Origin of the sequence: Mycobacterium colombiense (assembly GCF_003284935.1) — a bacterium.
Lineage (GTDB): Bacteria > Actinomycetota > Actinomycetes > Mycobacteriales > Mycobacteriaceae > Mycobacterium > Mycobacterium arosiense_A.
On sequence record NZ_QMEV01000016.1, the window covers coordinates 1 to 57,671 of the forward strand.

Here is a 57,671-nt window from a genome sequence, read left to right on the forward strand (position 1 = left end):
GAACCAGGTCGATGCCACTGAGGGCATTCGGCGGCGTGACGGGACGCGCGCCCTCATCCGTGCCGGTCATGAGCGCATCTCCGAGACCCGGCCCGAGTCACTGTCGCGCAAGTCGACGTGCACCTGGCGGGCGTCCCAGCCCGCCGGAATGTCTTCGAGCACCGCCGCGGTGACCAGCACCTGTTCGGCTGATTCGGCGACGGTGGCCAGCGCGCGGCGCCGCGCGGCGTCGAGTTCGGCGAAGACGTCATCGAGCAACAACACGGGTTCGCTTTCTTCCGCGCGGAGTAATTCGTACGCCGCCAACCGCAGCGATAACGCGAAGGACCACGACTCGCCATGGCTGGCAAAGCCTTTCGCGGGCTGATCCCCGAGCCACAACTCCAGATCGTCGCGATGCGGACCGACCAGACACATGCCCCGTTCGAGCTCGGCGTCGCGGCGCGCCGACAGCGCCGCCAGCAAGGCGGCTTCCAGGAACTCCCGGTCGGCGCCCGCAATCTCGGCCGCGGCCTCGGCGCCCAGGCTGGAGCGATAGCCGATGGATGCGGCCCGCGAGCCCGGTGCCAGCAGCTGGTAGGCCTTTTCCACCTCCGGCGTCAACTGGTTCACCAAATCGATACGGGCGCCCATCAATTGGGCACCGTATTCGGCCAGCCTGCTGTCCCACACGTCGAGCGTGTCCAGTGCGCTCTGGTCGCCGCGATAGCGGGCACCGGACAAAGATTTCAACAGCGCGGTGCGCTGGCGCAGGACCTTTTCGTAGTCGGCGCGGACCGCGGCCACCGCGGGTCGGCGCACCGTCGCGAGATCGTCGAGGTAGCGGCGCCGGTCGGACGGGTCGCCCCGCACCAGCGACAGGTCTTCGGGAGCGAACAGCACCGCACGCAGCACGCCGATCACCTCGCGCGTGCTGCGCACCGGGGAGCGATTCAGCCGGGCCTTGTTCGCCCGGCCCGCCGCGATCTCCACGTCGACCGCGCACTCCCTGCCTTCGTTGACCACGATCGTGGACACCACCGCGCGGTCGGCGCCGGCGCGGATCAGCGGCGCATCCGTGCCCACCCGATGTGAGCCCATCGTGCTCGAATACCACAGCGCCTCAAGCAGATTCGTCTTCCCGAACCCGTTGGATCCAATGAAGACCGTCCGACCAGGCTGCAATTCGAGGTCGGCGTGTGCCCAGGACCGGAAATCGCGCAGTCCCAAATGCCGGACGTACACCTAGCCAGGCAACCGGACAGGCATCAACAGGTAGACGTAATCGGTCGGCAGGGCGCTGTAGGGTCCCGCGCCGGTCGGGTGGCTGTCGTCGTTCAATGCCGGTCGCAACAGCGCCGGCTTCCCCGGCGTCGTGAAACCGAAGGACACCCGCTCGGAATGGACCGAGCCCAACCCGTCGGTCAGATACGTCGGGTTGAACGCGATGGTCAACGGCTCGCCGACGAAATCCACGGCCAGGTCCTCTTCGGCCCGGCCGACATCGTCGGCGCCGGCGGACAACCGTAGCGATCCTTCGCTGAATTCCATCCGCACCTGAGCACCCCGGTCGGCCACCAACGCCACCAGCTTGATGGCTTCGGTCAACTCCGCGACGTTGATGGTGGCGACAGCCGTGTGCTCGGCCGGCAGCAGCTGGCGAAACTTCGGGAACTCCGCATCCAGCAGCCGGGTGGTGGAGCGCTTGCCGTTACCGCTGATGCCGAGCAATCCGTCTTTTCCGACACCGGAGCCCGCACCCAATGCCAACCGGACCTCGGAGCCGTCGGCGCCGGTCCGGGCGGCTTCGGCCAGGGTCTTGGCCGGCACCAGGACCGCGGCCTCGATGTCAGGCGAGGCCGCCGACCAGGTCAGCTCGCGAACCGCCAGGCGGAAGCGGTCGGTGGCCGCCAAAACGACCGTGTCACCCGAAATCTCAACCCGGATGCCCGTCAACATCGGCAACGTGTCGTCGCGGCCGGCCGCGATGGCGACCTGGCTGATCGCCTCGGCGAACAGGTCCGCGGGCAGCGTCCCGGTCTCTTCGGGCAGCGCCGGCAGTGTCGGGTAATCCTCGACCGCCATCGTCGGCAGCGAGAACCTGGCGTTTCCGCAGTGCAGTGCCACCCGATTACCGTCGACGTAGAAGTCGATGGGCTTGTTGGGCAGCGCCCGCACAATGTCGGACAACAACCGGCCGGATACCAAAACGCTTCCCGGAGAAGCTATTTCGGCGGCGACCTGCGCCTCGGCGGAAACCTCGTAATCGAATCCGGAGATCGTCAGGCCCTCATCGGTCCCGGAGAGCAGCACGCCGGACAGCACCGGCACCGCGGGTCTGGACGGCAGGTTCTTCGCCACCCACGACACCGCGTCGGCGAAAGACTCCCGCACCAAACGAAATTTCAAGTCGCTGAGGCCAGCCGTTGTCGTCGCCGCGTCCATAGCGTCCCTTCACCTACTCAGCGTTTCGAATCCATTGGCTAGCCTCCCCCCGCTAGCACGGGGCTCCGCCACGAACGCCGATGACATGTGATGAGCCAACGACGACCGCAACGGCAGTCGAAGAACAACCGTAGATCCTTCGACGCCATCTTGAAAGCTAATCGCAAACCCCGACAACCCGAGCTGACCAAGCTCCAGACGACGAGTGTGCACCGGGCGTCCCCAAGCCTGTATTTCAAAGAAGAACCGATGAAGAGATCTCAGTACCAGTATTAAGGCCTGTGCAATCTGGGGACAGCACCGTCTCGGCCCAGCTAGCGCCGCGATCGGGTTGTGCATCGGTCCGTGAACGCCTGTGGGCGACGTGTTGGGCGGGTGGGGACGAACGACGACTGTGCACCCAAGCCGTGTTACTACACCGGCGTTTAATTGCGTTGTTCACAGCCCTACCCACATGTCCGCGCTGTGGCGGATGTGACAGGCGGGTGTGAAGTTTCTCGAAAAAAATCTCAGGCAGGCGCGGAGAAAGCCCGAAATCAGGGCCGGGAGCGCAGGGAGAGAAGAGATTTCAGCGCTTGGAGCGCTGGCGGATGCGAGTGGTGAGCTCCTTGACGTGATCAAAAACCTCACGCCGCTCGGCCATCTCGGACAAGATCTTGCGCTGCGCGTACATGACCGTGGTGTGGTCGCGGCCGAACGCCTGCCCGATCTTGGGCAGTGACAGATCAGTGAGCTCGCGGCACAGATACATGGCGATCTGGCGCGATTGGGCCAGGGCCCGAGTCTTGCCGGGGCCGCGGAGCTCCTCGACGGTGGTGTCGAAGTATTCGGCGGTGGCCGCCATGATGGTGGCCGCGCTGATCTGCATGGTGCTGGCGTCGGCGATCAAATCGCGAAGCACGATCTCGGCCAGCGCCTTGTCGATCGGTGTTTTGTTCAGCGATGCGAATGCGGTGACCCGGATCAGGGCGCCCTCGAGCTCGCGGATGTTGCGCTCGATGCTGCTGGCGATGAGCTCGAGCACGTCGTCGGGCACCGCGAGGCGCTCCATCTGTGCTTTCTTGCGCAGGATGGCGATGCGGGTTTCCAGCTCGGGGGGCTGGACGTCGGTGATCAGGCCCCACTCGAATCGGGTGCGCAGCCGATCTTCCAGGGTGGCCAGCTGTTTGGGCGGGCGGTCCGAGGAGATGACGATCTGTTTGTTGGCGTTGTGCAGCGTGTTGAAGGTGTGGAAGAACTCTTCCTGGATACCTTCCTTGCCCTCGATGAACTGAATGTCATCGACCAGCAGCACGTCGACGTCGCGATAGCTGCGCTTGAACGCGACCTTGCGGTCGTCGCGCAGCGAGTTGATGAAGTCGTTGGTGAATTCCTCGGTGGACACGTACTTGACCCGCATCCCCGGGAACAGTCGCTGCGCGTAGTTGCCGGCGGCGTGCAACAAATGGGTCTTGCCGAGGCCGGACTCGCCCCAGATGAACAACGGGTTGTAGGCCCGGGCGGGCGCCTCGGCGATCGCCAGGGCGGCGGCGTGCGCGAACCGGTTCGAGGCGCCGATGACGAACGTGTCGAAGGTGTAGCGACGGTTGAGGCTCGTTCCGGCGGCGACGGCCGGATCGATCGCGTGTGGCCGCTCGGTGAAGTAGTTCGGCCAGCCCGCCTGGTTGTCGGTGACGGTCTCGCTGTTCTCGAAAGCTTCTTCGGTGTCGACGGCCGCGTCGCCGGCGGGGAAGCCAGGATCGCCTCCCGGGAACGGCTCGGCCGGGGGGATGAGTGCGTCCTCGACGTCGTCGGGCGGGGGAGCGATGCGCACGCCCAGTTGAATCTGCTGCCCGAGCCGGCGGCTGAGCGCATCGGTGATCGGTGCCCGCAGGTGTCGTTCGATCTCGTTCTGCACGAAGCTGCTCGGCACCGACAGCAGAGCAAATCCCTCGACGATGGTCAGCGGGCGCACGAGGTTCAGCCACGCCCGCTGTTGAGGAGTGAGGGGAGTGACCAGAGTCGTGCGGTTGGCCGTCATGCCGTCCGCGGGGGGCTCACCGTTGAGCTCGGAAACGACCGCATTCCACACTGTCGTGAAACTGGAACCGGGGTCATCGGTCAACGACGCATCTCCCTGGTTCTCGAACGTCCCGACCCGAGTCACACACGCTTGGCGACAAAGCAACTGTCCACATAGTTATACACAGGTGTGGACAGGATGATCGTAGGCGAGCCACAACCTACCGGCGACGGCTCGCGATCTCCGCGCTGGAAGAGAACCTCGGAAGGTTGTCTAGGCAGCTAGTCGATCCACCATCCTCGCTTCATTGTCGAGCGCTGCTTGTAAGTCTAAGTCGACTTCGCAGAAGCTAACAGTTTTCCGTTCGGCTGCCAACCGTTCTGCTGCATTCCAATCGGGTCATTTAGGGTACGTGGGGCTTGCTTCGGCTCGTTATGGTAGCCACGTCCGCGACGAGTGTGACCGAAACGGAAAATCTTTCCGGCACGCCACCGCGGCTTCGTTGCGGCAGGCCAGGTTTGACCAGGCGAAGCCTCGTCAGTACCCTCAAACAGTCGCCCGAAAGTCGGCGATACGGCTGCGACCCGAACCACTCGGGGACCGCGCCGGCCAGCAGCACCAAGACCACCTCCGGTCGAACGGCAGACGAGCCCGATGCGAAACGTCTGAGCGGCCGGATGGCAACACAACGAGGAGAACGTCGTGGCCAAGGGCAAGCGGACCTTCCAGCCGAATAACCGGCGCCGAGCCCGCGTGCACGGCTTCCGTCTGCGGATGCGCACTCGTGCCGGACGCGCGATTGTGTCCGGTCGGCGCCGCAAGGGTCGCCGCGCGCTCTCTGCCTGATCGCAACGGCAGGTCTTTCGGCGGTGCTTCCCGCACGCAACCGCATGACGCGGTCAATTGACTTTGACGCGACGGTGAAGCACGGGATCCGGATGGCACAGCCCGATCTCGTCGTGCACTTTCACCGCGGCGAAGACGGCGACGAAACCCGCGCCCCGCGCGTCGGATTGGTGGTCGGCAAGCCCGTCGGGTCCGCCGTCGAACGCCACCGAGTCGCTCGCCGGCTGCGGCACGTCGCCCGAACGCTGTTGGGCGAACTCGGGCAATCCGATCAGCTGGTGATCCGCGCGCTGCCCAGCAGCCGCACCGCCTCCTCGGCCCGACTCGAACAGGAACTGCGCCGCTGCTTGCGCCGCGTGCCGACGGCGGGACGCAAACCGTGACGACATGGATGCGGATGCGCGCACCGCTGCAAAGCGCCGGAAGAGCGACCGCCCGCGGCGTGATTTTCCTAATTCAGCTGTACCGGCACATGGTGTCGCCGCTACGTCCAGCGACGTGTCGCTTCGTCCCGACCTGCAGCCAGTACGCAGTCGATGCGCTCAACGAGTACGGCCTGATTCGGGGGATCTGGTTGGCTGCGGCCAGACTCGCTAAATGCGGACCATGGCATGAAGGCGGCTGGGACCCGATCCCGGACCGCCCCGGATGCCACGTGAATTGCCAAGATGCCAGCGCCGCCCGGGCCGTCCGCGCGCCGCGAGGGGAGAGTGAATCTTTTGTTTGATTTCTTCAGTCTCGACTTCGTCTACTACCCGGTGTCGTGGATCATGTGGGTCTGGTACAAGCTGTTCGCCGCCATGCTGGGGCCGTCGAACTTCTTCGCCTGGGCGCTGTCGGTGATGTTCTTGGTCTTCAGCCTGCGGGCGTTGCTCTACAAGCCCTTCGTCCGGCAGATCCGCACCACTCGCCAGATGCAGGAACTGCAGCCCCAGATCAAGGCGCTGCAGAAGAAGTACGGCAAGGACCGCCAGCGCATGGCGCTTGAGATGCAGAAGCTGCAGCGCGAGCACGGGTTCAACCCAATCTTGGGCTGCCTGCCGATGTTGGCGCAGATCCCGGTGTTCATCGGTCTGTATCACGTGTTGCGCTCGTTCAACCGGACCACCGGCGGGTTCGGCCAGCCCCACCTGTCGGTGGCGCAGAACCGGCTGACGGGAAACTACGTCTTCACCCCGACCGACGTCGGACACTTCCTGGATGCGAACTTGTTCGGCGCCCCGATCGGCGCCTCCATGACGCAGCGCACCGGGTTGGACGCGTTCACCTTCTTCAGCCGTCCGGCCGTGGTGGCGGTGGGCCTGCCGGTGATGATCCTGGCCGGGGTCGCGACGTACTTCAACAGCCGGGCGTCGGTGGCACGGCAGAGCCCGGAAGCGGCGGCCAACCCGCAGACCGCGATGATGAACAAACTCGCGCTCTACGTGTTCCCGCTCGGCGTCGTCGTCGGTGGTCCGTTCCTGCCGCTCGCCATCATCCTGTACTGGTTTGCCAACAACATCTGGACCTTCGGCCAGCAGCACTACGTCTTCGGGATGATCGAGAAAGAGGAAGAAGCCAAGAAGCAGGAAGCCATCCAGCGCCGGGCCGCCAACGCGCCGGCGCCGGGGGCCAAGCCGAAGCGGAATCCCAAGGCGGCATCGCCGGGTGGCAACGGAGCGCCGACGGCCGATGACGAGGTCCCCGCGGCCGGCTCGGCGAATGCGGATTCCGACGCGGCAGATCCTGCAGCGGCCGAGGCTAGCGACGGGCCGATCAACCGCACGCCGCGGCCCGGGGCGCGACCGAAAAAACGCAAACGCTGATTCGGGCGGAATGACTTGCGGGGCCGCCGGGAGAGGGCGACCCGAATTGGGCTGGGGCCCATTGATTGAGGGAGAGAAGACATGACAGACGCCGAGACCACCGAGCGGGACGTCGATACGGAACTCGACGCGCAATCGGCCGCCGAGGATGCCATCGAGTCCGGCTCCGAGGACATCGATGATCTGGAGGAGCGCTTGGTCGCCGAGGGCGAGATAGCCGGCGACTACCTCGAAGAGTTGTTGGACCTGTTGGACTTCGACGGCGACATCGACTTGGACGTCGAGGGCAGCCGCGCCGTCGTCAGCATCGACGGCAGTGACGACCTGAACAAGTTGGTGGGTCGCGGCGGCGAAGTGCTCGACGCCCTACAGGAACTCACCCGGCTCGCGGTGCACCAGAAGACGGGCGTGCGAAGCCGGCTGATGCTCGACATCGCGAGCTGGCGTCGTCGGCGCCGGGAGGAACTCGCCGCGCTGGGGGACAAGGTCGCGCGCCGGGTCCTCGAATCGGGCGAACGCGAAGAGCTTTCGCCGATGACGCCGTTCGAACGCAAGATCGTGCACGACGCCGTCGCGGCCGTCGACGGGGTGCACAGCGAGAGCGAGGGCGTCGAGCCTGCGCGTCGCGTGGTTGTCCTGCACGACTGAGCGCACCGAGTTACAGCCGTGTAGTTCCCGCCCGCCGCGCGTCCGAGGTTGACGGTGCGCGTTCCAACTAGAGGATGTTTCACGTGAAACATGTCGGTTCCCCGGACGCGGCGGGCGCGGCTGGGGAGGGCGCCGACAGCGGCCGGGTGCCGGACGCGGCGGGCGCGGTCTTCGGTGAGCGGCTCGACATCGCCCGACGGTATGCGGAGGCGTTGGCCACCGCAGGTGTCGAGCGCGGGCTGCTGGGGCCACGCGAGGTGGACCGGATCTGGGACCGCCACATACTCAATAGCGCGGCACTGGCGGAGCTCCTCGAACCCGGCGAGCGCATCATCGACATCGGCAGCGGCGCGGGCCTACCCGGGATCCCGCTGGCGATCGCGCGGGCCGATCTTCACGTCGTGCTGCTCGAGCCACTGTTGCGCCGCAGCGAATTTCTCACCGAGGTCGTCGACGAACTAGGGTTAGCCGTCGAGGTGGTCCGTGGCCGTGCGGAGGAGCCCGGAGTGCGCAACCGGTTCGGGGAGAGGGATGCTGCGGTGTCGCGAGCGGTTGCATCGTTGGACAAGCTGACGAAGTGGAGCTTGCCCCTGCTACGGCATGGCGGGCGAATGCTTGCCATCAAGGGGGAGCGAGCCGCCGACGAAGTTGAACAGTACCGGCGTGTGATGGCAGCATCGGGCGCCGCTGATGTCAGGGTGGTGACATGTGGCGCGAACTATTTGCGTCCCCCCGCAACCGTAGTTTCAGCGCGCCGCGGAAAGCCGCCGCACCACAAGCCGGCACGGACCGGGAAGGCCGGAACCCGATGACTTCTCCAGGAGATTGGCCGGTGGCTCAAGCGCGGGAAGACGTTCGCGAGGCGGCCCCGCCGGCAGCCAATGTTTCACGTGAAACAGCCGACGAATTCGACACCCCCATCGGGGCGGCCGCCGAGCGCGCGATGCGGGTGCTGCACACGACGTACCCGCCGCTGCGCCGGCCGTCGCGCCGGCGCGTCTTCACCGTCGCCAACCAAAAGGGCGGGGTCGGTAAGACCACCACCGCGGTCAACCTGGCGGCGGCGCTTGCGCTGCAAGGCCTCAAGACCCTCGTCATCGACCTGGACCCCCAGGGCAACGCGAGCACGGCCCTCGGCATCACCGACCGGCAGTCGGGGACGCCCTCGTCCTATGAGGTCTTGCTCGGCGAGGTCTCGGTGCATGATGCGCTGCGGCAGAGCCCGCACAACGAGCGCCTGTTCTGCATCCCGGCCACGATCGATCTGGCCGGCGCCGAGATCGAATTGGTGAGCATGGTGGCGCGCGAGAACCGGTTGCGCACCGCACTGGCCGATCTCGACAACCTCGACTTCGACTGCGTCTTCATCGACTGCCCGCCGTCGCTCGGGCTGCTGACGATCAACGCGCTCGTCGCCGCGCCCGAAGTCATGATCCCGATCCAATGCGAGTACTACGCGCTCGAGGGTGTGTCGCAGCTGATGCGCAACATCGAGATGGTGAAGGCCCACCTCAATCCCAAGCTCGAGGTGACCACCGTGGTGCTGACGATGTACGACGGACGTACCAAACTCGCGGACCAGGTCGCGGAAGAGGTGCGCCGCTACTTCGGCAGCAAGGTGCTGCGCACGGTGATTCCGCGCAGCGTCAAGGTGTCCGAGGCGCCGGGCTACAGCATGACCATCATCGATTACGACCCCGGTTCCCGCGGGGCGATGAGCTATCTCGATGCGAGCCGCGAACTCGCCGAGCGCGATTGACCACCATCCGCGAAGGGACGACCATGACGCAGCCGTTACGCAAGAAGGGTGGCCTCGGCCGGGGCCTGGCTTCGCTTATTCCGACCGGCCCCGCGGAGGGTGACTCGGGACCGGCGACGCTCGGCCCGCGGATGGGCGACGCCGCCGCCGACGTCCTGATCGGGGGACCGCCGCAGCAGGACGCGTCTCCGATGGGTGCCGTCTATCGCGAGATCGCGCCGGCCGACATCGAGCGCAACCCGCGTCAGCCCCGGCAGGTCTTCGACGAGGAAGCGCTGTCGGAACTGGTGCACTCCATCCGCGAGTTCGGGCTCTTGCAGCCGATCGTGGTGCGGGCGGTCAAGGATTCGGACAGCGGCGCGCGTTATCAGATCGTGATGGGGGAGCGGCGCTGGCGCGCGGCTCAAGAGGCCGGTCTGGCGACCATCCCGGCGATCGTGCGCGAGACCGGCGATGACGATCTGCTGCGCGACGCCCTGTTGGAAAACATCCATCGCGTGCAGCTGAACCCGTTGGAAGAGGCGGCCGCCTACCAACAACTGCTCGACGAATTCGGCGTCACCCACGATGAACTCGCAGCGCGGATCGGCCGGTCGCGGCCGCTGATCACCAACATGATCCGGTTGCTCAAGCTGCCGATCGCGGTGCAGCGGCGGGTCGCCGCCGGAGTGCTGTCCGCCGGGCACGCGCGTGCGCTGTTGTCGCTCGAGGCGGGGGCGGAGGCACAGGAGGAGCTCGCCGCGCGGATCGTCGCCGAAGGACTGTCGGTGCGGGCCACCGAGGAGGCGGTCACGTTGGCCAACCGGAACGGTCCGACGACGCCGACGGCGCCCCGTCGCAAGCCGATCCAGATGCCGGGCCTGCAGGACGTCGCGGATCGGCTCTCGACCGCCTTCGATACCCGGGTGACGGTCAGTTTGGGCAAACGCAAGGGCAAGATCGTCGTCGAGTTCGGCTCGGTGGACGATCTGCAGCGGATTATCGACGTCATGTCCCCGCCCAAGTCATGAACCAGGACACCGTGTAATTACGTCACTGTGACACTGGGGCCGTAGTGCGGGACGTTTGCGTCCCCTCGGCGCCACCCGTCCGACGAAACAGCATGCGCATCAACAACTTTCGATAATCGACGCGTCACGGCCGCCCGAGGCCGGCCTCTGGGCGCGCCAACCCCGATGGCCAGGCCAAAGCTGGCCCGATCACGACCCCCTCTCCTATCCTGGAGGGGTTGCCGGTGCAGATGGCTGCAGTACCGCACAGGAGCCAGGAGGCTAGTGTCCGCTCGAATCACGCCGCTACGGCTCGAGGCATTCGAGCAGCTTCCCAAGCACGCACGCCGGTGCGTCTTCTGGGAGGTCGATCCGGCGACCCTCGGGAATCAGGACCACCTGGCCGACCCCGAGTTCGAAAAAGAAGCGTGGCTGTCGATGGTGATGCTGGAGTGGGGCTCGTGCGGGCAGGTTGCGACCGCGGTCCCGGACGAGCGCAGCCAGTCCGAGCCGCCGTGCCTGGGCTACGTGTTCTACGCCCCGCCGCGGGCGGTGCCGCGGGCGCAGCGCTTCCCGACGGGTCCGGTGTCCGCCGACGCGGTGCTGTTGACGTCGATGGGCATCGAACCAGGACCCGCGGCCGACGATCTACCGAATGCCTTGATCGCGCGGGTGATTGACGAGCTGGTGCGCCGCGGCGTGCGAGCGCTCGAGGCGTTCGGTCGCACCCCGGCGGCGTCGGAACTGCAGGATCCGCGGTTGGTCGGTCCCGACGTGCGGCCGGTGCTGGAAGCCGTCGGCGACTGTTCGGTGGACCACTGCGTCATGGATGCGGAGTTCTTGAAGGACGCGGGTTTCGTTGTGGTCGCGCCACATACGTACTTTCCCCGACTGCGGCTCGAACTCGACAAGGGTCTGGGCTGGAAGGCCGAAGTGGAGGCGGCCCTGGAACGCCTGCTGGAGAGCGCACACCTCGAGCAGCCGGTCGGCGCCGGGTCTACGGCGGGAAATACGTTGAAAACGCTGAAAACCACCGAGGGCGGTTAGGGCGAACGGTTAAGACCCGCCCAGCTGGCTGGTGCGTTCCACCGACAATTCGTGGGCCAGCAACTCGGCGAAAGTGAAAGTGCCAGTGGGCCGGTCGTTCTTGCCCAACAAATACAGTCGCTTGACCGCGGCCAGGATTCCTTCGGCGATGGCATCACGGGTCTGCGTTGAGACCAGCATCGAGCGATCACGCGGGTTGGTGATGTAGCCGACGTCGACCTGCACCGTCGGCATCCGGGTCAGGCGCAGCAGATCCCACGTCCGGCCGTGCGTGCGGCAGTCTCGTAAACCGGTGCGGGCCACCACTTCCCGCTGGATGAAGTCGGCCAGATTACGCCCGATGGTGGACACCGAGCCGTGCGAGTTTCCGAAGTGAAACGACGCCACCCCGTTGGCGGCGGGGCTGATCTGACTCTCGCAGCGCAGGCTGATCATCAGATCGGCGCCGACATTGTTGGCGGTGGCGGCGCGTTCGGCATCCAGCGGACTGCGATTGACCGGTCGCGACAGGAAGGTCTCCATGCCGATCGCGGCCATCCGTCCCTCGAGCCGGCTGGCCAAGTCCCACAACACATCTGCTTCGCTGACCGGTCCGGACGGGCCCTGCATGATGGCGCCGTGGTCCGCTCCGCCGCGGCCCGGATCGATGATGATCCGCTTGCCCGACAGCTTGGGACCCGAGGAGCGAACGAGCTCCTCTTCGCGGAGCGCGTGCGGCGATCCGCCGCTGACCCGTGAACTCAGGAAGTGAAAGGAGCGCAACGTTTCCGGGCCGCAGATCCCGTCGGCGGAAAGCCCGTATTCGCGCTGATACGACATCAACGCGTTGTGGGTCTGCAGCCCGAAGTATCCGTCGACCAGGCCGGTGTAGAAACCCAGATCCTGTAGGCGGGCCTGCAGGGTGGCCACGTCGTCACCGAACAGCGGGGCACCGAACTGGTGGTAGAGCGTGCGGGCGCCCAGCCGGTACGACGCCTCCTTGAGTGCCCGGTAGGTCGCCTCACCGACGATGCCGTCCACCAGCAGGCCGCGGTGTTGCTGGAAAGCGCGCACCGCCTGGTCGAGTTCGGCGTCGAAGACTTCGAGGGCCACCTGCCGGCCGGTGTTGAGATCGTCCTCGGAGCTATCGAGCAGGCCCAGGGAGGCCAGTGTCGCCCGGATCTCGGTCACAGCGGCGCCGTGGTCGCCACAGCGCAGCGCGTCGCCGTATTCGCGGCGCGGACTCGACATACAGGGGGCCCTCCGGGACTAACTGACGAGCTCAAAAATGGGCAACAGCTAACCGTATTGTCGCAGACGCTTCGTCAATTCGGGAAAACCCCAGGCCATGCGCGGGGCGTGGTGCGACGAATCAAATGAAGATCAGCCGAGGTTGGGAACCGCGTCCGAGAGCTCGCGCAGCAATGCCGCCTTGCCCTTGGCGCCGACGATCCGCTTCACCGGCTGCCCGTCTTTGAACAGGATCAGGGTGGGGATGGAGACGACCTGAAAGTTCTGCGCGGTTTCGGGGTTGGCGTCCACGTCGAGCTTGGCGACGGTGAGCTGTTCACCCCGCTCGCTGGCGATCTCTTCGAGGACCGGCGCCACCATCTTGCAGGGGCCGCACCACGTTGCCCAAAAGTCAACCAGCACAGGCTTATTGCTGGATAAGACGTCGGTGGAAAAAGACGCGTCAGAGACTTCTATTGTGGCCCCGGCTTTTTCGGCGTCGGTCATCGCGGTGCTCCAATCAATGTGTCGGTACTGCCAGGAAATTCGGTGGCGTCGCCTTGGGCGGCGGCGCTGTTTTCTTCGTGGTCGGCGAGCCAGCGTTCGGCGTCGATGGCCGCCGAGCAGCCGCTGCCCGCGGCGGTGATGGCTTGACGGTAGGTGCGATCCACCAGGTCCCCGGCGGCGAACACCCCCTCCATCGAGGTACTCGTGGTCCGACCCTGCACCAGCACATAACCGTCGGGATCGGTCTGGACAACATCGCGCACCAACTCCGACCGCGGATCATGCCCGATGGCCACGAACACCCCGCTCACCGGCAACGTCGACACCACACCGCTGCGCGTGTCACGCACCCGCAAACCCGTCACCGTGGACTCACCCTCGACCGCCTCGACCGCCGCATTGGTCACGAAGGCGATCTTGTCGTTGGCCCTGGCCCGCTCCAGCATGATCCGCGAGGCGCGAAACTCCTGGCGCCGATGCACCACCGTCACACTGCGGGCAAACCGGGTCAAAAACGTCGCCTCCTCCATCGCCGAATCCCCACCCCCGATCACCGCAATGTCTTGATCCTTGAAAAAGAACCCATCACACGTCGCACACGAGGACACACCCCGACCCAACAACTCCTGCTCCCCGGGCACCCCCAAATACCGGGCCGCAGCACCCATGGCCAAAATCACCGCCCGCGCCCGCACCGTCTCACCCTCAGCCGTGGTCACCGACTTCACCGGCCCCGCCAACGACACCGACTCGACGTCTTCCATCCGCAGATCCGCCCCAAAACGCAACGCCTGCTCACGCATCTGATCCATCAACTCCGGACCCGTGATCCCATCCCGAAACCCCGGGAAATTCTCCACCTCAGTCGTCGTCATCAACGCCCCACCAAACGACGTCCCCTCAAACACCACCGGCGCCAACTGCGCCCGCGCCGCATACAACGCCGCGGTATACCCAGCAGGACCCGAACCAATAACGACCACGTCATGCACAGTGTCGGCGGTCATGAAAACCTTTCACGCGATGATCTCTAAATCTGAGTAAACGCCAGCGTAGGCACGGCTGTTCCCGGGAGTGTCGCCCCGCCCATGGCACCACATTAGGGGCGGGGGACCTGGGTGTTGGCCAGTAGCCCGGTATCGGCCGCGCTGCAGTTCGGGGAGACCGCGAACACCGCCAGAAGGTGGGGGCTGTCGCCCGGGATCACCAGCACGATGCCGGGGCGCGCGTTGATCTCGACCGGTCGCGCACCCAGGATCTGCGTGGACGCCGGATAGCCGAGGCCGGTGAGGCAAGAGGCGCGCCGCGGCGGATCGCCAAGGGCGCCGTAATCAGGGCTGCGGTCGAGCAGGCCGAGGATCTCGTTCTGTGACAGCGGGATCTGCATCGGCGGCGTCGACAGCGTGATGTGCTGGATGTCGCCGGGGGTGTCCGGGGCGGGTTCGGGTGCGTGGAGGAGCGCGACGGTGCCGAAGCCGATCGCGGCGAGCGCCGCGCACAGCCCGGCGGCCGCGGCGATGGTGCGGGCCGAGCGGGTGTGTGGGCGGGCGGTGTGAGTGGCCGGTCCGGCGGGTCCGGGATCCGCCGAGCGCAGCGCCGCGGAAATCCGGCCGACCACCTCGGGGGGCGCGTCGGGTGCCGAGCCGGGATCGGCGCCGGCGGCGGCGACGTCGCGCCGGACCTGATTCAGGGCGTCCAGCACGCCGGCGGCGCGCGGATCGGCGCGGATTTGCCTGCGGACGCGGGCCGCGTCCGCGTCGTCGAGGATTCCGGCTTGCAGGTCGGCGAGCAGCTCGACGGTCAGCGGTGGGTCTGATCCCGCACTGTGGTGATCCGCCGCGTCGTTGTCCGCCACATCCATCGGACCCAGTGTCCGTCATGCACGCGCCTATGGCCACGCGTGGCCCGGCGGGGCGGCCGCCTACCCGGTGGTCAGCCCTGGCCGGCCGCGGTGTCGGGCAGGGCGTGTGCGCCGGCGTTGAGGTAGCCCAGCAGTTCGGCGAGCCGGACCCGTCCGCGCGCGCAGCGGCTCTTGACCGTGCCTTCGGCGACGCCGAGCAGCCGGGCGGTGTCGGCCACCGAGTAGCCCTGCATGTCGACGGCCACCACCGCTGCCCGCTGCTCGACGGGAAGCCGCATCAACGCGCGCTGCACGGCCATGGTGGTTTCGACCTGGGCCGTGCGATCGGCCACCGGATAGATGTCTTCCAGCGGGACGGTCGGGTGCGCTTTGGTGCGGCGCAGCCGGTCCAGACACGCGTTGACGACGATGCGGTGCAGCCAGCTGCCGACGGCGGCGTCGTGCCGGAACGCGCCCGCGCCGCGGTGCGCCGAGAGCATGGCGTCTTGCAGCGCGTCCTCCGCGTCCTCCGGGGTGCGCGTGGTCAGCCGGGCGAGCCGGTGCAGGTGTCGCTGATGACGTCCGAACAGCTCGCCGAAGGCGTAACGGTCGCCGGCCACATGGGCTGCCAGCAGCTCGGCGTCGCTGCGCTCACGCTTGGCGTTTCTCCCGAAGCCCACGGCCGGACAGTAACCAATTGCGTATGGCGCGGCACTTCACTCGCAAGCCCCGATGTGAGTCGCCGAAAGCTCGGGACTAGGACGCGGCCTGGACCGTGATCTCCGAGAAGCCGGCCTGGCTCTTGCCGTTGGTGGATCCGAGCGTCGAGATCCAGACCAGCAGATTCGACGTCGGCGAGCCGGCGCGGACCGGGATCACGTTGTGGCCCGGCTTGAGCGTGAAGGCCGGGGCCAACACGGTCGTGTCGTTGAGGCTGGACGGCGACGACGAGGACGCCGCGCGGATCTCCACCTTGGTTCCGCTGCTGGGAGTATCGATGCTCACCTGGCCGACCACGGTGGGGCTGGGCAGCTGCAGGATCAGCCCTTCGCCCTGCTTGAAGCTGGGGAACGGGACGGCGTCGGTATAGACCTCGGTTGCCCAGGCCGTCGAGGGATCGCCGTCGATGGCCTGCCCGGCCGTGCCGGCGTTGTCGGCGTCGCCGTCGGGGGAGAAGACGGTCGCCTTGGTCGGTTTGACGACGCTGCCCGCGGCGGCGGGCGGGGCGCTCGAGGACGCCGACGCGGACGACGACGAGGGGCCGTTCAGGCCGAGCTCATCCTTGTTGAGGCCGCCACCGACATTGCCGAAGATCTTGCTCACGATCGACGCCAACACGAGCAGGGCCACCACGATGACGGCGAGGCCGGCCCCGACCCCGATGAGCACGTTGCGCCGGCGGCGCGCGAACGCCGCCTGCTCCTGACCGGGGGAGATCAGCGCCGCCGACGGTGAGGGCGAATCGTCGATCGGGCCGAGCACTTCGGTGCGGTCGGCCACCGCGGTGGCCTGCTGCAGGAGGTTCAAAAGCGTTGAGGCGCTGCGTATTCCGCCGTCCTCCTGGACCGCTCGGACGGCGACGGCGGAGATCTGGAAGGGGATGTCGCGGTCCAGGGACATGGGTTCGACGGGGTTGCCGGCCGAGTCGCGTTCGGCCGCCGCGAGTCCGCTGCGCACGCCGCTCTCCAGCAGCGGCCACCGATTGACCAGCAGCGCATAGAGCGCCGCGCCGATGCCGCGGATGTCGTCTTGCGGGTTGGCGTCGGGCATGGTCGCCGGGTACGCCAGCACCACGTCGCCTTCGATGCTGACCCGCACCCGGCTGGGGTGGTCGATCGACAGCGCAACGCCTGCGCGGTGGGCGGCGTCGGCGGCGGCGGCCAGCGACTGCATGGCCCGCACGGCGCCCACCGGCGAGGGTGCGGTGTCGGCCACCTCCTGCAACGAACCGCCCCGAATCCACTCGGAGACCACCAGGCCGCCCGCGCCGGTGTGCACCACGTCGAGCACGCGGGCGATGCCGGGTTTGTCGATGCGGCTGAGCCGCAGCGTGCGCGACAAGATCTCCTGGAGGACCTCGTCGGGCAGCGCGCCGTCCGGGTCGACGAACGTCAGCGCCACCTGCCGATCCAGGGCGGTGTCCAGCGCCTGCCAGAACTGCAGCGGCGGGGCGCCGCCGTGGAATACCAGCAGCCGATACCGCCCACCGGCGATCCGGGCGCCGGGGACCAGGTGCACGTCGTCTCCCGCGGAGTCCGCCGAACGGTCGCGTGGCGGTTCGAACGGGGTCGGCGCGCGCCGGACGTCGCCGCGGATGTTGCCGTTGGCCTGTTCGGACGGGCGCGCGGTGGACCGCGACGGCTCCTCGGCGGGGATGTCCGGCTGGAAGTCGTCGGCGAGCGGCCGCGGCGTGCCTGAACCCGCGCCGGATCCAGCGCTGGGGGCTGCGCTTTCCATCGGGCGGTCGGTCACCTCCGGTCCTTTCGCTTGCCGGGCTCGGTTTGCCCGCTCCGGAGGCCTGCGCCGGATCGGCTCCTGGACCGCATTTACCCCAGGCGGGGACGAATTCCTCTGCTCAGGGTACGTGACCGGGCGCCGGTGAGACGATCGATCCTTCGCACTCGGATTGCGCGGGCGTGGTCCGCGGCCCGTGATGCGGTACCGCAGGGCGTCCAGCGCCGCCCGCGCCTCGGGCACCTGCGCGCGCAGCATGACCGCGGCGGTGATCGGCAGCATGATGAGGCCCAGTAGAAACAGGCGGAGCAGGGAACCGGCGCCGCCGCCGCGGGCGGTGAGCTGATCCAGCCCGAGCAGCCGGTCGACCACGTGGGCGATCAGCCCGGCGAGCATGGAGGCGGTGAGCGTCACCAGGATGGTCCGCAATTCGGCGACGCCGATCAGGTGGCCGCCGGCGGGCAGCAGGGCGCGGCGCAGCAACACGTACCCGATGATCGCGCCGGCCAGAAAGCCGACGCCGTTCGCCAATCCCAGAAAGCCGGCCACCAGCTTGGGGTCGTCGGTGAGGTGCGGCGCCAGCACCGAGCCCAGGATCTTGACGGCCGTGATGACGAGGATGATGACGATCGGCGTCCACGGCTGTTCGCGCGCGTAGAACACCCGCAGCTGCAGGAGCACCAGGCCGTAGGGGAGCAGGGTGAAGGCCGACAGGGTGATCGCGGCACCCAGGTACCCGGCGTCGACGCCGCCGAAGTGACCGTAGGCGAACAGGGCGCTGCCCATCGCCGGACCGCCGACGGTCATGAACGCCACGATCGGGATCAGCGTGATCAGCGTCAGCCGGGTGGCCAGCGACAGGTCGCCGAGCACGGCCTTGGTGTCGTCGGCGGCGGCGTTGCGGCTCAGCCGCGGCATCACCACGGTCAGCACCGTCACGCCGATCATGCCGAACGGCAGCATCAACACCAGCCAGGTGTAGTTGTAAATCGCCGGGCCCGACGCCGCCGCGGTGCTGGCGATCTGATTGCCGACGACGAGGCCGAGCTGGCTGATCAGCACGTAGAGCACCATCGCGGCGGCCATGGTGCCGAAACGCTTGAGGCGCTGGTCGATTCCCCACAACGGGCGCAGGTCGACGCGCTGGCGGCGCAGCGCCACCAGCAGCAGCCCGGTTTGGGCGAACACACCGAGCGTGGTGCCCACGGCCAGCACCAGCAGCTTGGCGTTGCCCATGCGGACGGGATCGACCGACAGCTCCCCGGGAACCAGCACGTAGATCGCCAGGGTGATCAGGGCGACGACGTTGTTGACGACCGGCGCCCACGCCGTGGGCCCGAACACGTTGCGGGTGTTCAGGATCGCCATGAATACCGAGGTCAGGCCGTAGGCGAGGACCTGGGGCAGCAGCAGGTAGGCGAACGCGATGGTCAGCGGCTCGTTGACCTGCGGCGCGCGGCCGAGCATCAGCCGCACCAACAGCGGGGCGGCCGCCACGGAGAGTGCAGTGGCCACGATCAGCAGCGCCGTCGTCAGCGTGACCAGGCGCCGCACGAAGGCCGCGCCGCCGTCGGGGTCGCTCTGCTCGGCGCGCGCCAGCACCGGCACGAAGATCGCGGTGAAGGTCGCCTCCAGCACGAGGGCGGCCACCAGGTTGGGCAGCTGATTGGCCACCGAGAACGCGCTGGACAACGCGGCGCCCAGGATCGCCGCCAGGAGCACCACGCGGGCGAAGCCGGTGAGCCGGCTGATCAGGGTGGCGAACGCCATCGCCCACGACCGCGAGACCAGCGCGGAGTCCGACAGCTCGGGGCGGCGCCGGTCGATCTCGGCGGCGACCGGCGGCAGCGGGCCGGTGGGAGGTGAGCCCGGCCGGGAATGCCGGGCCGGCTCGGGCAGGCGATGGTGGGGATGGGCCTGCCGGTAGGCGGGGCTCATACTCGGTGCTCTTCTTCGACCGGGGCTTGATCCACGCCTTCGTCCGGGTCGTCGCGGGCCTCGCCGGCTTCGGCGGTGTGCCGTGCGTCGGGCGGGTCGGGGCGGTCCAGGTCGGCGGGGTCGGGCTGGCCGCGGAAGCGGTGCCACAGCCGTCGGCCGGCCAGCAGAACGAGGACCGCGGCCGCGGACAGCGTGATGGCGAACAGGACCTTGCCGTAGGCGTTGGAGTGGACCGATAGCCGTACCGGCTCGCCCAGCCGCAGGCCGTCGGGGGTGCGCAGCGTCGCGTCGACGGCGACGCGCTGGGTGAAGTTCACTTCGACGGGAATGCGCAGCGGCAGGTATCCGGGCGGCAGTTCGATCTGACCGATGTCGGTGACGTTCATGCCCGGCGGCGCGTCGACGTGCAGGCGCACCCGGATCGGAACGGCCAGGCCGTTGTGCAGCGCCAGCGGCAGCGGGCTGTGCTCGGTGGCCAGGGTGTACGAGCCGCCCGGGTTGACGATCGTCACCGCGCCGAACAGGTCGTTGATCGTTTTGCTGACGACCGCCAGGCGTTGCTGAGCCAGGCCGTTGCGGGTGTCTGGCGGTTCGGACTGGCTCAGCGCGCGCAGCATGTCCTCGCGCAGCGGCGCGGTGTACTGGACGCCGGTCAGCCCGGTGCGCTCATCGGTCATCAACGACGACGTCAGCCCCCACAGCCGGCCGACCTGGCTGGCGATGCCGGCGGTGAGGTCGTCGCTGAACTGGCCGCGCGGGGAGCCGCCGCCGCCGACCTGACCCGCGGATCCGTTGCGGCCCTGGACGGCCTGGTTCGCCTCGGCGATCGCCGCCGGCAGCGGGCGCGGCACCGCCAGGCCCGACCGGATGGTGGTGGTCAGGGCGGTCAAGATGACCTGGGCGTCATCGGCCTGCAGACTCCACGTCGTCGGCGGCACCAGGATCTGCGTGCGCGGCTCGTCACGCCGTAGCGCGTGCCAGAAGATCGACCCCAAAGCGTCCTGGCGGCGCGCGGTCACCGAATCGTGGCCCAGCCGGACGGTCAGTGACGAGTCCAGATACGTCGGCGCCTCGGGGGCGATGCCCGCGCCGGCGAGGGCGGCGCCGACGGCGGGGTCGAACGGTGCCAGTGCGACTTGCGGGGACAACCGCCGGGGAGCGGTGTCGACGCCTGTGGTGGAGCCCTGTGCGTCGGTGGCCGACAAGTCGGCGGCGGCGATCGCGACGGTGTTGTCGTTGGCGCCGAGCAGCTTCACCGCGCGGTCGGTCAGGGGGCCGTCGGGCACCAGCGTGGCGCCGCGGGCGGAGGAGACGTCCAGGATTTTGTCGATGATGCCGTTGGCGCTCGTGGTGGCGATGGCGCTGAGGCCGGGATCGTTGACGCGCTGCACGGCATCCAGATCGGCCTGCGCGTAGGGGAGCGGAGCCACGCAGGTCCGGTGCGCCAGCGCGCGCAAGCGGTTCAGCCATTCGGTCGCGGTCGCCTGCCCCGCGCCGGGGTGGGTGGGGCTGCCCGGGAGCTGACCGGCGCCGTCGGGGGAGTTGGATACGACGTAGCCGGCGGTCATCGCGTTGACGGTGACCAGCAGATCCGGGTCGATCGCCAAACACAGCGCGCGGCCGACCGCGCCGTCGGGGTCGACGTCGTGGCTGGTGGCGACTTCGGCCGAGGCCAGCAGGATGTCCAGCCGGCCGCCGCTGGCCAACGAGGTGGCCAGGTCGTCGTCGACCAACCGCACCGGGATGGTTCCGCCCGGCACCCCGGGCGCCAGCCGCGGTCGGTCGGCCAGCGGCCACAGCATGGTCATCGAGACGGGTTTGGAGGTGTCGGGCGCGACGGCGGAACTGATGTCGTCGGCGCGATCGGGCGGCACCCCCACCACGGGAAGCAGGAAGCGCGCGTTGTCCAACCGCGCGGGGGCGCCGTAGTCGGGCGTGCCGTTGACGTTGACCAGGACCGGGTAGATGCCGGGCTTTTCCACCCCGAGCGACGGCTTGGCCAGTGCCCGCAGCGGGGCGGACAGGGTGAACCCGACCTCTTGCCCGCGTTGCAGTTCGGGCGCCACGGTGAGGAAATCGGCGGCGGCCTGGTAGCCGTCGGTGTCGCCGTCCAGGGTGGTGCGCAGGCCCGCGGAGGCGGTGACGGCGCCCGCGTGCTCGAGCCGGACCATGACGTCGCGGACCGGGCGGTCGCCGATGTTGGTCACCATGCCGCTGACGGTCACGACGGGCGGACTGGTCGTGGTGACCACGTCCGGGGTGACTTGATCGATGCGGACGCGGACAAACGGCGTCACCCCGGGCTCGCCGGCCGCCGCGCGCTGAATCACCGGGCCGGTGAGTGCCGCGAGTCCGGCCATGATGGCGAGCACGGCGGCGACGCGCGCCAGGCCGGCCCAACGCAGACGCGGAGCTGTCACGGCCCCGGTCCGTGGCCGTTCTTGCGGCCCGCGGCCGGGTGGTCTGTGTGCCGGGCCCGCGAATGCGTCTGCGGGCGGCGCCGCGGCGAGCTGGGCGGCAGCGGCGGAAGCGCAGCCGGGCCGTCGCTTTGCAGCTTGTCGATCAGCTCGTCGGCCACTCGGGCCAGGCGGCGTTCGTCGGCGTAGGCCAGCCGCGACGGCAGTTCGCGGATGGGCACCCACGCGACCTCGGCGACTTCGAGATCATCGTCGGACAGCTCGCCGCCGGAAAACCGCATTAAGTAGTGGTGCACGGTCTTGTGCACGCGTCGGCCGTCGGTGACGAACCAGTAGTCGATGCGGCCCAGGGCGGCCAGCACGCTGCCCCGGATTCCGGTCTCTTCGGCGACCTCTCTGATCGCGGTCTGCTCGGCGGTCTCACCGAGTTCGATGTGTCCTTTGGGCAGCGACCAGAGCATCCGTCCGCGCCGGTCGATGCGCCCGATGAGGGCGGCGACCTGTGACTCCCGTGGGCCGTCGAGACCGTCGATCACCAGCCCCCCGGCGGAGGTTTCGTGGACGGTGCGCAGCTGGTCTGGTCCGCGGCGAGACGAGCGGGACCGGCGCGACTTGGTGGCCGTCGTGTCGCCGGTCTGTTGACCGTTGGTTTGGTTCTCGGACGAACGCGCGGCACCACGGCCACGGCGCCGCCCCCGGCGCCGACGAGGTTTGCCTTGTTCGCCGTCCGACACCCAAGCGATAGTAGCTGGCACGGCATATTCTCCCGGAGATACTCGCCGCGGGGTGAGTGGGCGATGGCGCAGCGCGTGCGTCTAGTCAGATGGGGCCGATCGCGTGGGCAATTGCCCAGACCGCGCCGAAGATAAGCAGTGACAGCGGTCCGGACAGACTGCCGATGAGCATTCCGCGCCCGATCTGGCCCAGAGTTCCAGAAGCTCGCAGAACAAACGCCGCGACCGCCATGTAGATGAGGACTACCGGAAGCACGAACACGATCGAGTACGGCATGAGGAGCCATGTGGCGACCTCAACGATGAGTAGATGCATTACGGCGACTAGAAAAGTGACTGGACCGTAGAGAGATTTGGATGCGTTGACCGTTGGTTCGCCAGTCATGACAAGACCTTTCAGCGCAGAATCAGATAGGCGTAGACGGTCCCACCGACTAGGACGACAACGGATGATGCCGCAACGCTCAGGCCCAGACCGCGATTGCGCGGCGACGACGATCGCACGAATGCAGCGCCGAGCGCAAGAGACACCAGCGTGGTGATCGCGGTGGCGGTGAGCATCCAGGTGCGTTCGGAGTGTCCGCCTTCGGTCGTGAAGGGCGCCTTGCCCAGCACCCACATTGTGGTGAGCAGCAACCCAAGAACAATCTGCACGACGAACGGCGCGGACAGCGTGGCCGTGCGCCACGCGCGTTCGTCGAAGTCGCGAACCCGAAGAAATGCCGGCATCTGTCGCTGCTTTCGATAGTTCGTCGTCATGCTGGAACTGCAGTGCCTTTGGGCAAGGGGGGCACCGAAGGTATATCGGTAACAGGGCCAAAGTCGGTGGCAGGCAGAGGAACCGGTACGTCGTACTTAGGATTCCACCCGCCCGTGTCAAATGGTGCGAACGCTTTGCCGCCCAGCGGACCTACATCGTGGTGGCCGGGCAAGTTGAAAGCCGGCCCCCAAGACCGGCCCGACTTGGCGGGGTCGATCAGTACTGTGCGAGTGCCGCCGTTCGGCAAATCCTGATATATCTCCAAGGACGGGTAATCAGTGCGCGTTCCGTTAACCTGCACACCTCCTTGCCCCGGCGTGAAAACAAGGTCGCCATTGACCGTCACTGTATGGCCTGAAAACGGGCCATGGGGATCCCCGGTAATGACTGGGGCGAAAGGATTACCCGCGTCGTATCTGATCCGGACCGATCCGTCTGGAAGTTGAGTCACGCTGCCTTTGGGAATCCCAACCTTCACCTGGCCTGGGCCGCCGGTCGAGTTTTCCTCGACAGAAGGATTCTGCCTCAAGACGACGAGCCCATTTTCGTAGTCGATGTACGTGGTGACCTTGGTGTCTTCCGGATCGAAATTGGGATTGGCGCCGCGGTTGTTCCCGAGATCGCGCTTCCAAGGCGGAAAGCTTGTCACGTCGCGCTGCTCGATCCACTGCGAGACGCGCACCACCCCCTGACCGGGCACGGGTCGAATCTTTACAACTCGGATCTCCGATTTGGTGCCGTTGAATTTGGGGTCGTAGGTGTTCGGGTCCAAAGCGGCCGCGGTCTCCCAATCAGCTGCCGACGTCGGTTCTCGGCCGAAGGCCTGTTTGAATGCCTCGATCTGGTTATGACGCCGTTCCTCATCACTGACGGTCTGCGAGGGCGATTCCGGAATGTCGCCGTCTAAAGCCTGGATCGGCGGGTCGTATCCGTCCTGCTTTCGGAGGTTGGCCATCGAAGCTTGCAGCTGCCGAGCGTACTGATCACGGACTCGGTTCAGTGTATTGACCGACGCCTTCGTGTCATCGATCGCAAGCTTCTCGAGTGCGTCGATGTAGTGATCGAGCAGCTGCCTTTCCGTCGCCGTGAGCTGAGGGTCTTTTTCCAGCTCGACGGCCTCACCGATTTGATCGTCGAGACCTTGAAGCGCGCCTTCGAGCGCCGAAATCTCGCCCTTTCCGGTGCGCTGCGCCTCGGCCAGTGCGGCCGCGATGTTCTCAAGATCAGCTCCGATTTTCGGCAACTGCGCTGCCTGCACACCGAGCGACTTAGTGGCCCGCTGCAACTCGGCCGAGTCGTTGATCGGGTTCTCGCCGTTCTCGTGCGTCCACGCCGCGTCGAAGCGGTTTCGAGCCTGCTGGAATGCGGCTTCTGCTTCTCCGGTGGATCGCCCTGCGTCATGGAACGCCGCCGCAAGGTTCGAGATCTGAGCTGGCCGGCCGCTCTGCAAGGTGTCGTTGATCTTCCACGGGTCCCCGCCCGCGAACATGATCAGTGCGCCTTTGCTTATGTATCGGAGATGCACCGCACCGTCCCGCCGTTCACCCTTCTCGTCGCACGTAACGCTACTGACGCTTCGGGTCGGGTCAATTCACGTCGATGCCGTGCGAGCCTCCTCACACGGGCTTTTCGTCTGCACCCGACTAGGCTGATCGAACGTGCCTGACGCCGCCCAGGATGCCGACCTGCTGACCGCCGCCGCGGTCGCCCTCAATCGGCATGCGCCCATGCTGGCCGAACTCGGCACCGCCTTCGACGCCGCCGGCCACGAGCTCTACCTCGTCGGCGGTTCGGTGCGCGATGCCCTGTTGGGCAGGCTGAGCCCTGACCTGGATTTCACCACCGACGCCCGCCCCGAGCAGGTGCAACACATCCTGCGGCGGTGGGCCGACAACCTGTGGGACACCGGGATCGACTTCGGCACCGTCGGCGTCGGCAAGGGCGACCACCGGCTGGAGATCACCACGTTCCGCGCCGACACCTATGACCAGGTGTCCCGGAACCCCGAAGTGCGTTTCGGCGACCGCCTCGAGGACGACCTGGTGCGCCGCGACTTCACGGCCAACGCGATGGCCGTGCGCATCACGCCGGACGGACCGGGCGAATTCCTCGACCCGCTGGGCGGTTTGGCGGCGCTGCGCGATCGGATCCTGGACACCCCCGCCGCGCCGGAAGTGTCCTTCGGCGACGACCCGTTGCGAATGCTGCGCGCCGCGCGATTCGTCTCGCAGCTCGGCTTCGGGGTCGCGCCGCGGGTCCGCGAGGCGATCGAACGTATGGCCCCGCAGCTGTCGCGGATCAGCGCCGAACGGGTGGCCGCCGAGCTGGACAAGCTGGTGCTTGGCGACGACCCGACGGCCGGCGTCGACCTGTTGGTGCAAACCGGCATGGGTGAGGTGGTGCTGCCCGAGGTCGGCGGCATGCAGATGGCCATCGACGAACACCACCAGCACAAGGACGTCTACCAACACTCGCTGACCGTGCTGCGCCAGGCGATCGCCCTGGAAGACGAGGGCCCGGATCTGGTGCTGCGCTGGGCCGCGTTGCTGCACGACATCGGCAAGCCCGCCACGCGGCGCCACGAACCCAATGGCGGCGTGAGCTTTCACCACCACGAGGTCGTCGGCGCCAAGATGGTCCGAAAACGGTTGCGGGCGTTGAAGTATTCCAAGCAGATGGTCGAGGACATCTCGCAGCTGGTGTATCTGCATCTACGGTTCCACGGGTACGGCGACGGCAAGTGGACCGATTCCGCGGTGCGTCGCTACGTGTCCGATGCGGGCCCGCTGCTGCCGCGGTTGCACAAGCTCGTGCGAGCCGATTGCACGACCCGCAACAAGCGCCGGGCCGCGCGGTTGCAGGCCAGCTATGACCGGCTCGAGGCGCGGATCGCCGAGCTGGCCGCCCAGGAGGATTTGGCGCGGGTGCGTCCCGATCTGGACGGCAACCAGATCATGGAGCTGCTCGGCATCCCGGCCGGTCCCCAAGTCGGTGAGGCCTGGCGGTTCTTGAAGGAGCTCCGGCTCGAGCGCGGACCGTTGGACAACGACGAGGCGACCGCAGAGTTGTTGGCGTGGTGGAAGTCTCGGGGGAACGAGTAGCGGCAGCCACGCGTCCGAATACGCATGGATTATTGTCTCGCTGGCGATGACGGCGCCGCCTTCTGGCACGGGCAACCCGACCTCGACCTGGACCACGACGGCCGGTTCGAATCGATCGGACTGGATTTCGACCACGACGGATTGCGCGATGACGCCCTCGCCGATCTCGACGGCGACGGAATCGTTGATCACGCGATGTTGGATCTCGACAACGACGGCACCCCCGAGGCCTACTTCACCGACGACGGATCCGGGACGTGGGCGGTGGCGATGGACCGCGGTGGACAGCTGCGTTGGTTCGGCCTCGACGGCGTCGAGCACACCGGCGGCCCGCTGGTCGATTTCGACGGGCATGGCCGCACCGATGCCCGCCTCATCGATACCGACGGCGACGGGCTGGCCGACCGCGTGCTGCGCACCGATGACGGCGGCGTGACCGGTTACGTCGACACCGACGGCGACGGCAAATGGAATGTGCGGCTGACCGATTCGGACGGCGATGGCCTGGCCGACGGCGCGAGTTCGCTCTGAGGGTGGTGCCGACCTAGCGACGGCGCGATGCTACTGCGCCATTTGAGCGTTGCCTTCCTCGTCGCCGAAGCTGGCGGCGATCCGTGGTCGACCAACGCCAGCCTGCAAGCCGGTCGCCCCGCGCAGATCGCGTCGCTGGCGCAGGCGTTCCGGGCCGCCGCAGCGAGCACGGCCGAGGCCGCCGCCGCCTTCGAGACCGCCCGCCGCCGGTTCGAGGCGGCGTGGGATCACCGGAACGCGGAGCATTCGCTCAACGATGCCGCCGAGGTGCGGCGGGTGACCCGGTCGCTAGGCCTGCAGGCCGACCAATTACCGCGCATCGCAGGCGATTTGGAGGCCATCGCCGCCGCGCTGGCCGAAGCCCAGCGAGCCTCCACGCGGTACCTGGGCGCGCTGGAGTACGACCTCGAGGACATCGACGACGAGATGTGTGATGCCTTGGCTGACGGTGATGCTTGCGGAGCCGACACTCTGCGCACGGACGCCGTCACGGAGGTTGCGGCAATCGTGGTGCAGCTGCGCCAGATCCGCGACGCGTATTCGAGCATGCTGGCGGCCGGCCTGGCGGCGCTACGAACGGAGGGGGCCGAGCCGGCGGAAATCCAAGGCGCCGACGAGCTAGCGATTCCGCCGCCGGACGCCAGCCCAGACGGCGTCAAGCGCTGGTGGGATTCGCTGAGCGCGAATCAGCAGCGGCGGCTGATCGATGAACACCCGCAGCAGTTGGGCAACCTCAACGGGATCCCGGGCGAGGCGCGTGATGCGGTGAACCAGGCTGCGATGAACGACGATCTGCGCCGGGTCGAAGACGTCGCCCGTCAGCGCGGGCTCGATCCGCAGGCGCTCCGAGACAGTGCGCTGCACAACCGGGACGCCCATGTGTTCACCCACCCCGGCGCCTATGGGCTGTGCGCCACCGACATCACCCGATACCAGAACGCGGTCAAGACCAATGAATTCCTCGAGCGCGACGAAAGATCCGACGCGCCACGCGGGCTCCCGGTCATGCTGTGGGCCTATGACCCGCTCGCGTTCAGCGGGAAGGGCAGGGCGGCGATCGCGATCGGCAACCCGGACAAGTCCCGCAACACGGCCGTCATAGTCCCGGGGACCAACAGCAGTGTGCGGGGAGGATGGATGTCCGACGGGACCGACGACGCCATCAACCTCTACGAACAGTCGTCGAAAGCCGACCCCCAGCACCCCACCGCGGTGTTGGCCTGGATGGGTTATGACGCACCCGAATTCGGCCAGCCGCATTGGCAACAGGCCATCACCGATCCCGCTGAGTTGGAACAGGTCGGCACCCCGTGGCGGGCGAGGCAAGCGGGTGCGCTGCTGGCCGCCGATGTCAACGGTCTCGCGGCGACGCATGACGGGCCGACCCGAGCGCATGTCACCGTCCTCGGACATTCCTACGGCTCGACGACCGTGGCCGACGCTTTCGCCCACAGCGGCATGCGCGCCAACGACGCCGTGCTAACGGGTTGCCCCGGAACAGATTTGGCGCACGGCGCGGCGGACTTTCATCTCGTCGGCGGCCGGTTGTATGTCGGGGCCGCGTCGACCGATGCGGTCAGCTGGATCGGTGAGACGGGCAGCGGCCTCCCGAACGGACTGAACGAGACGCTCGGCGGACCGGTGGGACCGGTGGCCGGGCTGGGCAGCGATCCGGCGCATGCGGGTTTCGGGGCGGTGCGGTTTCGTGCCGAGGTTGCCGGCTCACACAGCGTCATGCCGTGGTTCACCGATCACTCGCACTACTACGACGTGGGCAGCGAAGCGCTGCACAACATGACCGCGATCGTCACCGGGCACGGCGATCGCCTGGCAGGGGAAGGCATGCTCGCGCCCGAGCGTGTTCAGGCGCGGATAGCTCTTCCGCTTCAGGTGCACACCCCGTTGGGGACGGTGTCGTTGCCGCATATTGGCATGCAGCTGCCGGTCACTGTCGACCCGGAATGGGATCGGCCGGCGCGCTCGGTCACCAACGGGCATGGCTTTTAGGCCGGGTCAACCGCGGTGAATTGACCACTCGCGGATCGGCATTTAGCCTGGTCACAGGTGTTATGTCCCGGAAGGAGTGCCGATGTTCGTCGATACGGATCTGTTGCACTCGGGAGGCAATCAGTCACACCGCGCCGGTGGGCACGCTCAAGACGGGGCGGATCAGTTGGCCGGCGGAACCGTCGAATCGGGAATGTTCGGTGATTTCGCCGCGGCCGACGCGTTTCACAGTGCGGTCGCCGCCGCACACGGCCAGCACGTGAAAACGTTGCAGGGCCACAGCGCGACGCTCACGGGTGTCGGCACGAAGGCGCACCACGCGGCCAACGGGTTCACCAACATGGACAAGGCCAACGCCGCCGATATGAAGGCTCTCCGGCCGAGTGCCGGTCCCTCGACGTTGAACGTCTGAGACACACCCGTGACGGAGGAACCGCCCCCGCATCCGGGTGTAGCGCCGCATGTGAGTCCGCCAGGGCAGTGGGCGCCGGTGTATCCCGCGCCGCAGGCGCCGCGCTCGCGTCTGTGGCCGGCGATCGCGTTGGGCGCGATTGTTTTGGCGTTGGTCTCGACGGTGGTGGCCGTCGTTGCGCTGGTGGTAGCTACTACGCTGTCGTCGAGTTCGAGTTCGGCCCTTACTACAGCGGCGCCTACCTATAGCGCGGCTGATGTCACGGCGGCCCACCAGAAGCTGTGTGACGCATACAAGCTCGCCGCGCGCTCGGTCGACATCGACACCAACACTGACAACCGAGCATTGGCGGGCGCCGTCAGTGTTAATGCGGCAGTACTGCTGGAGCAGGCGGTAAACGCCGCTCCCGCGCTGGCTCCCGGCGACCGGGCCGCCGCACTTACCTTGGCGGCGGCATACACGAAGGCCACGGCTATGGGAAGTGCACTGCAGCGGGACGACCCCGCCTTCAGCGCAGAGGTCGACGACGTCAATGCCAAGGATTCTGTAATGAAGAGGGTATGCGGCGTGGGCTGAGTTCCACGCGCAGAGCGGCGGTGATTGATCACTGCTTGCGTAGCTGTTCCACTATGAAGCGCGCGGCGCAAGAATCTTCGGGTATCCACATCGAAAGCCGGTACCGGATTTAGGAGGACTAATGGCGAGGGATTTGCCTCCAGCTCCTGGCGAGGGACCGGGCATCAGTCCGGCCGACCCAAGGCAGTGGGTCCCTGGATTTCCGACGCAGCCACAACCTCGTGCGCGGACCTGGCCGGCAGTGGTCTTGGCCGGAGCGGCCATGGTCGTGGCGAGCGCTGCACTGATTGTGGCGCTGACACGACCGACAGCTATCAAGCCAGCAACGACGAGCACTCCGCCGACGTACAGTGCTGCCGAGGTGTCTACAGCTCAACGGCAATTGTGCGATACGTACAAACTAGTTGCACGAGCTGTGCAAGTTGATACCAACGGCCACGATGTGGCGTTGGGCCGCATCGCGCTGACCAACGCTGCGGCCATGCTCGATAACGCGGCCGCCAACCCAGCCCTGAGCCCAACTTTTCGGGACCCCGCACACGCTTTAGCAGCGTCATACCGCCAGGGAACGGCAATGGGAAATAGGGACGTCGCGACCGACGCACAGTTTCAAGCTGCGCTTGACGACATCAACGCGAAGGATGCATCGATGAAGAAGGTGTGTGGTTCGTAGGGCGCCCAAGCGGCTCGGTGAACGGAGCAGGTGCGCGGCTTGATCGCAGGCCGTGGGCAGGAGCTTGAGGCGAGGGCTTCGGGACGTTCGCCGCGCGGTTCGCATTCATGGAAAGGTGCCACAGGTTGCGTCGGAACTCGCGCTCGGCGTAGGTAAAGAGTCGCGGTGAATTGCTGGCGTGCCATTGCCTGGCGCACCATTGGGATTGAGGGTCAGTGGGCCACCGGGAAGGGCCGGTGCTCGTTACGAGTAGGGAGTGGGCGTGGCGGGGGAGGTGCATTCCGGGCTTGCGGAGGAGCCCGCTGCGGACCCGCACATGGGAAATTCGACGTCAGCCCGTGCAAGGCGGCTCGCACCTCGTCCAAGCAGATGGCAGGCGATCGCGATCAGCGTGATTGCGGCCGTGGCTGTCGGCGCGCTGATTATTGCGTTGACACGCTCGACGTCGTCGCAACACCCGGCGAACTCTGCGACGGCAACGCACACCACCGCGGAGTCGTTAGCGGCCCAACAGCGGCTGTGCGAGACCTATAACGTGGCTGCGCGGTCTGTACAAGTTGATACAAATGGCAGTGACAAAGCGTTCGCACGGATCGCGCTTACGAATTCCGCCGTCTTGCTTTTCACCGCATCCAACGACCCTGCTCTCGACGAGCAGCACCGCAACGCGGCTCAGGCTCTAGCGACCGCCTACCTGATGGATACGGCGAAAAGCAGCGAAGGCGCCGCTACCGAGGCCGAATTTCAAGTGGCGGTGGCCGAGGTGAACACCAAGGATGCTGCAATGAAAAGGGCATGCGGTGGCAGTTGATCTCCCACCAGGTGCCTGGACAGCCGCTCTAATCGGGCCGTGGTGGCCGGAGCCGTCGACGGGTTTGCGGGCCGGCGCCCAACACTGGAGCCAAGAGTGTGGCGAGCAACAGCTATATGCGCAGAACCTGCGCACTCAGTGGACAGCTTTTGCCGCAAACAATACGGGGCACACGGCCGACGACCTCATAACCAGGTTTCAGCAAGGGGAAAAGCTGCACCTGGATCTTGCCGAGAAGTACCAGACAAAAGCATCGGCGTTTAATTCCGGTGCCGATGCCATCGATTATCTGCGAAGTCGCCTGTCGGACATAGCTAACACAGGCAACAAAGAGATAAATGACATCCTCGCATCAAAGAAGCCGCCGCCGGAAAAGTTAGCGGAAGTGCAGGCTGTCCAGGCGCGCTGCAACGCCGATGCCGCAAATGCCAGCCGCGACGCCCTCGACAAAATGATGGCGGCCACGCAGAAGATCCTCGATGCTGAAGGAATTGGTGGTAACGCTCGGAGTTGGGCGCAATCAAACGGCTTCGATGTTGGAGATGCCAAGCCGCCGAACCCGATCAGTTCGGAGGACCTTAATTCGACAGGCGGCGTGGGCGGTACTGGAGTGCGCGGCGATGGAGGAACGCCGCCGCCTGCTGCTCCGCCGGGGCCGGCTTCGCCGTCAGCGGCAGGTGGGGGCGGCATACGTAATGGCGGGGGTATTCCCCCCGGCGGGCCGTCGGGGGGGTCCGTGCCGACCCCAGTCAGCGGGGATGGCGTGAGAGGCAGCGTCCCAGCCGCCAGTGCTCCGCTATCGCCCGCTGGTATACAAATGCCTACCGGCGGCGGAACAGTATCGCCCGGCATGCCGGGCGTACACGGTGGCGGAGCGCCAGTGTCTCCGGTCGGTCTAGGCCAAGGCGGCCAACCCGGACTGGCTCAGGCCTTTACGTCCGGCTTGGCGACCGGTCAAGCGACGGGCCCTGGCGGGCAAGCGTTTACGGCAGGCCCGTTACAAGCGATGGATGCGGGTGGGCCTCAAACCCCTCAGGCAACACCGGCAGTGACGCCGACCGTACCGAGCGCGGGAGCATTCATACCTACAGGCACTCCGGTCGACGCACCCCCAGCGGCATCCCCCGCGCCGGTGGCCACCGGGGGAGGCGGTTCAGTTACGCCTGTGATGACCGGCGCATCGTGGTCGTCGCCCGCACCGACCCTCGGTGGCGGATCTTCTATCCCGTCGGGATCGCTGCCCGCCTACGGCTCCGACCTGCGTCCGCCGGTTGTGGCACCCCCATCCGTACCTTCTACCCCGGCGGGTCCCGTGTCGGGTGCAGCGGTAGCTTCTTCGCCCGCATCGTCCCCGTCCGCCGGCGGGCCGCTGGTCTCCCCGGTGGAGCGAACGGCGTCCGGGGCGGCCGCAGGTCAGGCGGGTGCGGGTTCATCCACCATGGCTGGCGCGACGGCCGCCTCTGCGGCTACGGGCGCTACCGCCGGCGCCGTGTCCTCCAGGACGGCGGAACAACAGCGGCTACAGCGGATCGTCGACGCGGTCGCCCGCCAGGAGCCGCGGCTGTCGTGGGCTGCGGGGCTCCGCGATGACGGCGCCACGACGCTTCTGGTCACCGACCTCGCCGCTGGATGGATCCCGCCGCACGTCCGGTTGCCCGCCCACGTCACCCTGCTTGAGCCGTCGGCGCGACGGCATGACGCCAATGTGGTGGATCTACTGGGCGCTATCACGGTGGCGGCCGCCCATCACGCCAACACCTATGTCGCCGAACCAGGCCCCGACGAGCCTGCGCTCAGCGGTGATCGGCCCGCCCGTTCGGCCGCACCCGAAGTCGAGGAGCTCGGGCCCACCCTGGTCGATGCGGTGCGACGCCGGGACGGGCTGCCGCGTATCGCTCAGGCTGTCGCGGCACCTGCCGTGCGAAAGACCGGCGTCTTGGAAAGCGAAACCGAGATGTTGCGCGAATGCACCGCTGAAATTCAGCACACGGTACTCAACGCCTATCCAAATCACGACCGAGCGGCAGTCGGGGATTGGATGCTTCTAGCGGCTGTCGAGGCGCTGATCGACGGGCATGGTTACCTCGCGAATTATCATCTGGCCTGGTTTGACGCGATCAGTCACCGGAGCGGTTCGTAGCAGCCCCCCATTGTCGGGTGAATAGCGTTGCCGGCGTTTTGTGCCAAAATTGTCGTACTAGCGCTAGCCCGCGCCGAACGATGCGTATCAAGCGCTCAGGTTTTGCTACTGGGATGGAGGTGACCTCGTGGGACGCGATGGAAACCCAGTCAGCAGCGATCTGCCGACTACAACGATCTTGATCAACGGCGTGCCGGTGCAGGTCCCAATCCCAGGCCCAGGCCACCCACCCGATCAGTCGCCCGGCGGCGGCCTCGGCGGCGGTGCTCTGACCGGCGCAGGCAACGCGAACGTCCCCAAAGACGCAGCAGACGTCGAGGCGGCCGATGCCGACCGCCGCGCCCACGCCGCCGATGCCGCGGCCAAATTCCCCGCCAACGAGGCCAACAGCCAGCAGGACATGCAGATGATCCAGCAGATGCTGCAGAGCGTCACGGGCGCGGTCGGCGGCGCGATCGGCGGTGTCATGGGGCCGCTGACTCAGCTACCGCAGCAGGCGATGCAGGCCGGCCAGAGCGCCCTGCAGCCGCTGATGAGCGCAGTGCAGGGCGCCCACGGCGCCGGGCTGGCCAACGACGCGCACCTGGTCGACAGCGTCGGCAGCGGTGGTGGCGGCGCCGGGCTGGGTGGCGGTTCCGGTGGCGGTGGTGCCGGCCTCGGCGGTGGGGGAACCACCCCGGCCAGCTCGCTGGGCCCGCCGCCGGTGCCGACGTCGTCCCCGCCCACCACGCCCGCGGGCGCCAAAGCGCCGATGATGCCGCCAACCGGTGGCATGCCCGCCATGCCCGGCCAGTCCGGCATGACCGGTATGCCGATGATGCCGCCGGGCGCGATGGGCGCCGGCGGTGAAGGCGGCAAGAAAGACAATCCGGTCGAAAAGCGGATCACGGCCCCGGGTGTGCCCAATGGCCAGCCGATCAAGGGCCGCTTGACGGTGCCGCCGAGCGCGCCTGGCAGCAAGTCCGGTGAGGCCAAGCCGACCGTCGTCACCAATAGGCCCAATCGCCGGATCGTCATCATGCCGTCCGACGACGAGCCCAAGGAATAGCCGACCAATCCACCCAGCCCTCCGAAAGGGTGAGTGGCCGGGTAGTTCACGCGGCAGTAGGGTCCCTTCGTAATCGCGGCCGGCCGAGCCCAATGCGCGGGTGATCTTTCCCGTTATTGACAGCAGAACTGTCGATGCGTGCATGCTATTGGTACGTCTGCAGCGACCGCGGAATTCGCGGCCAGGAGGGTGTGGGAGTACTAGCGCGAAGTGTCCGGCACGGATGCGGCGCCGACAGGGCGCACAGGTGGGTTAGGGCGGGGACGTCGATGACCGATCCCCTGAAAATGCAAGCGGTCGCCGCGTTGTCCCGCGCGCACAATCTCTACGCGGGAACCGCCGCGGGAGGCGGCATCGGTGGCGCGCCGGCCCAGGCATACGCCGAGGCGATCAAGCGTCACGTTGGGCTACCCGCTGCGGCGGCCGCACGGTCTGGCGCGGCGATAACGCACCTGGCTCGGCTGGCCCACGCCGATCGTGCGCTGGAGCAGACCATCACCGCGGCGCGGACCGACCACGCGTACGGCCGCGCGGCGACACGGGCCAACCTGGACGCCGCCTTGACCGACAAAACACCTGCGGCCGATACCCCGATGGGTCGCCGCGAGGTCGCCGCCCGGATGGCGGCCCGGCTGCGGGCCCAGCACCGGCGCGTCGCCGGATCCCGGCGGCGGGCAAAGCTGCTCGCGCTGCGACTGCGACGCCTGCACTACCTACAGAGGCGGTCGATGCACAGCAACCAGGGCAGCGGCCGCGCGGCGGTGACGGCGGCAATCCGTAAAGCATTGGACATCAAGGGTATTCATGACCCGGCGGCTCGGGCTCGCTGGGAACGCGGCATGGACCTGGTGGCCCGCCGCGAATCCAACTATGACGCGAACGCGGTCAACGGCTGGGATTCCAATGCGGCGCGGGGGACGCCGAGCAAGGGCGCCTGGCAGTTCATCGCGCCGACGTTCGCGGCCTACCACCAGCCGGGCACCTCGCGCGACATTCACAACCTGGTGGCGCAGGCGTGCGCGTTCATCAACTATGCGATGGACCGCTACGGTGTCGCCGTCGACGCGTCGAATCTGGCTGATCGGATTCAGCAGGCCGATCCTCACCGAGCGCCCAAGGGGTACTGAGCATGCCGCTGAGTTTGTCTAACCGCGACCAGAACTCTGGGCACCTGTTCTACAACCGTCGGCTGCGCGCCGCCACCACCCGCTTCTCGGTGCGCATGAAACACGACGACCGCAAGCAGACCGCCGCGCTGGTGTTGTCGATACTTCTGGTGGCCATCGCCTCGGGCTGGATGCTGCTGCTGAACGTCCTGAAACCCACTGGCATCGTGGGAGATTCGGCGATCATCGGCGACCGCGATTCCGGGGCGCTGTACGCCAGGATCGACGGCCGGCTCTACCCGGTGCTCAATTTGACCTCCGCGCGCCTGGCTACGGGCACTGCAAACCAGCCGACGTGGGTGAAACCCGCTGAGATAGCGAAGTATCCGACCGGCCCGCTGGTCGGCATTCCGGGCGCACCCGCGGCGATGCCGGTCCATCGCGGCGCGACGTCGGCCTGGGCGGTGTGCGACACGGCTGGGCGCCCGCGCAGCCCGGAACGCCCGGTGGTGACCGCGATTGCCGGGCCGCTCGAGGGTTTCGACCGCGCCACGCCGCTGAGCGAGGACGCCGGGGTGCTGGTCACCTTCGAGGGCAACACCTTTGTGATCTGGGGCGGCAAGCGCTCCCAGATCGATCCGTCCAACAGGGCGATCACGCTGAGCCTGGGCCTGGACCCGGGAGTGACTCTGCCCGTGGAGATTTCGCGGGCCCTGTACGACACGCTGCCCGCGACGGAACCGCTCGGCGTCCCCGCCGTGCCCCTGGCGGGCACCCCGTCGACGTGGGTGTCGGGCTCACAGGTCGGCGCGGTGCTGCAGGCCCAAACCGCCAGCGGCGGCAAGCAGTTCTACGTCCTGTTGCCCGACGGCGTCCAGAAGGTCACCAGCTTCGTGGCCGACCTATTGCGCAGCGCCAACTCCTACGGCTCGACCGCGCCGCGCGTGGTCGCTCCCGACGTATTGGTCAACATCCCCGAGGTGACCTCGCTGGCGGTCGACTACTACCCGACCAAGCGCCTGAATTTCATTGACACCGCGGCGGATCCGACCACCTGCGTCGGCTGGGAGAAGGGCTCGACGGACCCGCAGGCGCGCGTCGTGGTCTACAACGGGCGCGGGTTGCCCACGCCGTCGTACCTCGACAACCGCATCGTGCACCTGGTGCGTGACGACCGCGACCCGGCCTCGGTGGTCGCCAACCAGGTGCTGGTGTTGCCGGGCGCGGCGAACTTCGTGACGTCGACCAGCGGCGTGGTTACCTCCGACTCCCGGGAGTCGCTGTTCTGGGTGTCCGACAACGGGGTGCGGTTCGGCATCACCAACGACGACACGACGTTGCGGTCGCTGGGTCTGGATCCGGGGTCGGCGGTGCAGGCGCCCTGGCCGCTGCTGCGGACCTTCGCGGCGGGTCCGGCATTGTCAAGGGAGGCAGCGCTTGTGGCGCGGGACACCGTGCCGGCGCTCGGCAAGGTGGCTGTGGTGACGACATCGGCAAAGCCGGGAGGCTAAAGAATGTCCAAGAAAGCGTTCCCCATCAACCGCGTCAGGATCGAGCCGCCGAAACCGGTCCGGGTAGCACCCAGCGCGCCGATCGCGCTGCCGGAGCGCGAGCCGCGCAACATCTGGGTGATGATCGGTGTTCCGGCGCTGATCGTGGCGCTCATCGGCACCATCGTCATGCTCTACGTCTCCGGCGTGCGCAGCCTGACCACCGGCTTCTTCCCGTTGATGGGCATCGGCGCGTTCAGCATGCTGGCCTTCTCCGGCCGCTTCGGCCGCGCCCGCAAAATCACCTGGGGCGAAATGGAAAAGGGCCGTCGCCGCTATCTCCGCGACCTCGACGGCAACCGCGACGAGATCCAGACCGCGGTGTGCGCGCAGCGCGAATGGCAGAACAACGTGCACTCCGACCCCCGCGGGTTGGGCGCCATCATCGGGGGCCCGCGAATGTGGGAACGCGGCCGCGGCGACGCCGACTTTCTGGAGGTGCGCCTCGGCACCGGCGTGCAGCACGCGCCGGACTCGGTGCTCTCGGTGACGTGGCCCGACATCGCCTCCGATGAGGAACTCGAACCCGTCACCGGGCAGGCGCTGCGCGATTTCATCTTGGAGCAGCGCAAGATTCGCGACATCGCCAAGGTGGTCAACCTGCGATCGGCGCCTGGCTTCAGTTTCGTCGGCGAGGACCTGGACCGGCTGCGCTCGCTGATGCGCTCGGTGCTGTGCTCCCTGGCGGTGTTCCACAACCCGCGCGACGTCAAGTTGATGGTGGTGACCCGCAATCCCGAGGTGTGGTCGTGGATCGTGTGGCTGCCGCACAACCTGCACGACGAGCTGTTCGATGCGTGCGGTTTCCGGCGCCTGGTCTTCGCCACGCCCGAGGAGCTCGAGGAAACCCTCGGCGCCGAACTGCACATGAAGGGCAAGCGCGGCGCGTGGACACCGCTGGCCGCGGCCAGCCCCACCGCGATGGGCTCGGCGCTGGAAACCGGCTCCGACACGGTGGATCTGGGGCCGCACCTGGTGATCGTCGACGACAACACCGGTAGCCCCGACGCGTGGGAGAGCGTGGTCGGTCAGGTCGGCAAGGCGGGAATCACCTTGCTGCGCATCGCCTCCCGGGTCGGCACCGGCGTGGGCTTCGGCGACGACCAGGTGTTCGACCTCAGCGAACGCCACAGCTCACCCAACGGCTCGGTGAACGGCCAAATCACACTGCACCGCAACGGTTCTGACGCCGACGGCGAGGACGACCGGCCGGCTCCGCTGCTACGGGTGCGCAACAAGTTCTTCGCCCACGCCGACCAGCTCTCGGTGCACCGCGCCTATCGGTATGCGCGCGCGATGGCGCGATGGTCGCCCACCAGCCGCAGCGAGATCGCCGACTCGGTCAGCGGCGCAACGGAACTGCTGCGGGCCCTGGGCATCAGCGATCCCCGCGACCTGGACGTCGACCGGTTGTGGGCCGAACGCCGGGGCCGCGGCGACGAACGCTGGTGTGAGGTCCCGGTGGGCGCCAAGCCCAACGGCGAGCTGCAGAACATCATCATCCGCGCCAAGGACTTTGGTGGCTTCGGCTTCCACTCCGTGGTCATCGGCACCAGCGGCTCGGGCAAGTCGGAGTTCTTCTTGTCGCTGGTCTACGGCATCGCGCTGACCCACTCCCCGGAGACGTTCAACGTCATCTTCGTCGACATGAAGTTCGAGTCGGCGGCCCAGGACATCCTGGGCATCCCTCACGTGGTGGCCGCGCTGTCGAACCTCGGCAAGGACGAACGCCATTTGGCCGAGCGGATGCGCCGGGTCATCGACGGCGAGATCAAACAGCGCTACGAGCTGTTCACCTCGGTGGGCGCGCGTGACGCCAACGACTACGAAGAGATCCGGCTCGCCGGACGCGACCTGCCGCCGGTCCCGGTGCTGCTGGTCATCGTCGACGAATACCTGGAGCTGTTCGCCAACCACGAGAAGTGGATCAACCTCATCATCCACATCGGCCAGGAGGGCCGCGGCGCCAACGTCTTCTTCATGCTGGGTGGTCAGCGCCTGGACCTGTCGTCGCTGCAAAAGGTCAAGTCCAACATCGCCTTTCGCATCGCGCTACGCGCCGAGTCCGGTGACGACAGCCGCGAGGTGATCGGCAGCGACGCGGCCTACCACCTGCCGTCGAAGGAAAACGGCTTCGGTCTGCTGAAGGTGGGGCCGCGCGATCTCGAACCGTTCCGCTGCTTCTACCTCTCCGCGCCGTTCGTGGTGCCCAAGACCAAAGAGGTCGCCACCACCGTCGACATGACGCTGACCAAGCCGCGGTTGTACAACTGGCAGTTCCAGCCGCTGGACGACTCCGATGCCACGGCCCTGGAGGCGGCCGCCGCCGTCGACGCCGAGCCCGACGAATTCCTGTACTACGACGACGGTTTCAAGCGGAAGAAGATCGTCGACGTGCTGCGCGAGTCGCTGCACGAAGTGCCGCACCGCTCGCCGCGCCGGCCCTGGCTGGAGCCGCTGGAGGAGCCCGAAACCATCGACGCGCTGGTGGCGGGATATCGGGGCAAGCCGTGGCACGTCGACTACGGGCTCAACTCGGGCCTGATGTTTCCGGTGGGCGTCATGGACATCCCCGAGGAGTCCAAGCAGGTGGTGCACGCGGTGGATGCGTTGCGCAGCAACGTGATCGTGGTGGGGGCCAAGCAGCGCGGCAAGACCACCACCCTGATGACGCTGATGTGCTCGGCGGCCACGATGTACACCCCGTCGCGCGTGACGTTCTTCTGCATCGGCGGGGCGACCCTCGCGCAGGCCGCCTCGCTGCCGCACGTCACCGACATCGTGTCGCCGAAGGACGCCGAGGGCATCGAGCGGATTCTGAGCAGCATGGACGCCCTGATCGACGCCCGCGAGGACTCGTTCCGGCGCCTCAAGATCGACCTCGACGGCTTCCGCGAACGCCGGTTCGCGCCGGGCAGCGACGGCCTGGGCGGTACCGACGCCAATGACCCGTTCGGCGATGTGTTCGTGGTGGTCGACGACTACGACGACCTGTACTCCAAAGACACGGTGCTGGGCGATCGCATCATCTCGTTGAGCAGCCGCGGCCCCGAGTACGGGGTGCACGTCATGTGCAGCGCCGGTGGCTGGATTCATGGACAGCGGCAGAGCCTGCTGCAAAACGCCACGGCGCGAATCCAATTGCGGCTGGCCGATCCCAGTGAGAGCCAGATGGGGCACTCGTCGCTCGAGTCGCGCGACGCGGCCCGACGCACGCTGAACCGCCCCGGCTTCGGTCTGACCGACAGCTTGCACGAGCTGCGGGTCGGTGTGCCGGCGCTGGCCGATCCGGCCACCGGCGCGATCGTCAGCATTGTCGACGTCGGGGCCCGCATCGCGGAGGTCGCCGGGGTCACCAAGCACGCCACCCTGCAGCGGCTGCCGCAGCGGGTGGCGCTGCGGGCGATCCTGGACTACGAGGCCGCGCGGCCCAGCGGCGACGACCTCTCGATCGCGTTCGCCATCGGCGAGCGTCACGAACTGGGGCCGGTGCCGATCAAGCTGCGCGAGAGTCCCGGAGTGATGATCCTGGGCCGGCAGGGATGCGGAAAGACGTTGTCGCTGGTCGCCATTGGTGAGGCGATCATGAGCCGCTTCACCCCGGAGGAAGCGCAGCTGACGCTGATCGACCCGAAGACCGCGCCGCACGGTCTGCGCGACCTGCACGGCCCGGGCTACGTGCGCGCGTACGCCTATGACCAGGACGAGATCGACGAGGTGCTCACCGCCCTGGCGCAGCAGGTCCTGCTGCCCCGGCTGCCCCCGAAAGGCCTGAGTCAGGAGGAGCTGCGCGAGCTCAAGCCGTGGGAGGGCCCGCGCCACTTCGTGCTCATCGACGACATCCAGGACCTGCGCCCGGACCAGAGCTATCCGCCCAAGCCACCGGTGGGCGCGGCGCTGTGGAAGTTGATGGAACGCGCCCGCCAGATCGGCTTGCACGTCTTCACCACCCGCAACAGCGCGAACTGGGCGACGCTGCAAATGGATCCGTGGATGCGTTTCCAGAACTCGGCGAAAGTGGCTCAGCTCTACATGGACAACGACCCACAGAACCGGATCAACCGCAACGTCCGCGCCCAGAACCTGCCCCCGGGGCGCGGCCTGCTGGTCAGCGTCGACGGCGACGTCGAAGGCGTTCTCGTCGGGTTGCCGTCCTCGGTCATACCGCCCCAGCAGTAACCAGTTGCGGCTCTGCCGTTTTCACGCGCGGCGTGACGGCGCGGCGGGGGAGCCGGCTGGGCCACCAGAACCACCGACCGAGCAGGGCCACGATCGACGGCACGATGAACGCCCGCACCACCAACGTGTCCAGCAACAAACCGACCGCGACGGTCGTGCCGATCTGGGCCACGCTGAGCACGCTGCTCGTCAACAGTGCGAGCATGGTCAGGCCGAAGATGATGCCGGCGACGGTGACCACCCCGCCGGTGCCGCCGAAGGCCCGGATGATCCCGGTCTTGAGGCCCGCCGCGGCTTCCTGTTTGATGCGCAGCGCGAGCAACAGGTTGTAGTCCGCGCCGACGGCGATCAGCGCGATGAACGCGAAAGGCGCCACGGCCCAGTGCAGGTCCTGATGCAGCAGGTGCTGCCAGATCAGCACGCTGGCGCCGAGGGCCGAGGCGTAGGAGGTGACGACCGTCCCGACGACGACGAGCCCCGCGACCGGGCTGCGCAGCATGGTCGTGACGATCAAGAAGATCAGCACCAGTGCGGCGCCCGCCAGCAGCGTGGCATCGCCGGCGACGAAGCGCTGCAGATCGGCCGTCACCGGGCCCACGCCGGCCAGGTCGACCTCGGTCGGTGTCAGCGTCCCCTCCTTGGTGGCCTCCTTGATGGCCGCGCGCACGTGATCCGCCCGCTTGGCGCCGTCGACGCCCCACTCCGAGCCGTCACCATAGACGAGCAGGTACGCGGCGCGGCCGTTTTCGGAGATGAGGTGGCGCAGCGCGGTGGCATACCGGGGATCGGTCAACGCCCGCTGCGGCATGTAAAAGTCCCCCGCGGCACTGCCCTGGAACTGTGTGGCGATCTCGTTCAGGTAGTCGGTCAGTTGATGCATCTGGGGCCCGAGCGTGTCGGACACGGCCAGCAGGTCATGAGTGGCCGAACGCGCCTGTCCCAAGGCGTCTTTCATCGACGCCACGCTCTGGGGCAGGGCGGCCATCGCGGTGGCCGCGGTGCTCGAGCCGGTGGTCAGCTTGGCGGCGCCGGAACCCAGCCGGGTGGAGGTCTGCACCAGGCTGTCGACGGGCTGCAGCACCCGGTCCACCGTCGAGCAGATGGGATTGGCCGCGCAGTCGGGGGTCCGCCCGACGAAGTCGCGCAAGGGATCGAGGTAACCCGACACCGTCGTGACGTTGCGTTGCAGGCCGTCCATGCCGGCCCGCATGTCTTCGGCGGCACCGGACATGTCCGCCAAACCCGCGCTGCCGCCGCGCAATCCGTTGCCCAACCCGTCGACGGCGCGCTGGGTCTGCGCCAGCGCGCCGTCCAGTTCGGAGACTCGCCGGAGGCGCTGCGTGAGCGAATCCATGGTGTCACCCAACTGACGACCGAGCACACCGGCCTGATAGCTCAGCGTCGCCTGGTCGGGGACCGTGCCGTCGGGGCGGCTGGCGGACTGCACCGCACGCACCCCGGGCACGGCCATGATGTGGCGGGTGATCCGCTCGATGACGATCAGCCCGGCGGGGTTGCGCAGGTCGTGGTCGGCCTGGATCGCGATCACGTCGGGCAGCAACGAGTTCGCCGCGAAATGCCGGCCGGCGCTGGCATAACCGCGGTTGGAGTCGGTGGACGACGGCGTGGCGGCGGGCTCGTTGAAGCCGACCCGCATGCCGGCCAATGGCAGCGCGACGAGTAGGCACAACCCCAGCGCAGCGACCAGGATCGGCCCGGGCCAGCGTGCCACCGACGTGCCCACGCGGCGCCAGCGCCGCGCGGTTCTGGATGGCCGCGGTTCCAGATACCCGCGGCGGATCGCCAGGCTCATCAGCGCGGGCGTCAACGTCAGCGCCGCGACCATGGTCGCGAGAATGCCGATGGAGCAGGGTAATCCGGCGCTGCGGAACGACCCGACCTTGGCGAACACCAGGCACGCCAGCGCGACCGAGACCGTCAATGCCGATCCGATCACCACCGGCGCGATGGAACGGTAGGCCTGCGTCAACGCCTGCGCCGGGGCGACACCGTTGCGGCGAGCTTCGTGATAGCGGCCGACCAGAAAAATCGCGTAGTCGGTGCCGGCGCCCAGGGTCATTGCCGCCATGAGCGCCACCGAAAACAGCGACACCTCAACGACATTGGCCTGGCCGAGCGCGGCGACGATGGCCCGCGCCACGGCGAGCGCGAGGCCCACCGAGATGAGCGGGATCGCGGCCGCGACGGGCGAGCGGTACACCACGAGCAGCAACAGCAGGATGAGGCCGATGGTGGCCGCCGTGATGCCGAGCATCTGCCGGTCGATCGCGGAGAACTCGTCGACGATCGTGGCGCCGGGACCGGTGACATGGACTTCCAGGCCCTGCGGCGGGGCGAGTCTGTGGATGGCGCCGCGCACGGCGTCCACCGAATCGCGCGCCTGCGCGGTGCCGAGCATCCCGGCGAGCCGCACCATGACGCTGGCCGCCTGGCCGTCGGAACTCTGTGCGACGGCGGCGGTGGCGGGCTGCGACCACAGGTCGGTCACCGCATACACATGGCGCTGATCCGACCCCAGCGATGTCGTCAACGCGTCGTAGAAGCGCCGATCTTGCGGTGTCAGCCGCTGATTCCGTTCCAGCACAACGTAAACGAAGTTGTTGCTGGGCGTCTGGTTGAACAACTGCGCGGCCCGGGCGGCGGCGTGCGCGCTCGGCGCCCCGGGCGGCATGAAGGACCGGGCATGCGTGTCGACGACTCGCTCCAGCTGGGGGACGGCGAGATTGGCGCCAGCGGCCGCCAGCACCCACAGCCCGATGATGAGGACCGCGTACCGCGAGGTCAGGCGCGCAAGGCTTCCCATTCGGTCATGCAACGGTCTGCCGATCCCCGGTGGGCCCGCCGAACAGGCCCACGGCCACATGCTCACCGCGAGTAAGGGACCGCACCCGCAGCGACCGGCGGGCGCCGATCTTGACCAGCGCGTGCAATCCGGGCTCGGCGGCTTCGAGATCGGCGCGCACCTGCTCGGCCGACGCTCCCTCGTGGGCCGCCTGATCCAGCTTGGCCACCAGCATGGTGATCCATCGCTGGCCGAGCAAAAGCATCAAGCCCTCCTCGTCGCCGAACAGCTCGGACACCTGGGATGACTTGTCGATCAACGCAAGTGCCGCCTCGGGGTCCGTCTCGGCGGCTTTGATCACCTGGGCCATGAAGGCCATGCGGTCGTGCAGCAGTGTCCATGTCATGACTCGACGCTAGGAAAGCGAGCGGCTGTTGCGCGTCGTGCCGAAGTGCAGTCTTTGTCTCCTACCACGGGCGGAGACACATGCCGCCCGCAGGAGGATGTGGCGAAGTGCCGGGCTCTTCTAGGATTGGACGATGTTGCGCGCCGCAGCGGATCACCTGCGGGAACTGGTTCGCCGACGAAGCGAACTGATTCCCGTCGGTATCACCTGGGCGGCGCTGATTTCCGTCGACGTCGCCCTGGTGTTCGGTGGGGTGATCGGGACGCTGCAGCGGCCCGTCGCGGACCTGCCCGTGGCGCTGACGGCGTTCGCCATAGCCCTGTCGCCCTCGTTCGCGTTCATGGTCTTCAACATGAAGATGACCCCGGGGCCGTTGTGGGCGACCTGGTTGGCCTCCTCCGCGCTGACCATGTTCGGCACGTCGGCGCCGATTCACGCCGATTTCGCCCCGGCGTTGTTGGTCCTGATGGTCTTGGTCGTCGCGACATTGGCGTCGGTCTGGGGCGGGATCCTCGCGGCCGCGTCGGCGGCGGGACTCTTGGTCACCGCGTCCGCGCTACACCGCCTCGACACGGTGGTGTTGTACCTCGGTTTCATCGCGGTGGGGTGGCTGCTCGGCTACCTGATGCGCACCCAGCGGTTGTTGCTGGCCGAACAGATCGAGGCGCAGGACATGCTGGCCGAGCACGCCGCCGCCGACGAGCGGCGGCGCATCGCACGCGAAGTGCACGACGTCATCGCCCATTCGCTGAGCATCACGCTGTTGCATGTCACCGGGGCGCGGCGGGCGCTGCAGCAGGACCGTGACGTCGACGACGCCGTCGACGCGTTGGAACAGGCCGAACGGCTGGGCCGCCAGGCGATGGCCGATATCCGTCGTACCGTCGGGCTGCTCGACAACTGGCCGACCAAGACCGCCCAGACCGCACCCGAACCCGGTATCGACGACATCGCGGTGCTCGTCGAGGGTTTCCAGCGGGCCGGTCTGGCCGTCGCGCTGTGCGTCGAAGGGCCCACCGATCACGTCTCGGCCGCGGTCGGCCTCGCCCTGTACCGCATCACCCAGGAATCACTGGCCAACATCGCCAAGCATGCGCCCGAGTCCAAAGCCGGTGTGGTGCTGGATATTTCGCCGATATCGGTGAGACTCGCGGTCACCAACCTGCTTCCCGCGGCGGTGACGGCCACGCGGTCACCCGAGGGGCGCGGCTTACGCGGGATGCGACAGCGCGTCGAGCTGCTCGGCGGAGCCATCGACGCCGGCCCGACCCGCGATGGATGGTCGGTGTGCGCGGAAATACCCCTGCACGAAGGCGATACGGCGTGGCGGCCATGGTGGTGCAAGGCATGATCGACGCGGCACCCGAGATCACCGTGCTGCTCGTCGACGACCAGGACCTGGTGCGGTCGGGGCTGCGCCGGATCTTGCGTCGCAAGGACGGTTTCGTCATCGTCGCGGAGTGCGCCGATGGAGACGAGGTGCCCGCGGCCGTGGCCGAGCACCGCCCCGACGTCGTCGTGATGGACCTGCGGATGCGCCGCGTCGACGGGATCGAGGCGACGCGCAGGCTGGGTGGCCGGCCGCCGGTGCTGGCGCTGACCACCTTCAACGAGGACGAGCTGCTCTCGGGGGCGCTGCGTGCCGGCGCGGCCGGCTTCGTGCTCAAGGACTCCTCGGCCGAGGAGTTGATCCGCGCGGTGCGGGCCGTCGCCCGGGGCGACAGCTATCTCGACCCGGCGGTGACCTCCCGTGTGCTGACCACCTACCGCAAGGCCGCTCCCGGACCCCGGGGCACGGCGATCGGCGAGCTGACCACCCGCGAGCTCGACGTGCTGACGTTGATCGGACAGGGCCTGTCCAACACCGAGATCGCCGACCAGCTGTGCATTTCGGGCGTCACCGTCAAGAGCCATATCGGGCGGATATTCGGAAAGCTCGATCTGCGCGACCGTGCTGCCGCGATCGTCTACGCCTACGACAACGGCATCGTCGCCCCGCGCTGACGACCTATAAGGGCGCCGTCTGCTCGGCCAGGTTCAGCAGAACGTACGCGATGCACACCAGGAAATTGATCACCACCATGACCAGACCCGCGAACATCAGCGACCGGGCACCGCGGCGCCTGAGGCGCTTGTAACGCGCGGCACGCAATTCGCGGTCGAGCCGGATCGCGATCAGCGCGAAGTTCACGTTCATCAATTCGTGGGCGGCCAGCGGCGCGCCCTCCAGCATTTGGCGCAACCGCTCCGGTGCCGTTCGAACACCCACCCGCTCGAAGCTGTGGCACAGCCGTAGCGCCCGCCGTCGGCGAAGCGTTTCGTATGGCAGCCGAAGCCGCCGCGCGAGTTGCCCTCGATCGTCCCCCCAGGGGTAAGACGGGGTCATCACAAGCGGGATTCTAAATCGCTCGGCGCCGCTTTGGCGCTGTGAACACGAATTATGTTGCGGGAGATCACTTCGCCGCACCGCCGCTCATTTGCTGGGATGCGGGCAACTCGAGATAGCGCTCCAGGTTGCGATGCATGTTGATGACGCGGCGTTCCTCGCTGGACAACACGAGATGGGTGAAGCCGGGTTGGTGCATGCCGCGCTGCAAGCCGGGGAGCACCGCGATGTCTTGCGTGAGCACCACCCCGGGCTCGGCCGACTCGGCGGCCATGCGGACATCTGTCGGTTTGGTGCGCGGCGCGCCCGGCGGCATGCGCGTCATCAAGAACATGACCAGCTCGCCCTTGTCGGGGGAGGGGTCGGCGGCGGGGCGCGAGCACATGACGGTCAGGTGGTCGGCGTTGGCGAGCAGTGTCATGTTAGGAAACACGTTGTACTGGTGCAATCGGGTCATTCGGTCGGTGTCAGCCCAGGTGAGATCCACGCCGCGGCTCGCGGCGAATGCCCGGGTCCGGTCGGCGATCAGGTCGGCGACCGTCTGCCCGGGCCGGCGTTCGTCGGCCGGGAAGGGGATGCCCTCGGCCGCACCCATCAGCGCTCCCTGCGTATACACGTAGGCGTTCCACACCTCTTCGTCACTCAGCGCGCCGTCAAAGCGCGGGCTCTGCACACCGTAGGGCTGGTCCGACTTCCCGGTATGACCCCAAATGCGTTGCGGCGCATGGATGTCGTCGACGCAGCGCAGCAGCTCGGGGTGCAGGGTCTGGATGTGGTAGGTCTCGCTGTATCCGTCGGCGATCGTTTTCCAGTTGGCGTCGACCTCGACGGTGAGCGTGGCGTAGCAGTGGAAATCCTCCAGGTGGCACCAGGCGATGTCGTCGGGCACCGCCTCCAGGTACTCGGTCAACGACACCGCGCCCTGGTCCAGGTTGACGAAGACGAGCCCCGCCCAGGTGTCGACCCGCGCCGGTAGCAGCGGAAAGTCGGACATGCTCAGCGCGCCGAAGCCCTTGCGGTTGGGCACCCGTTTGAGCGCGCCGGCCAGGTCCCACGTCCAGCCGTGGTAGCCGCACTTGAGTTCGTGCAGACCCGACCCCGACCCGGTACACAGCGAATTGCCGCGGTGCCGGCAGACGTTCTGGAACGCGCGGAGCACCCCGTCGTCGTCACGGACGATCAGCACCCCGTAAGGGCCGCATCGGTATTCGAAATAGTCGCCGGGCGCCGCGACGTGGTCGATCATGCAGGCCAGCTGCCACACCCTCGGCCACATCCGCTGCGCCTCGAGCGCGGCGAAGGCGGGGGAGTAGTAACGCTCGGCGGGCACCAGCGCCGGGCTTTCCGGCGGGGTGCCGATGGCATCCTCGTCGCGGGTCCGCGCCGGATTGCCGGCCGTCGTTGCCATCGAGGCGAGCTCTTAACGGGCTCCGCGGACCAGGCGGCCGGGGCGCGCCCCGGTGTCGACGTCGTTGCGGCGGGTCACCGTCCCGCTGACGATGGTCGCGGCATAGCCGCTGGCCCCCTGCAGGATTCGGTTTCCACCGGCGGGCAGGTCGAACGCCATCGCCGCCGGATGCAGTGTCAGCGCGTCCATGTCGATGACGTTGATGTCGGCCTTCTTGCCCGGTTCGATGGTGCCGCGGTCGGTGAGGCCAAACAGGTGCGCGGTGTCGCGCGATTGCTTACGGATCACGTACTCCAGCGACAGCTTCTCGCCGCGGCGCCGGTCGCGCGCCCAGTGCGTGAGCAGGAACGTGGGGTAGGACGCGTCGCAGATCATCCCGCAGTGGGCGCCGCCGTCGGAAAGCCCGAGCACCCCGGCGGGGTGCAGCATCATCTCGCGGATCGCGTCGTGATTGCCGTCGGCATAGTTGAACAGCGGCAGCATCAGCATGTTGGTCGCGTTCGACTCCAGCATGAGGTCGTACAGCGTCGACAACGGGTCCTCGCCACGCGCCTGGGCGATGGCCGCGACCGTGCGGTCCGGCGTGGGCTCGTAGTCCGGCGGGTTGCCGAGCGCATACAGCCGTCCCAGCGAGTGCTGGACGAGGGCGAACATCCCGTCGAACAACAACGTGGGGTCGGGGGGAAGGTCGTCCTCGGACAGGATCGCCGCCTTCACGGCGGGGTCGGCCAGCCGCAAGGTGAGCTCGTCGCGGCTGCACTCGGCCTTCAACCGCCGATAGGTGGGCCGGTGACTGAACCCGTGGTGGCCTTGGAAGCCGATCATCATGCCGAAGGGACGCGCCGCGATCTGTGGGTAGAGGCGGGCGCCCGCGGCGTGTGCGTCCGCGGACAGGTCGAGCATCTCCCGCCACAGTTTCGGATCGGCGTCCACCTGGATCAGCGCGAAGGACACCGCCCGGTCGATCTCGCCGCTCAGCCGCCGCATCCAGTCCAATTCCTTTTTGGGTCCGATGATGTCCTCGCCCGCCGCGCCTTGCGGGGCCAGCTCGAACACCGCCTGACCGCCGGCCGCCATCGCGCGGCCGAGGCCGAAGAGCTCTTCCTCGGCGGCGAACGTGCCGGGCACCGGCTCGCCGTCCATCGCGCGGTGGCCCATCGTGCGCGACGTGGAAAAGCCGAGCGCCCCGGCCTCGATCGCCTCGCGAACCAGCCGCCCCATCGCCTCGATGTCCTCGGGGGTGGCCGGTTCGTTGCGCGCGCCCCGCTCACCCATGGCGTAGGCGCGCACGGCGCCGTGCGCGACCTGGCTGCCGACGTCGACGGCGAACTTCTGCTTGCCGACCGCGTCGAGGTACTCGGGGTAGGTCTCCCATCCCCAGGTGATGCCCTCGGTGAGCGCGGTACCGGGAATGTCCTCGACGCCCTCCATCAGCTCGATCAGCCACTGCTCGGTGCCGGGCCGCACGGGCGCGAAGCCAACGCCGCAGTTGCCGGTGACGATCGTGGTCACGCCGTGGCCGCTGGAGGGTTCCAGCAGGCTGTCCCAGCTGACCTGGCCGTCGTAGTGGGTGTGGATGTCGACGAAGCCGGGTGCCACCACATGCCCTGTCGCATCGATGGTTTCGGCCGCCTCCCCGCTCAGCGTGGGACCATCGGCGGAGCGCGGCACGACGTCGACGATCTTGCCGTCCTTGATGCCGATGTCAGCGAGATAGCGTTGCGCGCCCGTGCCGTCGACGACCGTGCCACCGATGATCTTCAGGTCGAACATGAGACTCCCCTTCGCCGGGTCGCGGGCTGTCCCTGGCGGGCTGAGCGCACGGCACGCAGGATTTCGCTACGGTAGGTAGCGTAACTCGTGGCGCGGCGAAGGCAATAGCCTCGGCGGAATTGGCCCGGGCGTCATAGCGAGCCCTTCAGGGCGGCCACGGTTTCCAGATCATCGAGTGCCGCGACACCGCGCCGCAGCCCCTCCATGATGATGTCTTCGGCCTGCATCCCGCCCATCCCCGCGGTGATCAGCGGGGCGACATACGCGTACAGCGCCGCCTGCCGAAACCGCAGCCACAGGTCGTCGCGATCCAGCTCGGGTCCGCCGGCGGCCATCAGCGCTCGGCGGTAGTGGTCGACGAGGTCGCGCTGGCTGGCCTGGCGATCCTCCGGCGTCAGGCTGGTGATCAGCGTGTAGGCCAGTTCGCGCGACGGGTGTCCGCGGCGCACCGCCTGCCAGTCCAGCAGGCCCGCCTTGCCGCCCAGGAAATACATGTTGCCGGGATGGGCATCACCGTGCATGACGGTGTGCGGGGGAGTGTCGATCAGCGCGGCGACGGCGCGGTAGTTGTCGGCGATGAATGTGCCTTTGTCCACCGGGATAGTGGTGCGCTCGGCGAGGCGCTTGATGGAGGTGTGCATGAGCGAACCGGTCAGCAGCGAGGTGACGTCGCCCGACGGGGTGTACAACCAGCTCATCGGGCCGTGCCCGCCGCGCGGCAGGCGCCCCAAGAAGACGGCGTGCAGTTCGGCAAGCAGCTCGACGATCAGGCTCGCCTGGTCGGCCGACAGCGGGTGCAGGGTGTCGGGGAACTCGCACGACTCGGCCGGCAGGTCCTCGAGGACCAGCAGGTACCGGCCGGTCCACGGGTCGAATGCCGTGCCGTAGCAGTAAGGGACGCCGATGACCTGCGGCGCGAGCTCCCGGTAGAAGCGCACCTCGGTGTGTCCGAGTCGTCCGAGTTCGCCGATCAGCCGGGTGGCGGCGGTCTGCGCCGCGACCTTGACGAACACCGAGTGGGGGACGTCCCTGCCGGTCAGCACCAGCCGGCCCCGCGAGGAGGTGCCGGAGTCGCGGCTCAGCACGCGGATCGAGCGAACGGTGGTCCCCATGACCCGTGACAGGACGGCGGGGTCGATGTCCTCGACCGTCCGCGGCAGGCCGAAACGGCCTCCGACCACCGCGTCGGTGGCGACCCGCCCCGCGCCGAGACCCAGGTGAGCGGCCAGGCCAAGGATGGAAAAGGCTTGTCCCACAGGAGTTTTCATGTCCATCCATCCTGATTTGCACGCCGCCGCAGTGCTGCGCTGTTAACACCAGCGGCGTCGGACAAAACCGATCGAACGTCTGGACATCAGACAATATACGATTATTGTCTGATCTGTGGCACCAAGGCCCTCACCACGAACTGCTCGACGAATTCTCGTTTGTCCGCGGCGGGGCGATATCGCCACGAAGGCGCCAGCAGAAACAGCGTCGCGGTGTGCAACCACTGGACGATCGACCGGAAATCGATGTCGGCGTAGAGCAGCCCCGCCGCCTTCCACCGATCCAGCAGCGGTCCGTAATGCCGCAGCAGCAGCTCCACGATGGGTTCGGAACCCTTCTCGAGCGCCGAGGCCACCGCGGTGCTCTCGGCCGCGAACAACGCTTCGTTCAGCGCGTTGCCGTCCACCGATTCCACCCGGGCCAGCACCATCTCGGGCACCGACCGAACGGGGTCGTCCGGGGCAGGCAGCGAGCGCACCAACTCAGCGAGCGCGGTGTCCACACGCGAGAGCATCAGGCCCAGCAGGACATCGTCACGGCCCGGGAAATATCGGTACACCGTCGACCGCGAGACCCCGGCCTCGTCGGCCACCTCGCCCATCCGGAACTGGGTGTTGCCGCGCCGGACGATGCAGCGGCCCGCGGCCTCCAGGATCCGTCGACGGGCCTCCTCGTCGTCGAGGATCGCGCGGTCGTCGCCCCAACGCCGGCTCGGTTCCATGGCGGCGATGTTACGGGATGCGTTGTGCTGCTTTGTTATCTGATGTGAGCAGAATCCGGCCCAGCGCGAACCGGTAACCAATTCTCCTGCAGCACAAGGTGTCAGCCAGCCAGAAAGGGCCACGATGGGGTATTCCGCGGCGGACGAGTCCTTCACCCACCAGCTTCCGACGACGTTCGACCAGGTGCACACATCCGATCCGACGTGGTCGGATCGGTGCTACTTCTTCGCCGCGTCGCCCGACGGCACCATGCTGTTGGCCAGCGGCTACGGCAACAACCCGAACACCGCCAGCGGGTTGGGTTATGTCAAGGTCAGCCTCGCCGACGGGCGGCACTGGGACCTGCTGTCCGGGCGGCCGGTCTCGGGCGATGACCGCGGCGAGCTGCGCGCCGGGCCGATGCGCTGGACCTGCGTCGAGCCGCTGAAGAAGTGGCGATTGGACATCGAACCCAACAACTCTGGAATCGAATGGGAACTCTATTACGAACCCACCGCCCCGATGTGGGAGTTGTTGCCCATGAAGGTGCATGGCAGGGCCGGCGAACTGCTCGCGGACATGTACCACATGAAAGAACCGGGGAAGTGGAGCGGTTGGGTGCAGATCGACGGGGAACGCGTCAGCGTCGACGGCTTCCACGGCGGTCGTGACCGCACCTTCGGGGTGCGGATCTCCGACAAGATCGACTTCTGGTTGTGGCTCGACGCCGGCTTCGACGACCATGCCATCGAAGCGTGGATCATCGAATCTTCTGACGGCACGGTCAATTACGTCGACGGTGGCATCACGCACGCCGATGGGACGTTGTCGAAGCGATTCGTCAAGATCGAGCACGAGGTCGAATTCGACGGCGACCGCAAGCGACCCACCCGCGCGGTGCTCGTCTTCACCGACGAGGACGGAAATGCCCATCGGGTGATCGCCGAGGCGCCGCACCTGGAGGTCAACGCCTATTACGGGCTGCCGATGGCCCATTGCCAGTACGAAGACTGGGGTGACGGTGCGTACTTCATCCATTTCGCTTGGGACAGCAGCGATTCCGACCAGCTAGCCGAGACCGAGGGTAAGTCGATGGCCCTGGACCAGCTGATGCGGTTCCAACGGGGCGGCGAGACCGGTTGGGGCATCTTCGAATTGCTGCTCGGCGGCCAGGGATATCACCGCTACCCCAACTGGGCGCCGATGGACATGTCCGCCTTCACCCAGGACAAGACCCCGGTCGATCGATTGCCCGCGGACGGCGCGGGGGTCCGGCAATGACGTTGAACGACGACTTGCAACAGCGGCTGGGCGGCTGGCTGCGCACGCAGGTGCGCGAGGCCGACGACGTCCGTGTCGAGGGCATCGACCGGGTGAGCTTCGGACACTCGGCCGAGATGATGACGCTGCGCGTCGTCACCCGCAGCGGCAGTCGACACGACCACCAGGACGTGGTGCTGCGGCTGCGCCCGCAACCACCGGCGCTGCTGGAGCCCTACGACCTCGCGCGCCAGTTCAGGATTCTGCGGGTCTTGGCCGATACCCCCGTCCGCGTACCGCGGACGCTGTGGCTCGAGCCCACCGGCGACATCCTCGGCAGGCCGTTCTTCGTCATGGAACGCGCCGACGGCGACGTCTACGAGATGGAACCGCCGGCCGTCGCCGACCAGACCGTGGTGCGCATGTGTCAGAGCATGGTCGAGCAACTGGCCGCGATTCACACGGTCGACCTCAGCAGGACCGGGCTGGACACCCTCGACGACGGCGCCGACCATCTGGACCGCGAGCTCGCCCGGTGGGCCGCGGAAATGAACCGGGTCAAGCGCGACCGCCTGCCGGCCCTCGAGCGCCTACACGACGCCTTGATCACCACCAAGCCGACGCCGTATCCGAAGGTCACGCTGGTGCACGGCGACGCCAAACCGGGCAACTTCGCCTTCACCGGCGGCGAAGTCAGCGCGGTGTTCGATTGGGAGATGACGACCGTCGGTGATCCGCTGACCGACATCGGATGGCTCGAAATGTTGTGGATGCAGCCGGTCGGGATCACCAGCCACCCCGCGGCCCTTTCCATCGACGCCCTGCTCGCGCACTACGAGGCGGCCAGCGGGATCAGGGTCACCAACCGGCCCTGGTATCGGGCGTTCAACGCGTTCAAGATGGCCGTCATCTGCCTCATCGGCGCGATGCTCATCGAGGACGGCCACAGTGACGACCAGAAGCTCGTGCTGGCCGCGTACGGCACCTCGTTGCTGACCGGCGCCGGGCTCACCGACCTGGGAATCGGCGAATCCCTCGACGACGGCCCGGTGCTGCCGCGGGACGAACGCATCCAGCAGGTGCTGGCGCAGGCCGTCTGATCAGGCGCTACAGCCGGGCCCGGCGACGTCGTTCCAGGTCAACGTCACGCGAGTGCCCTGCGGCGTGCGATCGATGACCACGTCGTCGGCGAGCACCTCCATCAGCGGGATGCCGCGCCCGCGCATCTGCTGTTGGCGCTGCACCGGCACCTTCTGTCGCCAACGGCCGCGGTCGTCGACGGTCACCGCGAGGGTGTCCGCATCCGCGTCGTAGGCCGCCCGCACGTCGACCGTGCCGCGCTCGGCGGCGTCGACGTAGGCGTATTCCGCGGCGTTGGCGATCGCCTCGTTCACCGCCAGCAGCAGATCGCTGAACCGGTCGTCGTCAAGCGAGAAATGCCGTTCGAGCCACACCGCGAATTCGGCGCGGGCGCGGGCGGCGCTGCGCGCATCGGCGGCGACACGCGTGCGAATGAAGCGGGATCTGTCATCGATGTGCGACACGTTCTGCGGCTGGTCAGAGCGTCCCGTCGTTCCGAGTTGCGTCGTCACCCTGTCGACACTCACTCACCCGAGATGCCGCTCAGCGCTCCGTCCAGGCTGCTGTAGAGCGAGAGCACGCTGTCGATTCCCATGAGTTTGATCGGCCTGCTGGTGGCCGAGCCGTTGGCGACCACCGCGAATTGCGTCGGCGGCTCGAGCTCGGCCTGCGCGGTCACCAGGACGGTCATCCCGGCCGACGCCAGAAAACCGACTTTGGACAGATCCACGATCAAGGCCGCGGGCTTGGTGGCCAGCGCCGTCTGGATGGCATCGGCCAGCAGCGGCGAGCTGAGCATGTCGACTTCGCCGGACACGGTGAGCACCACCGCCTGGTCCACCTGGTGTTTGCCCACTTCAAAAGCGGTCGGATCGACTAAATCGCCGGTTAGTTCGCCCATGGTCTATCACTCACATTCGGTCCCCGACGGGACGCCGCTAGCTTTCAAAACAGCCACTGCCGTATCCGGGGGCTGTTTATTCAACCCCGCGGGAACACGCTTGCCTACGGAGGAAACGCACTCCGTCGATCTGCGCTGGTAAATGCAGATACAGCTACAAGTGTTTAGCCAATGGTAGGACACGCGGCGTACCACGCTCAAAACGCTGAACGATTTCGGGCGCCCCGACGTAGTCCGGATGTGCGTGACGGCCAGCCTAGAAGTTGCACGGGGCATCGGCCCGTGCGTGAATTGCTTCCATCCGCTTCGCCCTCGGCCCGGCGGGCGTGGCCTGCGGAAATGGGAAGGACGGTGGGACGTGGAGCCCGGTGAGCGCGGCGGCGAACCCCATCGGGGTGAGCGGCCCGACGATCCCGGAGAAAGCCCGCCCACGGCGTCGAATGCCGGCGCGCTGAACCGGCGGCGCGCGCTGCTCGGCATGGGCGCGGTAGCCGGCGTCGCCGCGGTCGACGTGGGTGGCTTCGCCTATGCCGGTGCCTGGCTACGGCCCCGCGCGCTGACCCCGCCCCGCTTCACCGATCGCTTCGAGCACGTCTACGGCCGTCACGACGGGTTCCGGCGCAACCACGCCAAGGGCGTCAGCGCCAGCGGCACGTTCGTCAGCACCGGGGCGGCCGCGGCGATCTGCCGGGCCGACGTCTTCGGGCGCGGCACCGTTCCCCTGATCGGCCGCTTCTCGCTGTCCGGTGGGCTGCCCGACCAGGCCGACAAGCCCGACACCGTCCGCGGGTTGGGGCTGCTGTTCGACGGGCCCGACGGGCGGCAATGGCGCACCGCGATGATCAACCTCCCGGTGTTCCCGGACCGCACCCCGCAGGGGTTTTACGACCGGTTGCTGGCGTCCAAACCGCTCCCCGGCACGGGCAAGCCCGACCCGCAGCAGATGGCCGCGTTCCTGCAGCGCCACCCCGAGACCGCCGCGGCCATGCGGATCATCAAGCAGGCGCCGCCGAGCACGGGATTCGCCGACAGCGCCTTCCATGCGCTGAACGCGTTCCGATTCACCAACCGCTCCGGCGCGACGGTGCCGGTGCGCTGGTCCGCTATTCCCCAGCAAGGCGCCGAGGCGCTTTCTCCCTCAGGGCCGCCGGCCAAGGACTACCTGTTCGACGCCCTCATCCGCACGTTGGCGCGCACCCCTTTGACGTGGCGGCTGGTACTCACCGTCGGCGAGCCGGGGGATCCGACCAACGACGCCACTAAACCGTGGCCCTCGGGACGGCGCACCATCGACGCCGGCACCATCACCATCTCCGCGGTTCAGACGGAGGACGCCGGCAACGCGCGCGACATCAACTTCGACCCGCTGGTGCTGCCCGACGGCATCACCGCCTCCGACGACCCGCTGCTCGCTGCGCGCTCGGCGGTGTACGCCCGTTCATTCAGTCGCCGCGCCGAGGAGCCCAAAACGCCCAGCGCGGTCGGCGTCGAGGCGGTCCGCCAATGACCGACGCGACCGTCGCGCCGCGGTTCGCCCTGCCGTCGCGCGTCCTGCATTGGCTGATGGCCCCGATGGTCATCGCTCAGCTGCTCATCGGCGTGACCATGGTCGCCACCCTGAGCCTGTACCCACTGCTGCTGGCCATCCACCGGCCTCTGGGCCTGTCGATTCTCGCCTTCGCCCTGGTCCGGTTGGCGAACCGGCTCAGGCACCGGCCACCGCCGTTCCTGGCCACCATGAGCAAAACCGAACGCCGCATCGCGACGTGGTCGGAATACCTGCTCTATGCCCTGCTGCTCGTCCAGCCCCTGACCGGATGGGCCATGCTGTCGGCGGCGCGTTTCCCGATCCCCGTGTTCGGCCCGCTGGCGCTGCCCGGCATCGCGCCGCGCAACATCGACGTCTTCGCGGTGCTCCGGGAATGCCACGGCGCCTTCGCGCTCCTGCTCTTCCTCGCGTTTACCGCCCACATGACGGCGGTACTCTTCCACACGCTCGTCCTGCGTGACCGGCTCCTCGACCGCATGGTGTTGTGGCGCGCCAAGCCGCCGCCCCGCAGCCAGACCGAGGCGCAGACCAACATCGCAGTCTGACGACCTGCCTGCTCGGGCCCGAAGTGGCCGAATATGATCGGCACGATTCGGACTTGAGCGCGCGCGGTCACCGGCCG

General features: G+C 67.6%; 50 protein-coding genes. 27 read left to right on the plus strand and 23 right to left on the minus strand.

The features are described from left to right. Positions 1 to 66: 66 nt before the first annotated feature. The 3 genes from recF to dnaA form a co-directional block, all read right to left on the minus strand. The gene (recF, locus tag DQP57_RS10230; RefSeq protein ID WP_112632863.1) at positions 67 to 1,224 is read right to left on the minus strand and encodes a DNA replication/repair protein RecF; all 1,158 of its coding nucleotides are present in this window, start codon (positions 1,222 to 1,224) and stop codon (positions 67 to 69) included. Beyond that, positions 1,225 to 2,424, minus strand: coding sequence for a DNA polymerase III subunit beta (dnaN, locus tag DQP57_RS10235; RefSeq protein WP_112632864.1), 1,200 nt, complete (start codon positions 2,422 to 2,424; stop codon positions 1,225 to 1,227). Between the two features lie 568 nt (positions 2,425 to 2,992). Then, entirely contained in the window at positions 2,993 to 4,528 is a 1,536-nt protein-coding gene (gene dnaA / locus DQP57_RS10240) for a chromosomal replication initiator protein DnaA (RefSeq protein ID WP_112632926.1), read from the minus strand. 600 nt (positions 4,529 to 5,128) lie between these two features. Here dnaA and rpmH point away from each other — a divergent pair. From rpmH to DQP57_RS10285, 9 genes are all read left to right on the plus strand, one after another. Further along, positions 5,129 to 5,272 carry a 50S ribosomal protein L34 gene (rpmH, locus tag DQP57_RS10245; RefSeq protein WP_003874369.1) on the plus strand — a complete coding sequence of 48 codons (144 nt, stop codon included), beginning with the start codon at positions 5,129 to 5,131 and terminating at the stop codon, positions 5,270 to 5,272. 23 nt (positions 5,273 to 5,295) lie between these two features. Continuing rightward, positions 5,296 to 5,655, plus strand: a complete 360-nt coding sequence (gene rnpA, locus DQP57_RS10250; RefSeq protein ID WP_112632865.1) for a ribonuclease P protein component — start codon at positions 5,296 to 5,298, stop codon at positions 5,653 to 5,655. An 8-nt stretch (positions 5,656 to 5,663) separates the two neighbouring features. Further along, positions 5,664 to 5,999, plus strand: a complete 336-nt coding sequence (gene yidD, locus DQP57_RS10255; RefSeq protein WP_112632927.1) for a membrane protein insertion efficiency factor YidD — start codon at positions 5,664 to 5,666, stop codon at positions 5,997 to 5,999. Next, positions 5,983 to 7,077, plus strand: coding sequence for a membrane protein insertase YidC (gene yidC / locus DQP57_RS10260; protein WP_112632866.1), 1,095 nt, complete (start codon positions 5,983 to 5,985; stop codon positions 7,075 to 7,077). Before yidD ends, yidC begins: the two co-directional genes overlap by 17 nt. An 81-nt stretch (positions 7,078 to 7,158) precedes the next feature. Next, positions 7,159 to 7,725, plus strand: a complete 567-nt coding sequence (locus tag DQP57_RS10265; protein ID WP_112632867.1) for a protein jag — start codon at positions 7,159 to 7,161, stop codon at positions 7,723 to 7,725. Positions 7,726 to 7,799: 74 nt separating this feature from the next. Then, a complete protein-coding gene (gene rsmG, locus DQP57_RS10270; protein ID WP_112632868.1) occupies positions 7,800 to 8,537 on the plus strand; it encodes a 16S rRNA (guanine(527)-N(7))-methyltransferase RsmG in 738 nt (245 codons plus the stop codon). Next, positions 8,534 to 9,484 (plus strand): ParA family protein, encoded by a 951-nt coding sequence (locus DQP57_RS10275; protein WP_240631727.1) that lies wholly within the window; start codon positions 8,534 to 8,536, stop codon positions 9,482 to 9,484. The genes rsmG and DQP57_RS10275 overlap by 4 nt, the downstream gene beginning before the upstream one ends. 23 nt (positions 9,485 to 9,507) lie before the next feature. Then, complete coding sequence (locus tag DQP57_RS10280) at positions 9,508 to 10,494, plus strand: ParB/RepB/Spo0J family partition protein (RefSeq protein ID WP_112632870.1); 987 nt, start codon at positions 9,508 to 9,510, stop codon at positions 10,492 to 10,494. 264 nt (positions 10,495 to 10,758) lie between these two features. Further along, entirely contained in the window at positions 10,759 to 11,520 is a 762-nt protein-coding gene (locus tag DQP57_RS10285; protein ID WP_112632871.1) for an acetyltransferase, read from the plus strand. A gap of 9 nt (positions 11,521 to 11,529) precedes the next feature. On the opposite strand, the gene DQP57_RS10290 is transcribed toward DQP57_RS10285, so the two are convergent. The 11 genes from DQP57_RS10290 to DQP57_RS10340 form a co-directional block, all read right to left on the minus strand. Next, the gene (locus DQP57_RS10290) at positions 11,530 to 12,750 is read right to left on the minus strand and encodes an N-acetylmuramoyl-L-alanine amidase (protein WP_112632872.1); all 1,221 of its coding nucleotides are present in this window, start codon (positions 12,748 to 12,750) and stop codon (positions 11,530 to 11,532) included. Positions 12,751 to 12,882: 132 nt separating this feature from the next. After that, positions 12,883 to 13,236 (minus strand): thioredoxin, encoded by a 354-nt coding sequence (gene trxA, locus DQP57_RS10295; RefSeq protein WP_067098986.1) that lies wholly within the window; start codon positions 13,234 to 13,236, stop codon positions 12,883 to 12,885. Then, positions 13,233 to 14,243, minus strand: coding sequence for a thioredoxin-disulfide reductase (gene trxB, locus DQP57_RS10300; RefSeq protein WP_112632873.1), 1,011 nt, complete (start codon positions 14,241 to 14,243; stop codon positions 13,233 to 13,235). The genes trxA and trxB overlap by 4 nt, the downstream gene beginning before the upstream one ends. A gap of 92 nt (positions 14,244 to 14,335) precedes the next feature. Beyond that, positions 14,336 to 15,097 (minus strand): hypothetical protein, encoded by a 762-nt coding sequence (locus DQP57_RS10305; RefSeq protein ID WP_112632874.1) that lies wholly within the window; start codon positions 15,095 to 15,097, stop codon positions 14,336 to 14,338. A 71-nt stretch (positions 15,098 to 15,168) separates the two neighbouring features. Further along, the gene (sigM, locus tag DQP57_RS10310) at positions 15,169 to 15,756 is read right to left on the minus strand and encodes an RNA polymerase sigma factor SigM (protein ID WP_112632875.1); all 588 of its coding nucleotides are present in this window, start codon (positions 15,754 to 15,756) and stop codon (positions 15,169 to 15,171) included. 76 nt (positions 15,757 to 15,832) lie between these two features. Further along, entirely contained in the window at positions 15,833 to 19,468 is a 3,636-nt protein-coding gene (locus DQP57_RS10315; protein ID WP_240631728.1) for a murein biosynthesis integral membrane protein MurJ, read from the minus strand. Next, on the minus strand, positions 19,465 to 21,888 hold the full coding sequence (locus DQP57_RS10320) for a hypothetical protein (RefSeq protein WP_112632876.1): 2,424 nt from the start codon (positions 21,886 to 21,888) through the stop codon (positions 19,465 to 19,467). Before DQP57_RS10320 ends, DQP57_RS10315 begins: the two co-directional genes overlap by 4 nt. Next, the gene (locus tag DQP57_RS10325) at positions 21,885 to 22,619 is read right to left on the minus strand and encodes an NUDIX hydrolase (protein ID WP_112632877.1); all 735 of its coding nucleotides are present in this window, start codon (positions 22,617 to 22,619) and stop codon (positions 21,885 to 21,887) included. The genes DQP57_RS10320 and DQP57_RS10325 overlap by 4 nt, the downstream gene beginning before the upstream one ends. An 85-nt stretch (positions 22,620 to 22,704) precedes the next feature. Continuing rightward, positions 22,705 to 23,004, minus strand: a complete 300-nt coding sequence (locus DQP57_RS10330) for a hypothetical protein (RefSeq protein WP_240631729.1) — start codon at positions 23,002 to 23,004, stop codon at positions 22,705 to 22,707. Positions 23,005 to 23,015: 11 nt separating this feature from the next. After that, the gene (locus DQP57_RS10335; RefSeq protein WP_240631730.1) at positions 23,016 to 23,378 is read right to left on the minus strand and encodes a hypothetical protein; all 363 of its coding nucleotides are present in this window, start codon (positions 23,376 to 23,378) and stop codon (positions 23,016 to 23,018) included. Next, a complete protein-coding gene (locus DQP57_RS10340; protein WP_205869093.1) occupies positions 23,375 to 24,868 on the minus strand; it encodes a hypothetical protein in 1,494 nt (497 codons plus the stop codon). The genes DQP57_RS10335 and DQP57_RS10340 overlap by 4 nt, the downstream gene beginning before the upstream one ends. 169 nt (positions 24,869 to 25,037) lie before the next feature. Between DQP57_RS10340 and DQP57_RS10345 the strand changes: the two genes are divergently transcribed. The 12 genes from DQP57_RS10345 (at position 25,038) to eccCa (ending at position 41,513) form a co-directional block, all read left to right on the plus strand. After that, a complete protein-coding gene (locus DQP57_RS10345; RefSeq protein WP_112632879.1) occupies positions 25,038 to 26,480 on the plus strand; it encodes a CCA tRNA nucleotidyltransferase in 1,443 nt (480 codons plus the stop codon). A gap of 24 nt (positions 26,481 to 26,504) precedes the next feature. Continuing rightward, positions 26,505 to 27,011, plus strand: a complete 507-nt coding sequence (locus DQP57_RS10350) for a pullulanase (RefSeq protein WP_112632880.1) — start codon at positions 26,505 to 26,507, stop codon at positions 27,009 to 27,011. A gap of 27 nt (positions 27,012 to 27,038) precedes the next feature. Beyond that, entirely contained in the window at positions 27,039 to 29,018 is a 1,980-nt protein-coding gene (locus tag DQP57_RS10355; RefSeq protein WP_112632881.1) for an alpha/beta hydrolase, read from the plus strand. 82 nt (positions 29,019 to 29,100) lie between these two features. Continuing rightward, the gene (locus DQP57_RS10360; RefSeq protein ID WP_112632882.1) at positions 29,101 to 29,430 is read left to right on the plus strand and encodes a DUF2563 family protein; all 330 of its coding nucleotides are present in this window, start codon (positions 29,101 to 29,103) and stop codon (positions 29,428 to 29,430) included. 78 nt (positions 29,431 to 29,508) lie between these two features. Then, positions 29,509 to 30,006 carry a hypothetical protein gene (locus DQP57_RS10365; RefSeq protein ID WP_240631731.1) on the plus strand — a complete coding sequence of 166 codons (498 nt, stop codon included), beginning with the start codon at positions 29,509 to 29,511 and terminating at the stop codon, positions 30,004 to 30,006. Positions 30,007 to 30,127: 121 nt separating this feature from the next. Then, positions 30,128 to 30,679 carry a hypothetical protein gene (locus tag DQP57_RS10370; protein ID WP_112632884.1) on the plus strand — a complete coding sequence of 184 codons (552 nt, stop codon included), beginning with the start codon at positions 30,128 to 30,130 and terminating at the stop codon, positions 30,677 to 30,679. Positions 30,680 to 30,941: 262 nt separating this feature from the next. Beyond that, entirely contained in the window at positions 30,942 to 31,490 is a 549-nt protein-coding gene (locus DQP57_RS10375; protein WP_240631732.1) for a hypothetical protein, read from the plus strand. 1,438 nt (positions 31,491 to 32,928) lie between these two features. Continuing rightward, on the plus strand, positions 32,929 to 33,630 hold the full coding sequence (locus DQP57_RS27540; RefSeq protein WP_346427295.1) for a DUF5631 domain-containing protein: 702 nt from the start codon (positions 32,929 to 32,931) through the stop codon (positions 33,628 to 33,630). A 208-nt stretch (positions 33,631 to 33,838) separates the two neighbouring features. Further along, positions 33,839 to 34,678, plus strand: a complete 840-nt coding sequence (locus DQP57_RS10390) for a hypothetical protein (RefSeq protein ID WP_430918778.1) — start codon at positions 33,839 to 33,841, stop codon at positions 34,676 to 34,678. Between the two features lie 269 nt (positions 34,679 to 34,947). Continuing rightward, positions 34,948 to 35,805, plus strand: coding sequence for a transglycosylase SLT domain-containing protein (locus DQP57_RS10395; RefSeq protein ID WP_240631733.1), 858 nt, complete (start codon positions 34,948 to 34,950; stop codon positions 35,803 to 35,805). Positions 35,806 to 35,807: 2 nt separating this feature from the next. Beyond that, the gene (eccB, locus tag DQP57_RS10400; RefSeq protein WP_112632886.1) at positions 35,808 to 37,295 is read left to right on the plus strand and encodes a type VII secretion protein EccB; all 1,488 of its coding nucleotides are present in this window, start codon (positions 35,808 to 35,810) and stop codon (positions 37,293 to 37,295) included. A 3-nt stretch (positions 37,296 to 37,298) separates the two neighbouring features. After that, positions 37,299 to 41,513: a type VII secretion protein EccCa gene (gene eccCa / locus DQP57_RS10405; RefSeq protein WP_112632887.1), complete on the plus strand. Its 4,215-nt coding sequence runs from the start codon at positions 37,299 to 37,301 to the stop codon at positions 41,511 to 41,513. Here eccCa and DQP57_RS10410 read toward each other — a convergent pair. Beyond that, entirely contained in the window at positions 41,494 to 44,349 is a 2,856-nt protein-coding gene (locus DQP57_RS10410; RefSeq protein WP_112632888.1) for an RND family transporter, read from the minus strand. The two genes, eccCa and DQP57_RS10410, sit on opposite strands and share 20 nt — an antisense overlap. Beyond that, on the minus strand, positions 44,342 to 44,722 hold the full coding sequence (locus DQP57_RS10415) for a hypothetical protein (RefSeq protein WP_112632889.1): 381 nt from the start codon (positions 44,720 to 44,722) through the stop codon (positions 44,342 to 44,344). Before DQP57_RS10415 ends, DQP57_RS10410 begins: the two co-directional genes overlap by 8 nt. A 133-nt stretch (positions 44,723 to 44,855) precedes the next feature. Between DQP57_RS10415 and DQP57_RS10420 the strand changes: the two genes are divergently transcribed. Next, positions 44,856 to 46,073 (plus strand): sensor histidine kinase, encoded by a 1,218-nt coding sequence (locus tag DQP57_RS10420; RefSeq protein ID WP_112632890.1) that lies wholly within the window; start codon positions 44,856 to 44,858, stop codon positions 46,071 to 46,073. Beyond that, positions 46,070 to 46,726 (plus strand): response regulator transcription factor, encoded by a 657-nt coding sequence (locus DQP57_RS10425; RefSeq protein ID WP_112632934.1) that lies wholly within the window; start codon positions 46,070 to 46,072, stop codon positions 46,724 to 46,726. Before DQP57_RS10420 ends, DQP57_RS10425 begins: the two co-directional genes overlap by 4 nt. Positions 46,727 to 46,730: 4 nt before the next feature. On the opposite strand, the gene DQP57_RS10430 is transcribed toward DQP57_RS10425, so the two are convergent. From DQP57_RS10430 to DQP57_RS10450, 5 genes are all read right to left on the minus strand, one after another. Then, positions 46,731 to 46,991, minus strand: a complete 261-nt coding sequence (locus DQP57_RS10430) for a hypothetical protein (protein ID WP_165821792.1) — start codon at positions 46,989 to 46,991, stop codon at positions 46,731 to 46,733. Positions 46,992 to 47,175: 184 nt separating this feature from the next. Then, positions 47,176 to 48,516 (minus strand): aromatic ring-hydroxylating oxygenase subunit alpha, encoded by a 1,341-nt coding sequence (locus DQP57_RS10435; RefSeq protein WP_112632892.1) that lies wholly within the window; start codon positions 48,514 to 48,516, stop codon positions 47,176 to 47,178. A gap of 12 nt (positions 48,517 to 48,528) precedes the next feature. Next, positions 48,529 to 50,289, minus strand: coding sequence for an N-acyl-D-amino-acid deacylase family protein (locus tag DQP57_RS10440; RefSeq protein ID WP_112632893.1), 1,761 nt, complete (start codon positions 50,287 to 50,289; stop codon positions 48,529 to 48,531). Between the two features lie 131 nt (positions 50,290 to 50,420). Next, entirely contained in the window at positions 50,421 to 51,557 is a 1,137-nt protein-coding gene (locus tag DQP57_RS10445; RefSeq protein WP_205869094.1) for a phosphotransferase, read from the minus strand. A gap of 101 nt (positions 51,558 to 51,658) precedes the next feature. Beyond that, the gene (locus DQP57_RS10450; protein ID WP_112632895.1) at positions 51,659 to 52,279 is read right to left on the minus strand and encodes a TetR/AcrR family transcriptional regulator; all 621 of its coding nucleotides are present in this window, start codon (positions 52,277 to 52,279) and stop codon (positions 51,659 to 51,661) included. A gap of 124 nt (positions 52,280 to 52,403) precedes the next feature. Between DQP57_RS10450 and DQP57_RS10455 the strand changes: the two genes are divergently transcribed. Together DQP57_RS10455 and DQP57_RS10460 are read left to right on the plus strand one after the other, a co-directional pair. After that, positions 52,404 to 53,540, plus strand: coding sequence for a DUF7064 domain-containing protein (locus DQP57_RS10455; RefSeq protein WP_112632896.1), 1,137 nt, complete (start codon positions 52,404 to 52,406; stop codon positions 53,538 to 53,540). Then, positions 53,537 to 54,619, plus strand: coding sequence for a phosphotransferase family protein (locus tag DQP57_RS10460; protein ID WP_112632897.1), 1,083 nt, complete (start codon positions 53,537 to 53,539; stop codon positions 54,617 to 54,619). The genes DQP57_RS10455 and DQP57_RS10460 overlap by 4 nt, the downstream gene beginning before the upstream one ends. On the opposite strand, the gene DQP57_RS10465 is transcribed toward DQP57_RS10460, so the two are convergent. Continuing rightward, positions 54,620 to 55,063, minus strand: a complete 444-nt coding sequence (locus tag DQP57_RS10465) for an ATP-binding protein (protein ID WP_112632898.1) — start codon at positions 55,061 to 55,063, stop codon at positions 54,620 to 54,622. A gap of 59 nt (positions 55,064 to 55,122) precedes the next feature. After that, on the minus strand, positions 55,123 to 55,500 hold the full coding sequence (locus DQP57_RS10470; RefSeq protein ID WP_112632899.1) for an STAS domain-containing protein: 378 nt from the start codon (positions 55,498 to 55,500) through the stop codon (positions 55,123 to 55,125). Positions 55,501 to 55,858: 358 nt separating this feature from the next. On the opposite strand from DQP57_RS10470, the gene DQP57_RS10475 reads away from it, so the two are divergent. Then, entirely contained in the window at positions 55,859 to 57,007 is a 1,149-nt protein-coding gene (locus DQP57_RS10475; protein WP_430918756.1) for a catalase family peroxidase, read from the plus strand. Then, a complete protein-coding gene (locus tag DQP57_RS10480; protein WP_112632900.1) occupies positions 57,004 to 57,594 on the plus strand; it encodes a cytochrome b in 591 nt (196 codons plus the stop codon). The genes DQP57_RS10475 and DQP57_RS10480 overlap by 4 nt, the downstream gene beginning before the upstream one ends. The last annotated feature ends 77 nt before the right edge of the window (positions 57,595 to 57,671 follow it).

Bases quoted from the DNA above. Each gene is read 5' to 3' on its own strand.
- dnaN (WP_112632864.1), bottom strand. From the start codon at position 2,424: ATGGACGCGGCGACGACAACGGCTGGCCTCAGCGACTTGAAATTTCGT.
- yidD (WP_112632927.1), top strand. From the start codon at position 5,664: ATGCGGATGCGCGCACCGCTGCAAAGCGCCGGAAGAGCGACCGCCCGC.
- DQP57_RS10265 (WP_112632867.1), top strand. From the start codon at position 7,159: ATGACAGACGCCGAGACCACCGAGCGGGACGTCGATACGGAACTCGAC.
- rsmG (WP_112632868.1), top strand. From the start codon at position 7,800: ATGTTTCACGTGAAACATGTCGGTTCCCCGGACGCGGCGGGCGCGGCT.
- DQP57_RS10275 (WP_240631727.1), top strand. From the start codon at position 8,534: ATGACTTCTCCAGGAGATTGGCCGGTGGCTCAAGCGCGGGAAGACGTT.
- DQP57_RS10280 (WP_112632870.1), top strand. From the start codon at position 9,508: ATGACGCAGCCGTTACGCAAGAAGGGTGGCCTCGGCCGGGGCCTGGCT.
- DQP57_RS10290 (WP_112632872.1), bottom strand. From the start codon at position 12,750: ATGTCGAGTCCGCGCCGCGAATACGGCGACGCGCTGCGCTGTGGCGAC.
- trxA (WP_067098986.1), bottom strand. From the start codon at position 13,236: ATGACCGACGCCGAAAAAGCCGGGGCCACAATAGAAGTCTCTGACGCG.
- trxB (WP_112632873.1), bottom strand. From the start codon at position 14,243: ATGACCGCCGACACTGTGCATGACGTGGTCGTTATTGGTTCGGGTCCT.
- DQP57_RS10305 (WP_112632874.1), bottom strand. From the start codon at position 15,097: ATGGATGTGGCGGACAACGACGCGGCGGATCACCACAGTGCGGGATCA.
- DQP57_RS10315 (WP_240631728.1), bottom strand. From the start codon at position 19,468: ATGAGCCCCGCCTACCGGCAGGCCCATCCCCACCATCGCCTGCCCGAG.
- DQP57_RS10330 (WP_240631729.1), bottom strand. From the start codon at position 23,004: ATGACTGGCGAACCAACGGTCAACGCATCCAAATCTCTCTACGGTCCA.
- DQP57_RS10335 (WP_240631730.1), bottom strand. From the start codon at position 23,378: ATGACGACGAACTATCGAAAGCAGCGACAGATGCCGGCATTTCTTCGG.
- DQP57_RS10340 (WP_205869093.1), bottom strand. From the start codon at position 24,868: ATGTTCGCGGGCGGGGACCCGTGGAAGATCAACGACACCTTGCAGAGC.
- DQP57_RS10350 (WP_112632880.1), top strand. From the start codon at position 26,505: ATGGATTATTGTCTCGCTGGCGATGACGGCGCCGCCTTCTGGCACGGG.
- DQP57_RS10355 (WP_112632881.1), top strand. From the start codon at position 27,039: ATGCTACTGCGCCATTTGAGCGTTGCCTTCCTCGTCGCCGAAGCTGGC.
- DQP57_RS10360 (WP_112632882.1), top strand. From the start codon at position 29,101: ATGTTCGTCGATACGGATCTGTTGCACTCGGGAGGCAATCAGTCACAC.
- DQP57_RS10370 (WP_112632884.1), top strand. From the start codon at position 30,128: ATGGCGAGGGATTTGCCTCCAGCTCCTGGCGAGGGACCGGGCATCAGT.
- DQP57_RS27540 (WP_346427295.1), top strand. From the start codon at position 32,929: ATGGCTGGCGCGACGGCCGCCTCTGCGGCTACGGGCGCTACCGCCGGC.
- DQP57_RS10395 (WP_240631733.1), top strand. From the start codon at position 34,948: ATGACCGATCCCCTGAAAATGCAAGCGGTCGCCGCGTTGTCCCGCGCG.
- eccB (WP_112632886.1), top strand. From the start codon at position 35,808: ATGCCGCTGAGTTTGTCTAACCGCGACCAGAACTCTGGGCACCTGTTC.
- eccCa (WP_112632887.1), top strand. From the start codon at position 37,299: ATGTCCAAGAAAGCGTTCCCCATCAACCGCGTCAGGATCGAGCCGCCG.
- DQP57_RS10415 (WP_112632889.1), bottom strand. From the start codon at position 44,722: ATGACATGGACACTGCTGCACGACCGCATGGCCTTCATGGCCCAGGTG.
- DQP57_RS10420 (WP_112632890.1), top strand. From the start codon at position 44,856: ATGTTGCGCGCCGCAGCGGATCACCTGCGGGAACTGGTTCGCCGACGA.
- DQP57_RS10425 (WP_112632934.1), top strand. From the start codon at position 46,070: ATGATCGACGCGGCACCCGAGATCACCGTGCTGCTCGTCGACGACCAG.
- DQP57_RS10435 (WP_112632892.1), bottom strand. From the start codon at position 48,516: ATGGCAACGACGGCCGGCAATCCGGCGCGGACCCGCGACGAGGATGCC.
- DQP57_RS10440 (WP_112632893.1), bottom strand. From the start codon at position 50,289: ATGTTCGACCTGAAGATCATCGGTGGCACGGTCGTCGACGGCACGGGC.
- DQP57_RS10445 (WP_205869094.1), bottom strand. From the start codon at position 51,557: ATGAAAACTCCTGTGGGACAAGCCTTTTCCATCCTTGGCCTGGCCGCT.
- DQP57_RS10450 (WP_112632895.1), bottom strand. From the start codon at position 52,279: ATGGAACCGAGCCGGCGTTGGGGCGACGACCGCGCGATCCTCGACGAC.
- DQP57_RS10455 (WP_112632896.1), top strand. From the start codon at position 52,404: ATGGGGTATTCCGCGGCGGACGAGTCCTTCACCCACCAGCTTCCGACG.
- DQP57_RS10460 (WP_112632897.1), top strand. From the start codon at position 53,537: ATGACGTTGAACGACGACTTGCAACAGCGGCTGGGCGGCTGGCTGCGC.
- DQP57_RS10470 (WP_112632899.1), bottom strand. From the start codon at position 55,500: ATGGGCGAACTAACCGGCGATTTAGTCGATCCGACCGCTTTTGAAGTG.
- DQP57_RS10480 (WP_112632900.1), top strand. From the start codon at position 57,004: ATGACCGACGCGACCGTCGCGCCGCGGTTCGCCCTGCCGTCGCGCGTC.